Source organism: Serratia sp. D1N4 (assembly GCF_054552755.1).
The window spans coordinates 1-57,671 of record NZ_CM137274.1 but is presented as its reverse complement, the minus strand read 5'-3'; the positions used below and the strand labels follow the sequence as shown (position 1 = coordinate 57,671).

The 57,671-nt window shown below is 53.3% G+C and carries 52 protein-coding genes and 1 pseudogene (1 of these 53 running past the window's edge); 15 read left to right on the top strand and 38 right to left on the bottom strand.

The window, feature by feature from the left end; translation table 11 throughout:
- The 3 genes from ACX1CU_RS00265 to ibpA all read right to left on the bottom strand — a co-directional run.
- On the bottom strand, positions 1-1,275 hold the 5' portion of the coding sequence (locus ACX1CU_RS00265) for a putative transporter (protein ID WP_459400685.1). Its footprint begins 381 nt before the window's first position; only the first 1,275 of its 1,656 coding nucleotides appear in the window; it begins with the start codon at positions 1,273-1,275; its stop codon lies beyond the left edge, outside the window.
- Between the two features lie 167 nt (positions 1,276-1,442).
- Entirely contained in the window at positions 1,443-1,871 is a 429-nt protein-coding gene (gene ibpB, locus ACX1CU_RS00260; RefSeq protein ID WP_459400684.1) for a small heat shock chaperone IbpB, read from the bottom strand.
- Between the two features lie 67 nt (positions 1,872-1,938).
- Positions 1,939-2,352 (bottom strand): small heat shock chaperone IbpA, encoded by a 414-nt coding sequence (gene ibpA / locus ACX1CU_RS00255; RefSeq protein WP_459400683.1) that lies wholly within the window; start codon positions 2,350-2,352, stop codon positions 1,939-1,941.
- A 322-nt stretch (positions 2,353-2,674) separates the two neighbouring features.
- On the opposite strand from ibpA, the gene ACX1CU_RS00250 reads away from it, so the two are divergent.
- Entirely contained in the window at positions 2,675-3,019 is a 345-nt protein-coding gene (locus ACX1CU_RS00250; protein ID WP_459400682.1) for a YceK/YidQ family lipoprotein, read from the top strand.
- Between the two features lie 22 nt (positions 3,020-3,041).
- On the opposite strand, the gene ACX1CU_RS00245 is transcribed toward ACX1CU_RS00250, so the two are convergent.
- Positions 3,042-4,322, bottom strand: a complete 1,281-nt coding sequence (locus ACX1CU_RS00245; RefSeq protein WP_459400681.1) for a DUF3748 domain-containing protein — start codon at positions 4,320-4,322, stop codon at positions 3,042-3,044.
- Positions 4,323-4,442: 120 nt separating this feature from the next.
- Between ACX1CU_RS00245 and ACX1CU_RS00240 the strand changes: the two genes are divergently transcribed.
- On the top strand, positions 4,443-5,414 hold the full coding sequence (locus tag ACX1CU_RS00240; protein ID WP_459400680.1) for a threonine/serine dehydratase: 972 nt from the start codon (positions 4,443-4,445) through the stop codon (positions 5,412-5,414).
- Between the two features lie 67 nt (positions 5,415-5,481).
- Here ACX1CU_RS00240 and ACX1CU_RS00235 read toward each other — a convergent pair whose 3' ends face one another.
- The 6 genes from ACX1CU_RS00235 to dnaA all read right to left on the bottom strand — a co-directional run bounded on the left by ACX1CU_RS00235 (position 5,482) and on the right by dnaA (position 14,333).
- On the bottom strand, positions 5,482-6,861 hold the full coding sequence (locus ACX1CU_RS00235; RefSeq protein WP_459399038.1) for an IS4 family transposase: 1,380 nt from the start codon (positions 6,859-6,861) through the stop codon (positions 5,482-5,484).
- Positions 6,862-7,009: 148 nt separating this feature from the next.
- Complete coding sequence (gene yidA / locus ACX1CU_RS00230; protein ID WP_459400679.1) at positions 7,010-7,825, bottom strand: sugar-phosphatase; 816 nt, start codon at positions 7,823-7,825, stop codon at positions 7,010-7,012.
- 322 nt (positions 7,826-8,147) lie between these two features.
- Complete coding sequence (gene gyrB / locus ACX1CU_RS00225) at positions 8,148-10,562, bottom strand: DNA topoisomerase (ATP-hydrolyzing) subunit B (RefSeq protein ID WP_459400678.1); 2,415 nt, start codon at positions 10,560-10,562, stop codon at positions 8,148-8,150.
- 18 nt (positions 10,563-10,580) lie between these two features.
- Positions 10,581-11,669 carry a DNA replication/repair protein RecF gene (gene recF / locus ACX1CU_RS00220; RefSeq protein ID WP_459400677.1) on the bottom strand — a complete coding sequence of 363 codons (1,089 nt, stop codon included), beginning with the start codon at positions 11,667-11,669 and terminating at the stop codon, positions 10,581-10,583.
- 163 nt (positions 11,670-11,832) lie between these two features.
- Positions 11,833-12,933 (bottom strand): DNA polymerase III subunit beta, encoded by a 1,101-nt coding sequence (gene dnaN / locus ACX1CU_RS00215; RefSeq protein WP_459400676.1) that lies wholly within the window; start codon positions 12,931-12,933, stop codon positions 11,833-11,835.
- Positions 12,934-12,938: 5 nt separating this feature from the next.
- Positions 12,939-14,333 (bottom strand): chromosomal replication initiator protein DnaA, encoded by a 1,395-nt coding sequence (gene dnaA, locus ACX1CU_RS00210; RefSeq protein WP_459400675.1) that lies wholly within the window; start codon positions 14,331-14,333, stop codon positions 12,939-12,941.
- 741 nt (positions 14,334-15,074) lie between these two features.
- Between dnaA and rpmH the strand changes: the two genes are divergently transcribed.
- From rpmH to ACX1CU_RS00170, 8 genes are all read left to right on the top strand, one after another.
- Positions 15,075-15,215, top strand: a complete 141-nt coding sequence (rpmH, locus tag ACX1CU_RS00205; protein ID WP_004093983.1) for a 50S ribosomal protein L34 — start codon at positions 15,075-15,077, stop codon at positions 15,213-15,215.
- 18 nt (positions 15,216-15,233) lie between these two features.
- Positions 15,234-15,593 (top strand): ribonuclease P protein component, encoded by a 360-nt coding sequence (gene rnpA, locus ACX1CU_RS00200; protein WP_004950547.1) that lies wholly within the window; start codon positions 15,234-15,236, stop codon positions 15,591-15,593.
- Positions 15,557-15,814, top strand: coding sequence for a membrane protein insertion efficiency factor YidD (gene yidD / locus ACX1CU_RS00195; RefSeq protein WP_037401295.1), 258 nt, complete (start codon positions 15,557-15,559; stop codon positions 15,812-15,814). Before rnpA ends, yidD begins: the two co-directional genes overlap by 37 nt.
- Positions 15,815-15,816: 2 nt before the next feature.
- Positions 15,817-17,454, top strand: a complete 1,638-nt coding sequence (gene yidC, locus ACX1CU_RS00190) for a membrane protein insertase YidC (RefSeq protein WP_459400674.1) — start codon at positions 15,817-15,819, stop codon at positions 17,452-17,454.
- Between the two features lie 96 nt (positions 17,455-17,550).
- Positions 17,551-18,915 (top strand): tRNA uridine-5-carboxymethylaminomethyl(34) synthesis GTPase MnmE, encoded by a 1,365-nt coding sequence (gene mnmE / locus ACX1CU_RS00185; RefSeq protein ID WP_459400673.1) that lies wholly within the window; start codon positions 17,551-17,553, stop codon positions 18,913-18,915.
- A gap of 217 nt (positions 18,916-19,132) precedes the next feature.
- Positions 19,133-19,846, top strand: a complete 714-nt coding sequence (locus tag ACX1CU_RS00180) for a 4'-phosphopantetheinyl transferase family protein (RefSeq protein ID WP_459400672.1) — start codon at positions 19,133-19,135, stop codon at positions 19,844-19,846.
- 245 nt (positions 19,847-20,091) lie between these two features.
- Entirely contained in the window at positions 20,092-20,658 is a 567-nt protein-coding gene (locus tag ACX1CU_RS00175; RefSeq protein WP_459400671.1) for an NADPH-dependent FMN reductase, read from the top strand.
- Between the two features lie 88 nt (positions 20,659-20,746).
- Entirely contained in the window at positions 20,747-21,799 is a 1,053-nt protein-coding gene (locus ACX1CU_RS00170) for an alpha/beta hydrolase (RefSeq protein WP_459400670.1), read from the top strand.
- A 143-nt stretch (positions 21,800-21,942) separates the two neighbouring features.
- Here the strand turns inward: ACX1CU_RS00170 and ACX1CU_RS00165 are convergent, their stop codons facing one another.
- Positions 21,943-22,875, bottom strand: coding sequence for an IS110 family RNA-guided transposase (locus tag ACX1CU_RS00165; RefSeq protein WP_459400669.1), 933 nt, complete (start codon positions 22,873-22,875; stop codon positions 21,943-21,945).
- Between the two features lie 279 nt (positions 22,876-23,154).
- Positions 23,155-24,492: an NCS2 family permease gene (locus ACX1CU_RS00160; RefSeq protein ID WP_459400668.1), complete on the bottom strand. Its 1,338-nt coding sequence runs from the start codon at positions 24,490-24,492 to the stop codon at positions 23,155-23,157.
- A gap of 224 nt (positions 24,493-24,716) precedes the next feature.
- Here ACX1CU_RS00160 and yieH point away from each other — a divergent pair, with 224 nt between their 5' ends.
- Positions 24,717-25,382, top strand: a complete 666-nt coding sequence (gene yieH, locus ACX1CU_RS00155) for a 6-phosphogluconate phosphatase (protein WP_459400667.1) — start codon at positions 24,717-24,719, stop codon at positions 25,380-25,382.
- Between the two features lie 540 nt (positions 25,383-25,922).
- Here yieH and ACX1CU_RS00150 read toward each other — a convergent pair.
- Positions 25,923-26,789: pseudogene (locus ACX1CU_RS00150) on the bottom strand (LysR substrate-binding domain-containing protein); the annotation flags it as partial.
- Positions 26,790-27,032: 243 nt separating this feature from the next.
- On the opposite strand from ACX1CU_RS00150, the gene ACX1CU_RS00145 reads away from it, so the two are divergent.
- Genes ACX1CU_RS00145 through ACX1CU_RS00130 form a run of 4 tightly spaced genes read left to right on the top strand, consistent with a single transcriptional unit; the run spans position 27,033 to position 31,426 of the window.
- Entirely contained in the window at positions 27,033-28,394 is a 1,362-nt protein-coding gene (locus tag ACX1CU_RS00145) for an MFS transporter (RefSeq protein WP_459400666.1), read from the top strand.
- A 29-nt stretch (positions 28,395-28,423) separates the two neighbouring features.
- Positions 28,424-28,927 (top strand): formaldehyde-activating enzyme, encoded by a 504-nt coding sequence (gene fae, locus ACX1CU_RS00140; protein ID WP_459400665.1) that lies wholly within the window; start codon positions 28,424-28,426, stop codon positions 28,925-28,927.
- Positions 28,928-28,937: 10 nt separating this feature from the next.
- Positions 28,938-29,984 (top strand): aldo/keto reductase, encoded by a 1,047-nt coding sequence (locus ACX1CU_RS00135; RefSeq protein WP_459400664.1) that lies wholly within the window; start codon positions 28,938-28,940, stop codon positions 29,982-29,984.
- Complete coding sequence (locus ACX1CU_RS00130; protein WP_459400663.1) at positions 29,981-31,426, top strand: NAD-dependent succinate-semialdehyde dehydrogenase; 1,446 nt, start codon at positions 29,981-29,983, stop codon at positions 31,424-31,426. Before ACX1CU_RS00135 ends, ACX1CU_RS00130 begins: the two co-directional genes overlap by 4 nt.
- A 502-nt stretch (positions 31,427-31,928) precedes the next feature.
- Here the strand turns inward: ACX1CU_RS00130 and ACX1CU_RS00125 are convergent.
- From ACX1CU_RS00125 to rsmG, 25 genes are all read right to left on the bottom strand, one after another.
- Entirely contained in the window at positions 31,929-32,948 is a 1,020-nt protein-coding gene (locus ACX1CU_RS00125) for an IS110 family RNA-guided transposase (protein WP_459400662.1), read from the bottom strand.
- A 591-nt stretch (positions 32,949-33,539) separates the two neighbouring features.
- Entirely contained in the window at positions 33,540-34,280 is a 741-nt protein-coding gene (locus ACX1CU_RS00120; RefSeq protein ID WP_459400661.1) for an amino acid ABC transporter permease, read from the bottom strand.
- Between the two features lies 1 nt (position 34,281).
- The gene (locus tag ACX1CU_RS00115) at positions 34,282-35,007 is read right to left on the bottom strand and encodes an amino acid ABC transporter permease (protein WP_459400660.1); all 726 of its coding nucleotides are present in this window, start codon (positions 35,005-35,007) and stop codon (positions 34,282-34,284) included.
- A gap of 53 nt (positions 35,008-35,060) precedes the next feature.
- Positions 35,061-35,900 (bottom strand): ABC transporter substrate-binding protein, encoded by an 840-nt coding sequence (locus ACX1CU_RS00110; protein ID WP_459400659.1) that lies wholly within the window; start codon positions 35,898-35,900, stop codon positions 35,061-35,063.
- A gap of 167 nt (positions 35,901-36,067) precedes the next feature.
- Positions 36,068-36,799 carry a phosphate signaling complex protein PhoU gene (gene phoU, locus ACX1CU_RS00105; RefSeq protein WP_459400658.1) on the bottom strand — a complete coding sequence of 244 codons (732 nt, stop codon included), beginning with the start codon at positions 36,797-36,799 and terminating at the stop codon, positions 36,068-36,070.
- A 12-nt stretch (positions 36,800-36,811) separates the two neighbouring features.
- On the bottom strand, positions 36,812-37,588 hold the full coding sequence (gene pstB, locus ACX1CU_RS00100) for a phosphate ABC transporter ATP-binding protein PstB (protein ID WP_459400657.1): 777 nt from the start codon (positions 37,586-37,588) through the stop codon (positions 36,812-36,814).
- 48 nt (positions 37,589-37,636) lie between these two features.
- The gene (gene pstA, locus ACX1CU_RS00095; protein ID WP_459400656.1) at positions 37,637-38,527 is read right to left on the bottom strand and encodes a phosphate ABC transporter permease PstA; all 891 of its coding nucleotides are present in this window, start codon (positions 38,525-38,527) and stop codon (positions 37,637-37,639) included.
- Position 38,528: 1 nt separating this feature from the next.
- On the bottom strand, positions 38,529-39,485 hold the full coding sequence (gene pstC / locus ACX1CU_RS00090) for a phosphate ABC transporter permease PstC (RefSeq protein ID WP_459400655.1): 957 nt from the start codon (positions 39,483-39,485) through the stop codon (positions 38,529-38,531).
- Between the two features lie 93 nt (positions 39,486-39,578).
- Positions 39,579-40,619, bottom strand: a complete 1,041-nt coding sequence (gene pstS / locus ACX1CU_RS00085; RefSeq protein ID WP_459400654.1) for a phosphate ABC transporter substrate-binding protein PstS — start codon at positions 40,617-40,619, stop codon at positions 39,579-39,581.
- Between the two features lie 222 nt (positions 40,620-40,841).
- A complete protein-coding gene (locus tag ACX1CU_RS00080) occupies positions 40,842-42,113 on the bottom strand; it encodes a hypothetical protein (protein WP_459400653.1) in 1,272 nt (423 codons plus the stop codon).
- A 3-nt stretch (positions 42,114-42,116) separates the two neighbouring features.
- On the bottom strand, positions 42,117-42,890 hold the full coding sequence (locus ACX1CU_RS00075; RefSeq protein ID WP_459400652.1) for an outer membrane lipoprotein-sorting protein: 774 nt from the start codon (positions 42,888-42,890) through the stop codon (positions 42,117-42,119).
- A gap of 53 nt (positions 42,891-42,943) precedes the next feature.
- Positions 42,944-44,332, bottom strand: a complete 1,389-nt coding sequence (locus ACX1CU_RS00070; RefSeq protein ID WP_459400651.1) for an ABC transporter permease — start codon at positions 44,330-44,332, stop codon at positions 42,944-42,946.
- A gap of 24 nt (positions 44,333-44,356) precedes the next feature.
- Positions 44,357-45,040 carry an ABC transporter ATP-binding protein gene (locus ACX1CU_RS00065; protein WP_459400650.1) on the bottom strand — a complete coding sequence of 228 codons (684 nt, stop codon included), beginning with the start codon at positions 45,038-45,040 and terminating at the stop codon, positions 44,357-44,359.
- 574 nt (positions 45,041-45,614) lie between these two features.
- On the bottom strand, positions 45,615-47,444 hold the full coding sequence (gene glmS / locus ACX1CU_RS00060; protein WP_459400649.1) for a glutamine--fructose-6-phosphate transaminase (isomerizing): 1,830 nt from the start codon (positions 47,442-47,444) through the stop codon (positions 45,615-45,617).
- A 296-nt stretch (positions 47,445-47,740) separates the two neighbouring features.
- Positions 47,741-49,111 carry a bifunctional UDP-N-acetylglucosamine diphosphorylase/glucosamine-1-phosphate N-acetyltransferase GlmU gene (glmU, locus tag ACX1CU_RS00055; protein ID WP_459400648.1) on the bottom strand — a complete coding sequence of 457 codons (1,371 nt, stop codon included), beginning with the start codon at positions 49,109-49,111 and terminating at the stop codon, positions 47,741-47,743.
- A gap of 293 nt (positions 49,112-49,404) precedes the next feature.
- The gene (locus ACX1CU_RS00050; RefSeq protein WP_459400647.1) at positions 49,405-49,824 is read right to left on the bottom strand and encodes a F0F1 ATP synthase subunit epsilon; all 420 of its coding nucleotides are present in this window, start codon (positions 49,822-49,824) and stop codon (positions 49,405-49,407) included.
- 21 nt (positions 49,825-49,845) lie between these two features.
- Positions 49,846-51,228: a F0F1 ATP synthase subunit beta gene (atpD, locus tag ACX1CU_RS00045; protein ID WP_459400646.1), complete on the bottom strand. Its 1,383-nt coding sequence runs from the start codon at positions 51,226-51,228 to the stop codon at positions 49,846-49,848.
- Between the two features lie 32 nt (positions 51,229-51,260).
- Positions 51,261-52,124, bottom strand: coding sequence for a F0F1 ATP synthase subunit gamma (atpG, locus tag ACX1CU_RS00040; protein ID WP_459400645.1), 864 nt, complete (start codon positions 52,122-52,124; stop codon positions 51,261-51,263).
- 57 nt (positions 52,125-52,181) lie between these two features.
- Positions 52,182-53,723, bottom strand: a complete 1,542-nt coding sequence (atpA, locus tag ACX1CU_RS00035; RefSeq protein ID WP_459400644.1) for a F0F1 ATP synthase subunit alpha — start codon at positions 53,721-53,723, stop codon at positions 52,182-52,184.
- A gap of 12 nt (positions 53,724-53,735) precedes the next feature.
- Positions 53,736-54,269, bottom strand: coding sequence for a F0F1 ATP synthase subunit delta (gene atpH / locus ACX1CU_RS00030; RefSeq protein WP_459400643.1), 534 nt, complete (start codon positions 54,267-54,269; stop codon positions 53,736-53,738).
- Between the two features lie 14 nt (positions 54,270-54,283).
- Positions 54,284-54,754, bottom strand: a complete 471-nt coding sequence (atpF, locus tag ACX1CU_RS00025) for a F0F1 ATP synthase subunit B (RefSeq protein WP_076943874.1) — start codon at positions 54,752-54,754, stop codon at positions 54,284-54,286.
- A gap of 58 nt (positions 54,755-54,812) precedes the next feature.
- Positions 54,813-55,052 (bottom strand): F0F1 ATP synthase subunit C, encoded by a 240-nt coding sequence (gene atpE / locus ACX1CU_RS00020; RefSeq protein WP_004393045.1) that lies wholly within the window; start codon positions 55,050-55,052, stop codon positions 54,813-54,815.
- A gap of 49 nt (positions 55,053-55,101) precedes the next feature.
- On the bottom strand, positions 55,102-55,878 hold the full coding sequence (gene atpB, locus ACX1CU_RS00015) for a F0F1 ATP synthase subunit A (protein WP_459400642.1): 777 nt from the start codon (positions 55,876-55,878) through the stop codon (positions 55,102-55,104).
- A gap of 23 nt (positions 55,879-55,901) precedes the next feature.
- Entirely contained in the window at positions 55,902-56,285 is a 384-nt protein-coding gene (gene atpI / locus ACX1CU_RS00010; RefSeq protein ID WP_459400641.1) for a F0F1 ATP synthase subunit I, read from the bottom strand.
- 637 nt (positions 56,286-56,922) lie between these two features.
- Complete coding sequence (gene rsmG, locus ACX1CU_RS00005; RefSeq protein WP_459400640.1) at positions 56,923-57,543, bottom strand: 16S rRNA (guanine(527)-N(7))-methyltransferase RsmG; 621 nt, start codon at positions 57,541-57,543, stop codon at positions 56,923-56,925.
- Between the last annotated feature and the right edge of the window lie 128 nt (positions 57,544-57,671).

The window sequence follows — 57,671 nt, the reverse complement described above, 5'->3', positions numbered from 1 at the left end:
CATAAACCAGTACAGCTTGCCGATGCTGCCGATACGCCCCAGGATTAACGCCACCACCAGCGGGCCACCGGCCAGCCCCAAGCGTAACGCCGCTGGGAAGCCGGGAATAAACAGCGGAATTGAGCCCAGCAGCACCCCCAAGCCGATACCGATAAACACCGGTAGCATCTGCACCTGTTGCAGCTTCTGCTTGGCGTTGCCGACAATCGCCGCCACGGCTTCGATCGCCTCTGGCCGCCCGACCAGGTTGAGAATATCACCGAATTGCAGCGTGACATTGCTGCCTGCCACCAGTTCTACCCCAGAACGATTAAGGCGCGAAATCACCACGTCGTATTTCTGCTTCAGATTCAGATCGCGGATTTTTTTGCCCAGCACCTTTTCGTTGGTGACCACCGCACGCACCACCTGCAACGCCGTGCCCTGCGTGGAGAGTGACACATCCACCTCCTCGCCAATCACCAACCGGGCGTTTTCCAGCTGTTCGCGCTTGCCCACCAGATGCAGATAATCCCCCAGCTCCAGCTTCTCCTGCGGGGCAGGCACCATCAGCAAGTCATCGCGTTTGAGGCGCGAGCAGATAATGTCGTCACTGTTAAGCAGCGGTACGTTTTTGATCGCCATACCATGCAGGTTAGGGTTGCGCACCGCCACGTTCATGGTCTGCAACAGCTCGCTATTGCCCAGGCTACTTTCGAACTCCCGCGCTTCCTTCTCAATATTGATGCGGAAGAACAGGCGGATCAGCCACATCACCAGCAGAATGCCGCAGATGCCGAACGGATAGGCCATCGCATATCCCATCCCCATGCGATTAACCAAATCCGGATCGGAACCCAGATCGGTGAGGATTTGCTGCCCGGCCCCCAGCGCCGGGGTGTTGGTTACCGCACCAGAGAACACGCCAAGAATGATCGGCAGCGGCACGGCAAACAGCTTGTGCACAATCGCTGCCACCACACCGCCCACCAGCACCAGCAAAATGGCAAAGCCATTCAGCCGCAGGCCGGATACGCGCAGGGACGAGAAGAAACCAGGGCCAACCTGAATACCGATGGTGTAAACAAACAGGATCAGACCGAATTCCTGAATAAAGTGCAGCATGTCGCCGTTAAGGCTGATTTGATAAGTCTGGGCAAAGTGTCCGACGATAATACCGCCGAACAGCACCCCACCAATCCCCAGCCCGACGCCGTACACTTTCCAGTTTCCGATCCACAATCCGAGAATAGCCACCAACGCCAACATGCTGACGGTCAGGGCAATATCACTCATACGTCACATCCTTACCTCAAGTTTAACAATCGGTATGCGGTTAAAAACACACAATTAATAGGGATTCTGACATAAGGCGAAGGGGGGTAATGTGGGTTGTGCCACAGAATGCAACGGGGGAAGCCCGAATGGACTTCCCCCGTGAGTTTTTCTTTTTTTTCAGCCGCTTATTTGACTTCCAGCCCCGGCGTGCTACCGATGCTGATACGTTGTGGCTGCAAGGCTTCCGGTACATGACGCACCAGATCGATGTGCAGCAAACCGTTTTCAAATTTGGCTTCGGCAACCTGCAGGTGTTCTGCCAGGGTAAAGGTCAGGGTGAACTCTTTAAACACCAAACCCTGATGCAGATATTCCACCTGTTTTTCCGGCGGTGTCGGGTTGCCACGCACGGTGAGGCGCGGGCCTTCCACTTCAATGTCCAGTTCGCTCTGCTTGAACCCGGCCAGTGCCAGAGAAATGCGATAGTGGTTGTCGTCACTTTTCTCAATATTGTAAGGCGGGAACCCCTGTGGCTCCTGGCCACCCATTGAGCTGGCGAGTTTGTCAAAACCGATCCATTGACGCAGAAGCGGGGATAAATCGTAATTACGCATGGTATTAACTCCTTCCAAGAAGCGAGATGATATTGATTAGCCCCCTAACGGCAGGCAAGTATAAAAATTATTTAATTTCGATCCGGCGCGGTTTTAATGTTTCCGGCACGATGCGTTGCATATCGATATACAGCAAACCGTTTTCCAATTTGGCGCCTTTAATTTGGATATGTTCGGCCAACTGGAATTTTCGCTCAAAATTACGCTCGGCGATGCCCTGATATAAATAGGTTCTCTCCGCAGGCTCATTATTGTGAGCACCACGGACCACCAGCAGATTATCGTGCGTGGTGATCTCCAGTTCATGCTCGGCAAATCCGGCAACGGCGATCGCGATGCGATAGTGATTTTCGTCTACTAATTCAACGTTATAAGGTGGGTAGCCACCGTTGCCCTGGCTTTGGTTAGCCTCAAGAGCATTGAACAGGCGATCGAAACCAATTGCAGAACGGTATAGCGGAGAAAGATCGAAATTGCGCATAAACAGCCTCCTAAGGCACTTCAGCGAGGTTATTAATATAAGCCCTCCACAATGGACAGACTCAATTTTGGCTATGGCCCAAACTCCCTTACGGCAAGTTCTTAATTTGGCCTGATAAGAAAATGGGGTTTGATTTCTTCATTTCAACCGTCGATGATCAAAAAATTGTCCATCAGAAACGACGGGGGTCGGTTTATCACATACAATAAAGGTTGCCGCCAAGTGATAAGCTGATAAATCAGAACGCTTGCGCAGCCAACGACGCTACAGCTTCAAGTAATAAAGCAAATTTAAGGGAAACCGTACCCTTCTGGATGGATTAATGAAACCTCTGAAAATGATAGCGACCAGTTGCATGTTGTTGACCACCAGCGGCTGCTCCAGCGTGATGAGCCACACCGGTGCCGATCAGGGATATTATGCTGGCACACGTGCCAACGTAGATATGATGAAAAAAGATGACACCAGTTGGGCGATGATCCCACTGCTGGCGATTGACCTGCCGTTATCAGCGGCAATGGACACCCTGTTATTACCTTACGACTACCTGCGTTCTGACAGCGATAAAAAAGCAAAATCCCCCAAGGCACGCATCCAACAGGATGAAGAGCAAAATCAGGCCACCAGCGGAAACCCTGGCCAGGGTATGAACACCCCTTCTCACTGATTGTGGGCCGTATGGCCCACATTTAGACTGTCACAGTAAAAATCTGGCTGAATCCCTCAACCTCGCGCATAAACGCCACCTGCTTACCGTCTGGCGAAAACACCACGGCATCACCCTGCGGCGGCTGTGGGGTTCGCGGCGTCAAACGCTGCATTTTACCGTCGCCCACGTCGCACAACATCACGCTGTTATCACACACCAGTGCAATCTTGCCCCCCTGCGGATGCCAACTGAACGCCGACTGGATACTGTGTACACCTTCCGTCACCTGATGTGGCTGACCACCGTTAGGCGAAATGGTCCACAATTGCACAACGCCACGATCGTCTTGCATCAGAAAGGCGATGGTATCACCCTCTGGAGAACTGCGCAGCCAGTGGCGCGGCGTCGTCACTACCCCAGGATAGCGACGCTGGCCGGTAAATGTCAGCCGCCGCTGCTTTACCCCGAGCGGCGGTGCAGGCAATGTGCTGTCGGTGCCTTGCAGCGGCGCACTACCGGCTTTGGCGTAATCGGCATCGTTTTCCGGCAGATCGACGACAAACACTTCGGGCAGTTTTTCACCCTGCGTAGAAAGCGTATCGCCGATAAACGCCAATGCCCAGCGCTGGCGGCTACCATCGGTTTTGAGATAACCCCGTTGCCCAACCCAACCCTCTTCATAAGCACGATTGATCTGATCGCTGCCCGGCAGCGGAGTTGGCGTGGTTGAGCTGACCAGTACGCAATAGTGAGTGCCGTCGTACTCACGCGGATGCTGCTTGGGCGGATTCACGCCATGCAACGGCACCGCGACGCCAACGTTGCGCAAATCCAACGCCGGATCGCGTTCGTGCATCACGTGATCGTTATAGGTGAAACTCAGGCGGCTACCATCCGGGCTGAACACATGCACATGCGTACCGCCGCGCAGGGCTCCCGGCGTGTAAGGGGAGGTAATATCCATCGCATCCAGGGTGATCGCCAGTTCGCGATCCGGCTCGCAGACAATCACGCCGCGACGATGGTGAAAATCGTAATGCCAATGGCTGTCCGGGTGTTCGGGCCCATGGATAAACGCGTAACGTGCCGGTGTATCCGGGCTGACCGTCACCACGCCCACATGCGCCCCGTGCTGTGCCCGGTACACCACTTCAACTTCACCATTCACTGCATTCACGCGCTCAATGGTCAATCCGGTAAAGGAGGCACCGTTAGGGCGAACATCGTAGGCCAGCCACTGGCTGCATGGCGTCCAGACGTTAATGTTGGTTAACTGATGATTGCGCGGAGCAAACGTCAGTTGTTGTTCCCGATGGCTCATGGCGTAGCCTCCTGTTTTTTCGCTATCTATTTTCGGTCAAGCAAGATGAGTCCATTATCAGGCATCGCACAGACAACTTGAAGTATGATGGGTAGGTATTGAAAGTTTAAAGGAATCGGTATGAATAGTTTATTTGATGAGATTGTCTTGGCGCACCAATTGTTACGCCCACAGGTTCGCGTCACGCCTTTGGAGCGCAGCGTACTGCTTTCGCAACAACTGGGCTGTGAACTGTATCTGAAATGCGACCATTTGCAGCATACCGGTTCGTTTAAATTCCGTGGAGCGAGCAATAAGTTGCGCCTGCTGAGCAATGAACAGCGTCAGCAAGGGGTCATCGCGGCGTCCACGGGCAACCATGGTCAGGCGGTAGCACTGGCGGGCAAGCTGATGGGCGTTAACGTCACGGTATATGCCCCTGAAAGCGCCGCCGCCATCAAGCTGGAAACCATTCGCGCGCTCGGGGGCCAGGTGGAGCTGATCGCGGGTGATGCGTTGAATGCTGAACTGGCCGGAGAAAAAGCCGCCCGCGAACAGCATAAAACCTACATTTCTCCTTACAACGACCCTCAGGTCGTGGCCGGTCAGGGCACCTGCGGTATGGAAATGGTAGAGCAACAGCCCGATCTGGATGCGGTGTTCGTTGCCGTCGGTGGCGGTGGTTATATTTCCGGCATCGGCAGCGTACTGAAGCAATTGTCGCCGAAAACGCAGATTATTGCCTGTTGGCCGGAAAATGCCACCAGCATGTACAGTGCGCTGGAAGCCGGGCATATCTACCCGGTGGAAGAGCAGGAAACGCTGTCTGACGGCACCGCTGGCGGCGTTGAGCCGGGTGCGATCACGTTCCCGCTGTGCCAGCAGGTGATCGATCGCAAAGTGCTGGTTGGCGAACAGGAGATCAAGCAGGCGATGCGCATGATTGCCGCCAGCGATCGCTGGATCATTGAAGGAGCTGCCGGTGTGGCATTAGCCGCTGCCTGCAAACTGGCCCCGGAGTTTCAGGGGAAAAAAGTGGCCGTGGTGCTGTGCGGTAAAAACATCGTGCTGGAGAAATACCTGAAGGCCGTTAGCGATGAGAGTCAGCAATAATTGCCATGTTCAGGGTCGGGGATTGTAGCTGCTCACCCCAGCCCTCTCCCAGCGGGCTGTCTCTTGATCAGATCTCCTGATCAAGAGACTTCGCCAGTTTATACCCTTCGACGATATCCTGAAGCTTGAACCATCCCTCCCACATCACTACCCATCCTGCTCGTCCCGTCCGTTTACTGTCATACCAACGCCCCAGCTTCGCCAGATTCAGGTACGCCCACTTCACACTCGGCGGCCTCTTCGGCAACGTTTTACCTTCCTGTTTCACCCACAGCAACTTCCATTCAAGTGGACTCAGTACCCGTTCACAGCTTGCATTGAGCGTCTCTTCACTCAACCCGCCCTGGCGTAACGACAACACCCGCACCGCTATAAAGCTCAGGATGACGATCATTCGCTCCAGATTATTTCGCGTTTGCATCCGTAGCTGTTCCACCTGCGTTCCACCGCTTTTCCACGCTTTATGGTATTCCTCTATCAGCCAGCGACGCTCGTAGTAACTGATAATCACCCGGGCTTCTTCCGCTGATGTGACTTTTTCTGATGTCAGAAGGTGCCAGCACGCTCCGTCTTCTCCTTCTTCACGACAGCAGATATACGTCAGTGGGACGGTATTTTCTTCTGACGTACTCCCCGGCATTTTGAGTTCGACCGAGCTATAGCGGATACTCATTTGTGCCTCACGCGCAGCACGTCCGCCTTTCTGGACCACATTCAGTCGATAACTGCCTGCTTCTGTTAGCGTTTCTGGCAACTCCAACAGCTTCTCATTGTGTCCACTTAGCAACCGGTTCTGAGCTGCTCGAACGATGAAGCGCTGTTTATTTTTCGTTTTATAATCAAGGTAATGCCAGATATCCGCTTCCCGGTCACAGACGGAGATAACGTGTGCTTGTGTGTCACCGAGACGCTGTGCCGTTCGTTCAGATGCCTGTTGCCATTTGTAACTCTCTTTCTCTTCATAAGGCACGTGTTTACGTTGGTGCTTTTTACCGTATTTGTTCGCTTCACGGCTCCAGCGATGCTGGTCGATGAGCCCCAAGAACAGTGCGTGCTCGGGAGCATAAAGCAGGACGGTGTGGGCTAACAGGCCATGCGTATTCTTGCTGGTTGTCGTATTTCCCAACTCGTCATACGCGGTGGTGTGAGCGAAGTTAATGGAGGTGGTGTCTTCCAAAGCAAGTAGCAGAGTGTGCGTCTTGGCGGCCATTGCTGTGGCGTTGAAGCCGGCCTCGGCAATGGCATCGGGTGAGACGTTGGGATTGCGGATCAGACGATAAGCCCCTTCAACTTCAGCGGTGGTTTGGGATGATTTCACAATAGAAAGTCCTGTATTTTTAGCCAACGAGGCAGTGAATTTGACGAGACGCTGAGTTCGCCGATAGTCGCCAAGTTGAGCGAGCCCAAAAGTGTCATTAGCCCATGAATAACAATCAGAAAGCACCATACTAAAAACCGAAGAAGAGGAGAATATAAAGAGAGATCAACAGGCGGGGAGAAAGTTCAAAAACTCCCCGCCGTTTGCGCCGGGGAAATGTGTATAAGAGACAGCCCAGCGGGAGAGGGCGCTGACGGCAGGTTGCTTTGGCTAGATATTAAACATCCAGCACAAACTTTTCGATCGCGCGCGCCACGCCGTCCTCGGTGTTGGTGCTCGTAACAAACTGGGCGATCTCTTTCAGTTCAGGAATGGCGTTGCCCATCGCCACGCCAACCCCGGCATATTTGATCATTGCCATATCGTTGCCCTGATCGCCCAGCGCCATCACGTTTTGCTGTTTGATGCCGAGATGATCGGCCAGCATTTTCACCCCGGCGCCTTTATCCACTCGCTTGTGCAGGATCTCCAGATAGAAAGGCGCACTTTTCATAATGGTGTAACGCTCCAGCGCTTCAGCTGGCAAACGGGCAATGGCACGCTCCAGCAACGCCGGTTCATCAATCATCATCACTTTCGGGAAGCGGATAGCGCGATCCATCTCTTCAACGCTGCGGTATTTCAACGGGATACCGGTCATGGCGGCTTCGTGGACGGTGTATTTGCCAATATCTCTGTTCGGCGTGTACAGGGTATCGAAATCAAACGCCTGGAAATGAACGCCAAACTCCCGCGCCATCTGTTCAAAATAGAGATAATCCTCAAAACCCAGCGTTTCCTGCAAAATGCAGGCACCATCCGCCGCTTGTAGCACTAAGGCACCGTTATAGGTAATACAGAAATCACCACTGCCCTGAATATCTAACTGACGCAGATAGTCCTGCACGCCCACATAGGGCCGCCCGGTGGCTAACACCACATGCACCCCTTGGCTGCGTGCGGCGCTAATCGCCTGCTTTACCGCTGGCGTAATCTGGTGCTGTGGATCGAGCAGCGTACCATCCATATCAATTGCAATCAGTTCAATAGCCATTAAAGCCTCTCCCAGTAGTTTTCCTCATGCTATACCCGTCATACTTCAAGTTGCAGGTGCGTTGGCTTTCCTCACTCACCCCAGTCACATAGTGGCCTATGCTCCTGGGGATTCGCGCCGTCGGCGCGTTACTCGGCCCAAACCTGGGCCTCGCCCCTTCGGGGCCGGCACAAGTGCCGTTCAAAAACGCGTTGCGTTTTTGTCCTGCAACTCGAATTATTTAGGGTAAAACGCGTTTCAGCTTGCCATATCAGGGCTAAAAACGGCATAAAAAAATCCGCGCGAGTTGCCCGGCGCGGATTTTTAATCGCAAATTTTCGCGTTAGATATCGATATTCGCCGCTTTCAGGGCGTTTTCTTCGATAAAGGCACGACGTGGTTCAACCGCATCACCCATCAGGGTGGTGAACAGTTGGTCAGCCGCGATAGCGTCTTTCACGGTCACACGCAGCATACGGCGCTGCTCGGGATCCATGGTGGTTTCCCACAGTTGATCTGGGTTCATTTCACCCAGACCTTTATAACGCTGCACCGACAGACCACGACGTGACTCTTTCACCAGCCATTCCAGCGCCTGTTCGAAGCTGTCTACCGGCTGACGGCGCTCGCCACGCTCAATATAGGCATCTTCCTCGAGCAGGCCGCGCAGTTTTTCACCCAGCGCACAGAGCTTGCGATATTCACCGCCGTGGATGAAATCGAAGTCCAGATCGTAATCGGTATCCACACCGTGGGTACGAATACGCAGCACTGGCTCAAAGATCTGACGCTCAAGGTTTTCATTAATCACAAAGTCGTAGCTGCTGCCATGCTGTTCATTATCGTTCAGCAATTTCACCAGTGATTCAATCCACGCCTGCACTTTGGCGCGATCGCCCAGATCTCCACCCTGCAGAGTAGGCTGGTAGATCAGGTTGTTCAGCAACGCGCGCGGGTAGCGGCGCTCCATACGACCAATCAGTTTCTGAACGCTGTAGTGTTCAGCCACCAGTTTTTCCAATGGTTCACCAGCCAAAGCCGGGGCAACCGCATTGGTGTGCAGCGTCGCGCCGTCGAGCGCAATGGAGATCTGGTACTGGTCCATCGCTTCGTCGTCTTTGATGTACTGCTCTTGCTTGCCTTTTTTCACCTTATACAACGGTGGCTGGGCGATAAACACGTGGCCACGCTCGATGATTTCCGGCATCTGGCGATAGAAGAAGGTCAACAGCAGCGTACGGATGTGCGAGCCATCGACGTCGGCATCGGTCATGATGATGATGCTGTGATAGCGCAGCTTATCCGGGTTGTATTCATCACGGCCAATGCCGCAGCCCAGCGCGGTGATCAGCGTTGCCACTTCCTGCGAAGACAGCATTTTGTCGAAGCGGGCTTTCTCAACGTTGAGGATTTTACCCTTCAGCGGCAAGATCGCCTGGTTCTTACGGTTACGCCCCTGTTTTGCCGAGCCGCCCGCAGAGTCCCCTTCCACCAGGTACAGTTCAGACAGCGCCGGATCGCGCTCCTGGCAGTCCGCCAGTTTGCCCGGCAGGCCTGCCAGATCCAACGCGCCTTTACGGCGGGTCATTTCACGCGCTTTACGCGCTGCTTCACGAGCACGGGCAGCATCAATGATTTTACCGACAACGATTTTGGCATCTGATGGGTTTTCCATCAGGTAATCCACCAGCTTCTCGTTCACCAGCGATTCAACCGCCGTTTTCACTTCGGAAGACACCAGTTTGTCTTTGGTCTGTGAAGAGAACTTAGGATCCGGCACTTTCACCGAGACCACGGCAATCAGCCCTTCACGCGCATCATCACCGGTCGCGCTGATCTTGGACTTCTTGCTGTAGCCTTCTTTATCCATGTAGTTGTTCAGGGTACGGGTCATGGCGGCACGGAAACCGGCCAAGTGAGTCCCCCCATCACGCTGCGGGATGTTGTTGGTAAAGCAGTAGATGTTTTCCTGGAAACCATCGTTCCACTGTAATGCCACTTCCACACCGATATCGTCTTTCACGGTGGAGAAATAGAAAACCGTTGGGTGGATCGGGGTTTTGTTCTTGTTCAGGTATTCGACAAAGGCCCTGATGCCCCCTTCGTAATGGAAGTGGTCTTCTTTGCCATCGCGCTTGTCTTTCAGACGAATAGAAACGCCGGAGTTCAGGAACGACAGCTCACGCAGGCGCCTGGCCAGAATTTCGTATTCGAATTCGATGTTATTGGTAAAGGTCTGGTAGCTCGGCCAAAAACGCACGGTGGTACCGGTTTTCTCGGAGTCACCCGTCACTCTCAGCGGGCCCTGCGGCTCGCCGTGACAGTAAGTCTGCTCATGCACCTTGCCTTCACGGCGGATCACCAGCTCTAGCTTCTCGGACAAGGCGTTAACGACCGATACGCCCACGCCATGCAGGCCGCCGGAAACTTTATAGGAGTTGTCGTCAAATTTACCGCCAGCGTGCAACACGGTCATGATGACCTGCGCCGCAGACACCCCTTCCTCTTCGTGAATACCGGTTGGGATACCACGGCCATCATCCTGTACAGAGACGGAGTTATCGGCGTGGATTGTCACCTGAATGTCACTACAGTGGCCAGCGAGTGATTCGTCGATAGCGTTGTCCACAACCTCGAACACCATGTGGTGCAGACCGGTGCCGTCATCAGTATCGCCGATATACATGCCTGGGCGCTTACGCACCGCGTCCAGCCCTTTTAATACCTTGATACTTGAGGAGTCATAAGAATTCGACATCAACGTTTCTCGCTCATTTTAGTCCTGTGGTTGAACCTCTATTTTACCCTGTTCCACGCGGAACATCTTGCCCTTTTCACCCATCATGTCGGTTACTTGTTCAGCGCTGACTGCGCTGACAAAAACCTGAGCCTGGGTGGCTTTCAGGCGATCGGCCAGCAACCGGCGACGGCCGGTGTCCAGCTCGGAGGCAAAATCATCAATCAGATACAGGCAACGCCGCCCGCTCTGGCGGGTGAGAAACTCACCCTGCGCCAAGCGCAATGCGCACATCAGCAGCTTAAGCTGACCGCGCGATAACATATCCTCTACCGGCGTGCCTTCGGCACGAATACGGAAGTCCGCCTTATGCGGCCCCAGCGCGGTATAGGTTAACGCTCTGTCGCGCTCAAACTGGCGCTCCAGCAGCTCTCCGTAGTCGCTCTCTTTATCCCAGCCGCGCTGGAAAGAGAAACTCAGGGCAAATTCGGGCAAAAACTGCGCGCAGGTCGCGGTGATATCCGCGGCAATTGCGTCGCTGTAGGATGCCCGCCACTCGCTGATGCGTTCGGCCAACGGGATCAGTTCCTGGTCCCAGGCGCGAATCTGCGCATAGCGGCTGACCTGGCGCAGCGCGGCATTGCGCTGCTTCAGTAACCTTTTCAGGTTGCTCCAGGCGGTGAAAAAACCGGGTTCATTGTGAAAACAGCCCCAGTCCAGGAAAGCGCGCCGATATTTCGGCCCGCCGTTTAGCAGAGTAAAACCTTCAGGGGTGATCAACTGCATCGGTAATAACTGGGCGAGCTCAGCCACTTTGTGACCATCGCTGCCATCAATACGCACTTTGCTGTCACCCTGACGGCTCTTGCTTAATCCCACCGATAGCTCACGTTCTGTGCCTTCGATGATCCGGCCGTGTAATACGAACTCCGGCTGATCGTGGCGGATCACCCGCCCGGCCTGCAGGCTGCGAAACGCCCGCCCGTGGCCAAGCGTATACACCGCTTCCAATACGCTGGTCTTACCGCTACCGTTGGGCCCCACCAGGAAGTTAAATCCTGGCGCGGGAGCCAGATCGGCAGCTTCGATATTACGGAAATCTTTAATCAGTAAGCGCGTCAGTGCCATGCCAATTCCATTACCAGGAAAACTACGCTCAATATAAGGGCGTTATCGGCGCAGACAGTTTACGTGCGGCAAGCGGCACAGCAACCGGAGCGTACACAGAGTACGTGAGGATTGCGAGCACTGCCCAATCGTAAAATGGCAAGCAAGATAGCCCGAGCATCAATCACAATCGCATTGGCATGACGACATAGGCGGCAGCCTTACTGGCACCGTCTTCGATCTGCACGCTGGAGACCGAGTCGGTCAGCAACAGACGCACATCTTCACACTTGAGCGCATTCAGCACATCCAGCACGTAACTGACGTTGAAACCAATCTCCATCTCGGTGCCGTCATAGCTGACATCGAGGATCTCTTCCGCCTCTTCCTGTTCTGGATTATTGGCGGTGATCTTGAGCTGGTTCTGGCTGACGTATAAACGCACGCCGCGGAACTTCTCGTTCGACAAAATAGCCGCACGGGCAAACGCCTGCTTGAGCAAGTCGCAGCCCGCTTCCAGCGTTTTATCCGGGTTCTTCGGCAATACGCGGCGATAATCCGGGAAACGGCCATCAACCAGCTTGGAGGTGAAAATAAAATCCCCCACGTGGGCACGAATATTGTTACTGCCAATCTGCACGCGCAACAGCGTATCGCCGCCATCGAGCAGACGCACCAGCTCCATCACCCCTTTGCGCGGCACGATCACCGAATGCGTTGGCAACTGCTGGCCAATCGGCATCGAACACACCGCCAGGCGGTGACCGTCGGTAGCCACGGTGCGCAGTTCTTCCCCTTCGGTTTCAAACAGCATACCGTTCAGGTAGTAACGTACATCCTGATGCGCCATTGAGAACTGGGTGGCTTCGATCAGGCGCTTCAGCGTCGCCTGCGGCAGGGTGAATTCGACTTCGCTCTGCCAGTCATCCAGGTTCGGGAAATCCACCGCAGGCAAGGTAGACAGCGAGAAACGGCTGCGGCCAGAACGCACCAGCATCCGCTCGCCTTCCAACTGCACGGTAATCTCGGCGCCTTCCGGCAGGCCACGGCAGATATCAAAAAATTTACGTGCGGGGACGGTGGTCGCGCCCACTTCATGGGGCTGAGACAGGGCAACGCGCGCCACCATCTCCATCTCCAAATCGGTTCCTGTCAGCAACAGGGAGCCTTCCGTCACCTGCAACAGCAGGTTACCCAGAATCGGCAGCGTTGGGCGGCCACCCAATGGGCTACTCACCTGTTGCAGCGGTTTTAGCAGATGCTCACGTTCAACGATAAATTTCATATGCGCTATGACGACAATGTTCTGATTAAATTGGAGAAATCTTCTTTGATGTCGTGACTTTCCTCACGCAGCTGCTCAATCTTGCGGCAGGCGTGCAACACCGTGGTATGGTCGCGGCCACCAAACGCATCGCCGATTTCTGGCAGGCTGTGGTTGGTGAGCTCTTTTGCCAATGCCATCGCCATCTGGCGCGGGCGGGCAACCGAGCGCGAACGCCGTTTAGACAGCAAGTCCGCGATTTTGATTTTATAGTACTCCGCCACCGTCTTCTGAATATTGTCGATGGTGACCAGCTTTTCCTGCAATGCCAGCAGATCGCGCAGCGCTTCGCGCACGAAATCAATGGTAATGGCACGGCCGGTAAAGTTTGCGTTGGCAATCACCCGGTTCAGCGCCCCTTCGAGCTCACGCACGTTGGAACGCAGGCGTTTGGCGATAAAGAACGCCACTTCGCCCGGCAGACGGATATCGTTCTCGTCGGCCTTTTTCATCAGGATCGCCACGCGGGTTTCCAGCTCCGGCGGCTCGATCGCCACCGTCAGGCCCCAGCCAAAGCGGGATTTCAGACGATCTTCAACGCCGTTGATCTCTTTGGGATAACGATCCGAAGTCAGGATGATCTGTTGATTGCCTTCGAGCAGGGCGTTGAAGGTGTGGAAAAACTCTTCCTGCGAACGCTCTTTGTTGGCAAAAAATTGAATGTCATCGATCAGCAACGCATCAACCGAGCGGTAGTAACGCTTGAACTCTTCAATGGCGTTGTTCTGCAATGCCTTAACCATGTCTTGCACAAAGCGTTCCGAGTGCATATAGACCACTTTGGCATTGGCCTTACGCGCTATGATGCCGTTACCGACCGCATGCAACAGGTGGGTTTTACCCAAGCCAGTGCCGCCATAAAGGAACAGTGGGTTATAAGCACCGCCGGGATTATCTGCCACCTGGCGGGCAGCCGCGCGCGCCAATTGGTTAGATTTACCCTCAACAAAGTTATCGAAGGTGTGCTTGGGATTCACGTTGGAACGGTATGACAGCTCAGGGGGCGGTGCCGCGTTGTCCCAACTGTGGCGCGACGGTGCAACCATGCGCACCACGGGGGCCACGGGGGCACTGCTGACGCTGGCCGTAACAGGCTGACTAATGGTTCGTGTCAGCGGTTTACTGCCCACTTCAAAACGCAGCAGCGGCGCATCAGTGCCGCAGAAGTCGTTCAGCAACCCATTGATATTGTTTAAGTATTTATCGCGAACCCAATCCAGCACAAAACGATTGGGCGCATACAGCGCCAGGGTATTGTCACTCAGTTCCGCCTGCAATGGGCGTATCCACATACTAAATTCTGTGGCAGGTAACTCATCCTGCAATCGGGCAAGACACTGCTGCCAAAGCGAAAGTGACACGGCGGACTCCACTCGAACAAGATCAATAAAAAGAAAAGAATCAGGCTACTTTTTTATAACTCATGATTTTTTGACACACGCCCGGCATCGGCCGAAAACCTGTGGGGCATGCGAACCGCCTTTCACGGTTTATGTCCCAGACGATCCCTCATTTGGGATCGCGATCGGAATGAAGGATCATAACGCAATATGCGCAAGAGATCCTCCCCTTCATCACAGATTAGATCCATTTTATCCACAGCCATTAGCGAGTGGTTGTATTTTAGCCGCTTGTAGCGCAACGCTGATGAGATCTGATCCCGCGGCAGCACGTTTTTACCACATAAACGAGTTATACCCTGTTATCCACGCAGGATCCTCGCTTTAAACACGCAGGATCGCACCGGGATCCTTGCGATTTCACCCCGAGTCCGTATAATCTTCGCCCTACGTGTGATGCCTGGTTCCTTAACGGTGAGTGATTTGCCAGACAGGATTCTGCGGTGACCACGGGCCAAGGCCGGGATTTTGTTCCGTATTTGGCAAGCAACCAGGTAGGGCTATGCTCAGCAGATCTCAAGGTGCAGGAAAGCTGTGACTCGAAATATGCAGGGTTGATGCGTGATGCGAATTGACTCAGGACTGTACAATTATTACAATCCCGCCTCTTTATATGCGATTGAGGCGTCGGTAGTCTTCACGCCGAGTAGCCAAACGCATTTGACTTCTCAGTAATTCATTTAAGTTTAGGTAGAAATCGCTATGAAACGCACTTTCCAACCGTCCGTACTGAAGCGTAACCGTAGCCACGGTTTCCGTGCCCGTATGGCCACCAAAAATGGTCGTCAAGTTCTGGCCCGCCGTCGTGCGAAAGGCCGTACTCGTCTGACTGTTTCTAAGTAATAAAAGCTAACCCGCTGAGTGGTTAAGCTCGCTTTTCCCAGGGAGTTACGTTTGTTAACTCCCACTCATTTCACTTTCGTCTTCCAGCAGCCACAACGGGCTGGCACGCCGCAAATCACCATCCTCGGCCGCCTGAACCAGCTGGGGCATCCCCGCATCGGTCTTACCGTCGCCAAAAAACACGTCAAACGCGCGCATGAACGCAACCGGATCAAACGCCTCACCCGCGAAAGCTTCCGTTTACGTCAGCACGAGTTACCGGCGATGGATTTTGTCGTGGTGGCTAAAAAAGGGATAGCGGATTTGGATAACCGCGCGCTGACGGAAGCTTTGGAAAAATTATGGCGTCGCCACTGTCGCCAGGCTCCCGCATCCTGATCGGGCTGGTACGGGCGTATCAGCTCGTTATCAGTCCGCTGCTTGGGCCTCGTTGTCGCTTCCAGCCGACATGCTCTCATTACGCAATTGAGGCATTAAGCAGGTTTGGCATGTTAAAAGGCAGTTGGTTAGCATTGAAACGCGTATTAAAATGCCACCCTTTGAACCCAGGTGGCGATGATCCCGTGCCGCCGAAAACCGACGATAACAGAGAACACTAACGATGGATTCGCAACGCAATCTTTTCCTCATCGCTCTGCTGTTCGTGTCTTTCATGATCTGGCAGACCTGGCAAACGGACAATGCTCCGCAACCAGCCGCTCAGACCACGCAACAGACTGCGAACACTGCTACCGGTGATGCTGCCAGCCAGGCTTTGCCAGCCAGTGGTCAGGGTAAACTGATTACTGTTAATACTGACGTACTGTCGCTGACCATCAATACCCGTGGTGGTGATATCGAACAGGCTAAATTGTTGGCCTACCCGGACTCTTTGGGTTCATCGACTCCATTCCAACTGCTGGAAACCACACCGGCGTTTGTCTATCAGGCACAAAGCGGCCTCACCGGCAGAAACGGCCCGGACAACCCGGCAAACGGCGAACGTCCTCTGTTTGAAGCCGCGCAAGATACCTTCACACTGGCAGATGGCCAGGATGAGCTGCGTATCCCGCTGACCTTTACCGGCAAAGACGGTTCGGTGTTTACCAAGACGTTTGTCCTCAAGCGTAATCACTACGGGGTTGGTGTCGATTACACTATCCTCAACAAAAGTGAAGCGCCTCTGGAACTGACGCTGTTCGGCCAGCTCAAGCAAAGCAGCGAGTTGCCAAAGCACCGTGACACCGGCAGCAATAACTTTGCGCTGCACACCTTCCGTGGTGCGGCTTACTCCTCCAGTGACAATAAATACCAGAAGTATGCGTTCGATAAGGACGAGAACCTGGATATCACCACGCAGGGCGGCTGGGTTGCCATGTTGCAGCAGTATTTCGCAACCGCGTGGGTGCCACAGACTCAGGGTAAAAACACCTTCTATACCGCAAAACCTGGCGATAACCTCTCCGCTATCGGCTTTAAGTCGACTCCGGTGGTGGTGCAACCTGGTGCGCAACAGCAACTGAGTGCCACCTTGTGGGTTGGCCCAGAGTTGCAGGATAAGATGGCCGAACTGGCACCGCATCTCGATCTGACCGTGGATTACGGCTGGCTGTGGTTCATTTCCCAGCCGCTGTTCAAACTGCTGAAGTTTATCCACGGCTTTATCGGTAACTGGGGCTTCTCGATCATCATCATCACCTTCATCGTGCGTGGCATCATGTACCCGCTGACCAAAGCGCAGTACACCTCGATGGCCAAAATGCGTTTACTGCAGCCAAAACTGCAGGCGATGCGTGAACGTATCGGTGACGACAAGCAGCGCATGAGCCAAGAAATGATGGCGCTGTACAAGGCAGAGAAAGTGAACCCGCTGGGTGGCTGCCTGCCGTTGATCATTCAGATGCCGATCTTCCTGGCGTTGTACTACATGCTGATGAGCTCGGTTGAACTGCGTCATGCGCCGTTCATCCTGTGGATCCACGATCTGTCAGCGCAGGACCCGTACTACATCCTGCCGATCCTGATGGGTGTGACCATGTACTTCATCCAGAAGATGTCACCGACCACCGTGACCGACCCGATGCAGCAGAAGATCATGACCTTCATGCCGGTGATTTTCACCGTGTTCTTCCTGTGGTTCCCATCCGGTCTGGTGCTGTACTATATCGTCAGTAACCTGGTGACTATCCTCCAGCAGCAGATTATTTATCGCGGGCTGGAAAAACGTGGCTTACACAGCCGCGACAAGAAGAAGTCCTAAGGCGTAGCCAAGGGGTTGCAGTTTGCGCCCCTTCTGCGAAACTCAAAGGCGGTCATTCGACCGCCTTTTTGCATATTGTCAGAGAGATAACCTGTTATGAGCACCACCGATACTATCGCTGCCCTTGCCACCCCGCCGGGACGCGGCGGCGTCGGCATTCTGCGTATTTCCGGCCGCAATGCGAAAGATGTCGCTCAGGCGTTGCTCGGCAAACTGCCAAAGCCGCGCTACGCCGATTACCTGCCGTTCCGCGATGCCGCAGGTGCGGTTCTCGATCAAGGTATCGCCTTATGGTTCCCCGGCCCGAACTCCTTCACCGGTGAAGACGTGCTGGAACTACAGGGCCACGGTGGGCCGGTGATCCTCGATCTGCTGCTGAAACGCGTGCTGGCGCTGCCCGACGTACGCATTGCGCGGCCAGGTGAATTCTCTGAACGTGCATTTCTCAACGATAAGCTGGATCTGGCGCAGGCTGAAGCGATTGCCGATCTGATTGATGCCAGCTCAGAGCAGGCGGCCCGTTCGGCGATGAACTCGCTGCAAGGCGCATTTTCCATGCGTATCCACCAGCTTGTGGAAGCACTTACTCACCTGCGCATCTTTGTGGAAGCCGCGATCGACTTCCCCGATGAAGAGATCGACTTCCTTTCCGACGGCAAAATCGAAGCACAGCTCAATGGTGTGATGGCCGATCTGGACAACGTGCGTACCGAAGCGCGCCAGGGCAGCCTGCTGCGTGAAGGGATGAAAGTGGTGATTGCCGGGCGGCCCAACGCCGGGAAATCCAGCTTGCTCAATGAGTTGGCCGGGCGTGAAGCGGCGATCGTCACCGATATCGCTGGCACCACGCGCGACGTGCTGCGTGAACATATTCATATCGACGGTATGCCGCTGCATATTATCGATACCGCAGGCCTGCGCGAAGCCAGTGACGAAGTGGAGCGTATTGGCATCGAACGTGCGTGGAATGAGATCGAACAGGCCGACCGCGTGCTGTTTATGGTGGATGGAACCACCACCGCCGCAACCGAACCCAGCGAAATCTGGCCGGAGTTTATGGCCCGCCTGCCCAGCAATCTGCCGATCACCGTGGTGCGTAACAAAGCCGATATCACGGGCGAAACGCTGGGTATGACCGAAGTGAATGGCCACTCACTTATTCGCCTGTCAGCGCGTACCGGCGAAGGGATCGACCTGCTGCGCGACCACCTGAAACAGAGCATGGGCTTCACCAGCAATATGGAAGGGGGTTTCCTGGCTCGCCGCCGCCATTTGCAGGCTTTAGAACAGGCAGCCCAGCATCTGGTGCAGGGTAAAGAACAGTTAGTGAGCGCTTACGCGGGGGAGTTGTTGGCCGAAGAACTACGCTTAGCGCAGCAGGCATTGAGCGAAATCACCGGTGAATTCAGTTCCGACGATCTGCTGGGGCGTATTTTCTCCAGTTTCTGTATTGGTAAGTAAGTCTACATTTGCGAAATCCCCTTCTATTTCTATAAATCCCACACAACGGGTTGTTTTGTGGGATTTTTATTCCATACTTAATAGTGTCTCCCGCCCTAAAACATTCAAAATTTAAATAAATAAGATAATACGCATACTGTTTTTTAATGAAAAATCCTGACGCTATGTTTAATCTAGCACTCCAGATTTTTTGTCAGCCTCGTTCATGGAGTGAGTAATGGCTTGCCACTTTATCCGATGGGATACTACCTCAGGGATTTTGAACACCCATCGGTTATCCAGCGATCTGATTGAAAATACGCTAAATTTCTCTATTAAGCGCCGCAGGCGTTTTCTGCAAGGCCGGATCCTGCTGGCTGAAATGATGTTCTATCTGTACCGCCTGCCAATTTTGCCCCCCATCACTACCACGCCTACCGGGCGCCCCCACTTTGTCGATCCCCACTTACCTGATTTCAGCCTTGCTTATGCGGGTAACACGGTAGGTGCCTTGCTGAGCCTGGAAGGCAAAGTCGGGTTGGATATTGAAGTGATGCGCGCGCGCGGCCACAACCTGCAGCAGCAATACCAATCCGTTACCGAGCATGCCTGGATTGAAGCGCAGCATGATCGGCTGGAGGCTGAAACTCAGCTATGGAGTATTCGCCAGTGCGTGTTGAAGCTTTGTGGTCTGAGTAACGATGAGCAGGGAACGTTGCATCTGCATCCCTTTTCCGGGCATTTACGCTCCAGCGCTACACCACATGTGCAAGTGATGAGCGACGCCGGGGAGTATCTGAGCTGGGCTTGCGCTCGCACACCGGGATTAGAACGCCTGATTTGCTGGCAATATGACGATCGGCTAGGGTTGCGGAAAAGCAGTGAAATATCATCACGCCGCCCACCCCCTTCAACGCACTTTCTGAAACTGACCAGCCTGTCTGCACGATAATTACCGATTAATGCCTGCTCATAGCGAAAATATCTGAAATAAAACTTTTTTAAACAAATTAATTCCTACACAGAATTGTAAAAACAGATAAATATGCAGAACCAGCCTATTATCTGTTGAAAGTTTGCCCTACTATTTGTCGGTTGTTTTATAGCCTCACTTTTCAGGCGGTAGAGTCCTCCGGCTACAAGCTAAAATCTGTAGGTACAAGCTGAATCTGTTTACTAGCAAGGGAGAATCATCCTATGTCAGAGCAAGCACTAAAAATCGTCACTTTGCTGGGCAGCCTGCGTAAAGGTTCTTATAACGCCATGGTCGCCCGCAGCTTACCCAAACTGGCACCGCGTGGCGTAACCATCGAAGCACTTCCCTCGATTCGCGATATCCCTCTTTACGACGCAGATCGGCAACAAGAAGACGGCTTTCCCGCCACGGTTGAAGACATTGCGGAAAAAATCCGCCAGGCTGACGGGGTCATTATCGTTACGCCAGAATATAACTATTCGGTTCCCGGCGGCCTGAAAAATGCCATTGACTGGCTTTCCCGCGTGCCCAATCAGCCTCTGGCCGGTAAACCGGTCGCCATTCAGACCAGTTCTATGGGGCCGATTGGCGGCGCACGTTGCCAATATCATCTGCGCCAGATCCTGGTATTCCTTGATGCCATGGTCATAAACAAGCCCGAATTTATGGGGGGCATGATCCAGAACAAGGTTGATGAACAAGCGGGTGAGTTGATAGATCAAGGTACGCTGGATTTTCTGACCGGCCAGTTGTCTGCATTCAGCGATTATATTCGTCGCGTGAAGTAACTTTCCTTTCGGCGTCTTAAGACAAAAAGGCGCCGCTCATGGAAGAAATCGCACCATTTAATGTAGTAGAAAACAAAGTAACACTATTATGCGTTTTTTTATTTTAGCCATAATCATGGCTTTCACCACCAGTTCACTGTTTGCTGCAGAAATGCGCTACCCTGCCGGAGAAGAGCCGGTAGACCTCCCCACGCACCACCCGCTGAATGCCCAATTGCCTCGGCTAGCCTATAGCCAGGAAGATAAAAAGACCGAAGCCATGTCGCTGTATCTGACCCTGATGCGCGAAGACGAACGCAACGTCTGGGCACCCTATCAACTGGCAGCCTCTTCGGCAGAAAAGGGCCAGACCGAGCTTGCAGAGCGTTATCTGCAACTGAGTGCCAAACGCGGATTGTGGTATTACTACAATCTGCTGGAAGACAGCGCATTCAACAGTATTCAGCAAGGTGAAGCCTACCGTTCCATCCTCGCCGAAACCAAGGCCCGCTATCAGCAATACGCTTCGCAGTTTGAAGGTAAAGCCCAGTATGCCGTCCCCAGCGGGGAGCCACCGCCAGGAGGTTGGCCAACCATCGTCTATCTGCACGCTTATGGTCAGGCTGCGGCTATTAATCCACAAGACCGATTGCTGTTTGCAGAAGCCGGTGTCGCCTACATTGAGCTGAATGGCACCCAAATGTTGGCAGAGAACAACTTCCGCTGGTCCAATTACAGTGATGAGAGCACCCAAAGCGCTATTGAACGTGCTCTACGCTCCCTGACTCCGGTATTGAAACTAAATCCCAAGCAGGTGTTCCTGACCGCACGCGGGCAAGGCGCTCTGCACGGTGCCAACCTGATGGCAAAATACCCACAGTTTTATGCTGGTGCCATGCTGATTGCACCGAGCGGTGAAATCACGCCGGCCAAACAATCGTTGGCAGAAAAAAAGCGGATTATGATCGCCTATTACGATCGACAGAATTTCGACGATCAGGCTTTGGCACTGTATTTCGCCGATCTGTTCAACGAAAGGAACCAGGTTGAGATTGAGCATTTTGCCCAAGGAGAAGATGAGATCGGTGGCTGGCAGGCGCGTTTTAACCAGCCATTGCGCTGGGTAATGGGCAAAACTGCGGATGCGTCGCCGGGGTTATGAGGTAAAAAAGGGGCCACAGATGGGTAATGCTTGTCAGTTAAGGCTAACCCGTTAAGGTGAGGGGAATATCACTGAACTAAAGCCCCTCACCCCGGCCCTCTCCCACAGGGAGAGCAGCTGTGTTTAAAGTCAATGGGTGATGATTAATTTGTCACCCATTGCCTATTATCTCGCAGCATCGCGTTTAATATCGTTAACAGCTTTCTGATGCACGCGGTTAGCGCCACTTTCTTCGCTTTACCCCGTGCAACCAGCCTCTCATAGAACTCTTTTATCGTCTCATTGCTACGCGTTGCCGACAACGTTGCCATGTAAAGCGCCGCTCTCACCGCCGAACGCCCGCCCCAGATCGTTCGCTGCCCTTTCATTTTCCCACTCTCATGGGCGTACGGGCACACGCCAACCAAGGCACTGATTTCTCGCCGTGTCAGCTTACCTAGCTCCGGTAACAACGCCAGTAACGTCGACACCGTCACTTTACCTAACCCTTTCACCTCTTCGAGCAACCTGGCTTTCTCCTGCCAGACTGGCATCACCTTCAGTTGTCGGTGTATATCATCGTCAATATCGCTAATCTGCTGGTTCAGCCAATTAACATGGGCATGTATCGATTGGCTGGCCTCGTATAACGCCCCCTCAAGCCTGTTAAGCTCCGCTGTGCGGATCTCTACCAATTGACGCCGTCGCGTTACCATTCCCGCCAGACGTTGAGTTTGAACATCGTTTTGTTCTCTCACTGGCGGCTCTATCGCCTGGGCAAAGCGGCATAACACTGCAGCATCTATCGTGTCTGTTTTCGCCCGTTTTCCCAACGCACGGGCAAAATTCTTGACCTGCCGGGGATTAACGACCGCTACGGGCAATGTCTTCAACGTGAGCGCTGCGCAAAGTGGCCCATGATATTTACCTGTAGCCTCCATGGCGATCAGCTCCACCTCATAGGTATCAAGCAAGGTGATTAACGCCTGATGCCCTGAGGACGTATTGTCAAATTGAGCAATACGATGGTCTGTGTTGATAAACACGTCGAACTCCTCTTTGGCGATATCAATACCGACGTAAGTCTTTTGTTTCATCTCATGTCTCCCAGCCTTGCGTGATACGGACTGACAGCATCGTCGTCCAGGCAGCTGTTCGGGCTCATCATGAAACCGACGTGGCGCAATAAGCTCTCCCACGGGCTTGGTGTCCCAGAGGGGGTACGTGCTGCCACGCCGGGTAAGAACACAGTACAACCTATCTTTTTACATCAACTACAAACATACAAGGGAGGCCACACCTTTAGCACCTGTTGCATAATTATGCAGCTTTGCGCTTAACTGACCGGCATTACCCATCTGTGGCCCCTTTCTCTATCAATGCGCGTCAACAAACGCGATTTTAAGCACAAACAGCAGCGCCACCACGATCACGCAGGGGCTGATCTCGCGCCAGCGGCCGGTACCGAGCTTCATCACACAGTAAGAGATAAAGCCCAAAGCAATGCCTTCGGTAATCGAGAAGCTGAAAGGCATCATGGCGGCGGTGACAAAAGCCGGAACCGCTTCGGTCATGTCTTCCCACTTCACGCGTGCCAGGCTGGAGGTCATCAGCACGCCCACGTAGATCAACGCACCCGCAGCGGCATAGGCCGGCACCATTCCCGCCAACGGCGACAGGAAGATCACCAGCAGGAACAGAATACCCACCACCACGGCGGTGAGGCCAGTACGGCCACCGATGGAAACACCGGCGGAGCTCTCGATATAGGCCGTCACGGAAGAGGTGCCGATAAACGAACCCGCCACCGAGCTGATACTGTCAACGTACAGCGCCTGCTTCATGCGTGGGAACTGGCCTTTATCATCCGTCAACCCGGCTTTGTCGGTCACGCCGATCAATGTGCCTGAAGAGTCGAACAGGTTAACCAGCATAAAGGAGAAGATCACCCCAGCCAGGCCAAGATTCAGCGCACCGGCCAAATCCACCTGACCGACCACGGTCGTGATATCCGGTGGCATAGAGAACACGCCGCCATATTTCACATCCCCCAACATCCAGCCAATCAGCGTGGTGACCACGATGGAAACCAGTACCGCCGCATGGATATTGCGCGAAGCCAGCACCGCAATGATAAAGAACCCCAGCGCCCCGAGCAGCACGCTGTGAGACGTCAGGTTACCTACCGCCACCAGCGTATCCGGGTTAGCCACCACAATACCGGCATTTTTCAGCCCCATCATGGCGATAAACAGGCCGATACCGCTGGTGATCCCCACGCGCAGGCTGAGAGGAATATTGGCAATCATCCAGTAGCGGATACGGAACACGGTCAGCAGCAGTAAGCCAACGGCGCCCCAGAAAATCGCCCCCATGCCGACCTGCCATGAAATCCCCATTGCACCGACCACCACAAACGCGAAGAAGGCATTCAGGCCCATCGCCGGTGCCAGCGCGACCGGCAGGTTAGCCAGCAACCCCATCAAGATACTGCCAAAAGCGGCGATCAGGCAGGTGGTCACAAACACCGCCTGAGTATCCATGCCCGCCGCACCCAGGATCTGGGGGTTAACGAACACGATGTACACCATGGTTAAAAAGGTGGTAAGACCGGCAATCGTTTCCGTCCGTGCCGTCGTGCCATGCTGCTTGAGTTTAAACACGCGCTCAAGCAAGCCTTGCTTTACATCAAGGCTGATGTTTTGTTTGCTCATTATCAGAATTCCGAAGAGGGGAATGGACTGTCGGGCGCTATCCTATAACAAAATGTTGCCGTTTTAACCTTGCTCACCGGCTTTTTTCGCCCTATTTAGGGCTGATTTTTTCAACGAATTGTATTTATTGATATTCATCGTCAATAAATGTTTAAAGGGTCGCAATCCTGCACAATCCGGTTAAAGTGACAACAATCATGGCTTAACTGAGGATCCATCCCCCAATGAATCAGGTTGAATGTGTTTTGTTTGATTGTGATGGCACGCTGGTAGACAGCGAAGTGCTGTGCAGCAAGGCGTATGTGCATATGTTTGAGCACGTTGGTATTACGCTTTCGCTGGAAGAAGTGTTCAAGAGATTCAAAGGCATAAAACTCTACGAGATTATCGAGCAGATTAATACCGAACAGGGTGTGAGTTTCCCGGTCAGTGAGTTGGAGCCCATTTTCCGCCAGGAAGTGGCACGCCTGTTTGATGCGGAACTGCAGCCGATCGCCGGAGCCCGCGAACTGTTAGCGCAGATGACCGTACCAATGTGTACCGTTTCCAACGGCCCGGTGAGCAAAATGCAGCACTCGTTGGGGCTGACCGGCATGCTGTCCTATTTTGATGACCGGTTGTTCAGCGGCTACGATATTCAGCGCTGGAAGCCCGATCCGGCCATCGTATTCCACGCGGCAAAACAGATGCAGGTGCCGGTGGAGCGCTGCATTCTGGTGGATGACTCTGCTGCTGGCGCTCAAGCGGGTATCGCGGCCGGGATCCCGGTATTTTACTTCTGCGCCGATCCGCACAATAAGCCGATCGCGCATCCGCTGGTCACCATGTTTGACGATCTGGCTCAGTTGCCCGCGCTGTGGCAACAGCGCGGCTGGCGGCTTACGCGTTAGTCGGGCCGATCCCGCTTATCTGGCGGGATCTCCAGCCAACAGGTTGCTTGCGATTTTTCAAAAAAGGAATTAAAAATGAAATGGATAGTATCAAAAACAATTACCATATTGCTCGCAATAGTGGTTTCCTTTTTTTGCCTTTTGACATTTTTCTCCCTTTTTTATATAGCAGCGACAATCATTGGAATATACGATGAAGGTCCCAGCAGGTATAACTTAGGCTATCTTACAGGGCAGCTTATAACGCTTATTCTTAGCGTAATTATAATATATGTATTAGGGAAACAATTTAAGAAACTTGAATGATGGTATTCAATGCCACATATTCACGACCAAACTTGTAGAGAACACAAATTGGATCGCAATTTGTTTACCCCGCCTGATAAATTACTTTACATATCAAATAATTGCGCCATTACAGCCCCCAGAAAACTCATCATCTGAAAGCATTCCCGCTTTATCAATGAATACGTTCATAGCTTGCATATTGGCTTTATCTTTCTCTCGTTCATTATTTCTGGCTTCTATAGCCGCTTCTCCTCGGCCAATTTCCGCCCGCAGCCAATCGTGGAAATAACACACGCGCGGCAATTCCCGCTTACCGGGCGGGATCTCCAACCAGTAGCCGTTGGTGCTTTTCAGCTCCAGCGGTGACAGCAGCACCAGCAGGCCACTCTGTAATTCATTGCGGATCATCATTTTATCCAGCACCGCGTAGCCCGCGCCGGTAATACAGGCGTTGATCACCTGATCCTGCGTGCTGAACTCCAACCCTCCTTGCTCCTGCACTTCTGTGCGCCCAGCCGCCGCCAGCCAGCGCTGCCAGGTATCCATGCGGCTATCGCCATTGAGAATATGTAACTGCGGTTGCGTATTCAGCGGTGGAAACACACCGTTAATCATCAGCAACGGGCTGCCCACCAGCACCAGTTGTTCATGGCATAACCATTCACCGCCGAAGCTCTCTGACAACTCACCAAAGCGCACCGCACAGTCAAAGTCGCAATACTTTTGCCGCGCTTCGCTGATCAGGGCGATCTGCAATTGGCTGTTGCGTTGACGCAGCGTGACTAAACGCGGGGCCAACCAACGGGTGGCGAAAGTGGGGGCTACCTGCAACCGCAGGTGCTGCAAAGGATTGTGCAACTGCACGTGGCGCACCCCTTCCTCCAGAATATCCAGCGATTGCCGCACCACCGGCAGTAACAGCATCGCATCCTGAGTCAGCGCTAACCCACTGTGACTGCGCACAAACAGCAACTTACCGAGAAACTCCTCCAACTGCTTGATCTGGCGGCTGGCCGCACTTTGAGTGATAAACAGCGCTTCAGCCGCTTTGCTGAAACTCAGCGTCCGGCAGGTTTCTTCAAATACGCGCAACATACTGAGCGATGGGAGCTTTCTCACGATCCACAGACCTCTGCATCATGCATTAGGTTGTTAACGACATGTTGCCAATCTGGTGGATTTCATGCCTCCCCGCAGCATTTATCTCCCTAAAACCAGAGGCAGATCACATGCATTTTCCGCTGAGGGGTATGACTAAAACGCACTCGCCTACCGTTCCCTGCGCTGCCACATTGTTAACGCGATAAAAACAAAAAACCAACAATACACCAACAAACACCGCTCCAACAGGAGGACAGGTCAATGCAGCATCTAACACAACAACACATCCGTATGGATGACGTGCCGTTAAACCGTTTTCATATCAAGATCGCAGGTCTAACCTTCGGTGCCCACTTCACCGATGGCTATGTACTGGGCGTTATCGGCTTTGCTCTGGCACAAATCAAACCACAAATGGGTCTTACACCCTTCTGGGAAGGGATGCTCGGCAGTTCGGCGCTGATTGGGCTATTTATCGGTAGCCTGGTGCTCGGCTGGATTTCCGACTACATAGGCCGCCAGAAAATATTCAGTTTCAGCTTTGTGGTGATCACTATTGCCTCTGCCCTGCAGTTTTTCGCCACGACGCCGGAGCAATTGTTTCTGCTACGGGTGATGGTGGGCATTGGGTTGGGCGGCGATTTCTCGGTAGGGCACACCATGCTGGCCGAGTTCTCACCGCGCAAACACCGTGGCGTGCTGCTCGGATCGTTCAGCGTGATCTGGACCTTTGGCTATGTCGCCGCCGGTTTCGCCGGGCATTTCCTGACGGCATTGGGACCCGATGCCTGGCGCTGGCTGCTCTCCTCTTCGGCGCTACCAGCCCTCGCCATTCTGCTGATGCGCATCGGCACGCCGGAATCCCCCCGCTGGTTGATGGGCAAGGGCCAGCGCGAACAGGCGATGGCGATCGTCCATAAATACTTCGGGCCGAACGTACTGCTGATTGACGAGGCGCCGGTGATATCCAAGCAGCGTTTTCTGTCGCTGTTCGGTGCCAAATACCGCCGACGCACTGCTTTCAACAGCCTGTTCTTCGTCTGCCTGGTGATCCCGTACTTCGCGATCTACACCTTCCTGCCTTCCATTCTCAGCGTGATGGGGTTGGACAATAACTTCTCTACCGATCTGCTGCTTAACGGCCTGCTGATCGTCGGGGCACTGCTGGGGATTGGGCTGACGGTGATCTGCTCGCGTCGCGGGTTCCTGATCGGCTCTTTCATTTTCCTCGCCGCTTGCCTGGTGATGCTGAGCATTATTCCTGCCAACCAAACCGCCTGGCTGATCGCGTTCTTTGCCGCCTTTACGCTGGTGATGTCGGCGGTCAGCAATCTGGTGGGGGTCTTCCCAGCCGAAAGTTTCCCTACCGAAGTGCGTTCCATGGGTGTGGGCTTTGCCACCTCGATGAGCCGCTTGGGTTCCGCCATCGGCACCGGTCTGCTGCCGCTGGCGATCGTGCATTACGGCATGCCAACGACCACCGCCATTCTGGCGTTGATTCTGATTATCGGCGCGATTGTTTCCATTGCCTGGGCTCCAGAAACCAAGGGCCTGACGCTGGTGGATGCCGCGCAAGGTACGCCGCCTCAGGCAGAGAACACATTGGCCACCGTGGCTAAATAACATCATCTTAAAAAACAGGAGATCCTTTAGTGGAAATGTATATCGGTGAAGGCTTTGCAGGCAACGGCGTGAACGCCTCGCATATCAATATCATGATCGGTCCGCGTAATGGCGTGGTCGGCCAGGCGTTCTCAGCCAGCCTGGCCTCGCCCAGCCAAGGCCATTGCCCGTTTATGGTGGTGATCAAACCTAACGTACCCGCCAAACCGATGACGCTGTACGTCAACAAAGCGGAAATCAGCGGTGAACTGCACGGTAACGCCACCTGGGGCGCATCGCAGGCGGCAATCGCCAAAGCGGTGACCGAGGCGTTGCTGGAAGGCATTCTGCCAGCACAGGCGGAAGACGAATGGTGCATCGTCACCGCCAACTGGGTGAATCCGGGGTGTAACGATATCGATGAGGTTTATCACAATAACTATCAAGCTTGTACTCAGGCGATCCGCGCAGCGATGGAAAAATTACCGACGCGCCATCAGTTAACCCAAGCGCTGCCACAATTGGGTAACCCGTTCTATACGCCAAAAGCCTGAGGAAAGCGCCATGGAATACATCAACTTGGGCCAATGTGGCCTGAAAGTCTCGCGCCTGTGCCTGGGCACCATGAATATGGGCAGCAAACAGTGGAAACCGTGGATTTTTGATGAAGCGCAGAGCGAGCCATTGATCCGCCACGCTTTGGAGAGCGGGATTAACTTTATCGATCTGGCCGACTTTTACTCCAGCGGCGCAGGGGAAGAAGTGGTTGGGCGGGTGATTAACCGCATCGCCAACCGGGACGAACTGGTGCTGACCACCAAAGTGGGTTACCCGATCGGCGCTGGCCTCAATAATCAGGGGCATTCACGCAAGCACATTATGGAGAGCATCGACGCCAGCCTGCGCCGCCTGGGCACCGACTACGTGGATATCTATATGCTGCACTATTTCGACGTCAATACGCCGATCGAAGAAACCTGGGCCGCCATGAACGATATCGTGCGCTCCGGTAAGGCGCGTTATGTCGGGGTTTCCACCATGTACACCTGGCAGTTGGCCAAGATCCTGTGGTGCTGTGAGCGTAACGGCTACGTCAAACCGATCAACATGCAACTACAGCTCAACTGCGCTTACCGCGAAGAAGAACGTGAAATGATCCCGTTCTGCCGCGATCAAGGGCTGGGGGTTTCGGTCTTCAGCCCGCTGGCGCGTGGGTTGCTGAGCTGCGATTTCAATTCTGTGCGCAACAAAACCGACTTTTTCACCCAGGAAATGTATGCTGATGCAACTTCGCTTAACGTTGCACAAGCGGTCAGCCATGTCGCGCAACTGCGCGGTGTTCCTCCGGCGCAAATCGCCCAGGCTTGGGTGATCAACCACTCTGGTGTGGATTGCATGTTGGTGGGCGCTGACTCAGTGCAACAGATCGACAGCGCGGTGGCGGCACTGAACACGCCACTTAGCGAAGATGAGCGCTATGAACTGGAACGCCATTACACCCCGTGCGATGTGATTAACGACTACACCGCCGGTAAGCGCATTGCGCGTGAAAGCCGCCCGGCGCGCGGTTTATTCGCGCTGGATAACGTTGAAAAAAGGAACATTGCATGACGGCTTATTCTTCACTGTTGCGCACCGGTTGGTATTGCAACGGGGCATGGCACACCACAGCCCAAACTTATCCGGTCGATAATCCGGCCAATGGCGAAAGGGTGGCCGATGTGGCACTGGCAGGCAGTGCAGAAACCACGGCGGCGATTACCGCTGCGGCCGCTGCACTCCCGGCCTGGCGTGCTCTAACCGCCAAGGCGCGCGCAGAAATCTTGCAACGCTGGTTCCAGCTGATTATGCAGCATCAAAAAGAGCTGGCGGAGCTGATGGTCACCGAGCAAGGCAAAGTGCTGAGCGAAGCGAGCGGCGAAGTGGCCTATGCCGCCAGTTTTATCGAGTGGTTTGCCGAAGAAGGCAAACGCGCCTACGGTAAAACCATCCCAACCCCTAAAAACGGCAACCAGATCCTCACGTTTAAACAACCGGTAGGGGTCATTGCCGCCATCACCCCGTGGAACTTCCCGCTGGCGATGCTAACGCGCAAGCTTGGCCCGGCGTTGGCTGCGGGTTGTACGGCAGTGATTAAACCGGCGAATGAAACGCCACTCTCGGCCTTCGCGCTGATCGTGCTGGCGGAGCAGGCTGGCGTTCCTGCGGGTGTCATCAACGCCGTTTCTGGTGATACCGTCGCTATCGGTGAAACCTTAATGGCCAGCCCGTTAGTGCGTAAAGTGTCCTTCACTGGCTCCACGCCCATCGGCAAGCTATTGATGCGTCAGGCTGCCGATACGGTGAAAAAGCTGTCGCTGGAACTGGGCGGCAATGCGCCGTTTATCGTGTTCGACGATGCGGATCTCGACGCTGCCGTTGCCGGTGCGATGGCGGCAAAATTCCGCAACAGCGGGCAAACCTGCGTGTGCGTAAACCGTTTCTACATTCAGGACGGTATTTACGATCGTTTTGTCCAGAAGCTGACCGAAGCCGCTCAAGCATTAAAAGTGGCACCGGGTATGACACCAGGGGCACAGCAGGGGCCGTTGATCCATGTGAAAGCAGCAGAGAAAGTGGCAGCCCACGTGCAGGACGCGCTGAAGCTAGGTGCCAAACTGATGTGCGGCGGCGAGCGCCATGCGCTGGGTGGCTCGTTCTTCCAGCCCACCGTACTGGCCGATGCCAACGAAAAAATGCAGTTAGCCCATGAAGAAACCTTTGGCCCGCTGGCCGCCTGTTTCCGCTTCACCGATGAGCAAGAGGCCATTACACGCGCCAATGCCACACCGTTTGGGCTGGCGGCTTATCTGTATACCCGTGATTTGGCGCGTGCTTTCCGCGTCAGTCAAGCGCTGGAAAGTGGCATGGTTGGCATCAACGAAGGGATTATTTCCACCGAAGTGGCGCCTTTCGGTGGGGTGAAAGAATCTGGCTTAGGTCGCGAAGGCTCGGACGTGGGTCTGGATGAGTATATGGAAACCAAATACGTCAATCTGGGGCAGTTGCTGTAATGTTCACATATTGAGACAAGGGGTTCGAGTCATTGTTTCGGTCGCTAAGCATGTTCTGTTCACTTGGCTATGTGGTGAACGCGACCGAGCTGGGGGCTCAAGAGCCAGCCCCCAGCACCCCGGCCCTTGCCCTATCAGGCGGCCGCTACGCGGCTACCCTCACTCCGCCACCGCGCATCACGGCCGGCTACGATTCACATCCCTGTTCATCTCGCCTAAAATCGCCCTATATGGACGCTCCCGATGATGCCAGTGTTTTTCTTGAATAAAGTGAACAGGTATTGCAGCCATATATCCGGTTTCTTTCTGGGCCTTTCTGTGGCCCGAACCATGATGAAATCCGCCAGGTGAGTGCCTACCATCCCTACGGGCTATATTGCCCTGGCGCTTTACGGCCTGTCTCACCTGCGGTCTTACCTGTTTCGCCATCTTCTTGATTACACGTGCAACTACCGGACTGCGTTTTACCTTTGCTGACCTGGAGCCGCCCTTTGAGCTCGTCTCAATGAGCGGCTCCAGGTCGATATTCTGTGCCCTTCACCAGCATTGACCACAGGATGCGCGCCGTTTTACTCGCCTGTGCCACCACCGCCACGTTGTAGTTTTTCTTTTGCAGCAAGGTAAATAACCACGGCATCTCCTCTTTGTGGCGTTCAATCACCGCTGCCACCGCTCTGGCTCCGTGTACCAGTAAATACCGAAAGTAACCGTCGCCTCGTTTGCTGATATTGCCTAATCGTTGTTTGCCACCGCTGGAGTGTTCACGCGGTGTCAGGCCCAGCCAGGCAGCAAATTGCTTCGCGCTGTGAAATTGCTGCCCATTACCGACCGACGCCACCAGATAGGTTGAGGTCATTAACCCAACACCCGGCACTTTCATCACCCGCTGACAGGCTGGCTGGGTCTGCGCCCACTGACTGAGCTCTTGCTCAATCAGGGTGACCTGGTCTTCGAGCGCCAGGATATGTTCAAACTGACGCGCCGCACTGCGGCGGACAAACGGGGACAACGCGATATCGCCATTCTCCAGTAGGTCAGGAACACCTTGGTGAAAAGCCCGTTGCCCGGTCGGCATCACCAGGCCAAACTCGGCCAGCATGGCTCGTAAGCTGTTCACACAGGCGATGCGTTCCCGGATGAGGATGTCACGCTCGGTGTGAAGAGTTAATACGGCCTGCTGCTCGGCGGTTTTCACTTGTACAAAGCGCATGTTGGGGCGGGTAACGGCTTCACAGATGGCTTCGGCATCGGCCGCATCGGTCTTGTTGGTTTTGACGTAAGGCTTGACGTACTGCGGCGGTATCAGTTTGACCTGATGACCGAACTGAGCCAGTACCCGTGCAAAATGATGACTGGAAGCACAGGCCTCCATGCCGATAAGACAGGGCTCTAACTGCATGATGAAAGGCACGAATTTATCGCGAGTCAGCTTTTTCTTCAGGACCGTATTGCCATTGTGATCAACACCATGAAGTTGGAAAACGTTTTTTGCCAAGTCAATACCGAGGGTAGATACTTTCATTTGGACGCTCCTGCTGTTGAGATTAGACACTCAAATTGTGGCACATTGCGATGCCGTGGTAGGAGCGTCCATCTCATTATCCATGGCGATTTTGCCTATGCGCCGTGTCTCCGTTCGGCGCCTTCAATGGCGTCAACACCTGTGCTCATCTCACCAGCTATAGGTTTGACACGCTGTTATCAATACCATTGTAAAACTTGCCCGTTACTCACAGATTCGGGTGTTGACGTTAAGCGCATCATGGCCTGCTGAGCAAGACACCGTTGCCAGGGGCAACCGGCCATGGAGGGCCGGTTGAGGCGATATGAACAGGGACGTGAATTGAGCCGACCCGTCCGGCAACGGGGGCGTAGTGAAGGTACCCGCGCAGCGGGCAGGCCATGTTAAGCGTAGGCGTGGGTGCAGGGCCCCGCCTTGGGCCCTGCAATTGCCGTCCATTATTGTTCCATCGGATTATGATCTTTTACGGCAATTCCCATTACACCTGACTTACAGAGACGAACACGTTGTGTATAAGAGACAGCCAACAGGGAGAGGGAACTGAACGTGCTACATTTTAACGTCTGCGTTGCGGGAGAGGTTACAGAGAGATTAACTGGCCGGTAACGGTGGCCGATTGCGCCACCAGCGCCAACTGCGTTTCAGCGCTTTGGCCTGCGGGCTAAAGCGCTGGTTTAACGCGTTTGCCAAGATATCCAGCGTCAGGCAGAAGATGAAATACACCAGCGCCACAAACAGGAATACCTCCATCGGATAGACCATGCTGCGGTTATTCACCTGGGTGGCCAGGAAAGTCAGTTCACCAACGCCAACGATATAAGCCAGCGAAGTATCTTTAATCAACGAGATCCACTGGTTGATAAACGAAGGCACCATCATGCGCAGCGCCTGCGGCAAGACGATCATCCGCAACACCTGCCAACGGTTCAGCCCCAAGGAAAGCCCTGCCTGCCACTGCCCGGCACCGATGGCGACGATCCCCGCTTTGACCGCATGGGCCAGATAGGCCGAGGCGATCAGCGCCAGCGCGCACACCACGGTGGTAATTTCCGGAATATCGACCCCAAACACCATCGGCAGCAGGAAGTAAGTCCAGAAAATCAGCATAATCACCGGGATCGCGCGGAAAAACCCCAACACCGCCGCCAATAACCCAGCCAGCACACCGCGCGACATCGCCAGCGCTACGCCCAGCAAGGTGCCGAGAATTGCAGAAGCCACCCCGGCCATCAGGCTGATCGCTAACGTCAGCGCTGCGCCGCCCAGTGGCCCATCGGGGAAAGTGCCCCACAGCAGGTAGCCTAAGTTTTCTTGGATAATGGTGAAATCCATCTTAGTGCCCCCCGAGCGGTTTACGCTGTTGACGCCACATGCCCCAACCTTCCAGCAGGGCAATAATGGCGATATACAACACCGTTGCCACGCCAAACGCCTGGAAGGTGCGCAGGGTTTCGGTTTCTACCTGACGCGAAGCGTAAGACAGCTCCGCCACGCCGATAGCCATGGCCAGCGACGAATTCTTGATTACGTTCATGTACTGCCCCAGCAACGGCGGGAAAGCGATTTTCAGCGCCTGCGGCAGCACCACATAGCGCATGGATTGCCAGCCGGTCAGCCCCAGCGCGTTGGCGGCGTACTTTTGCCCACCGGCAACGCCACGAATACCGGAGCGGATCTCTTCGGCAATAAAGGCGGTGGAATAGAGCGTCAGGCCAAAAAAACCTGCCAGAAACTCAAACGATGGCCACTCGATCCATCCCAATGCATGCGGGGTATTCAGCCACTGCATGGCGGCTGAGGGCAGGATTTGCCCAGCGGCAAAATACCAGAAGAACAGTTGTATCAGCAGGGGGGTATTACGAAATAACGCGCTGTACGACACCGCCAGCCAGCTTAACGCACGCACGCTGCTGTCCCGCATGGCGGCCAGAGCAAATCCCAGCAGCGTCGCTGCCAGCCCGGCGCAGGCCGATAGCCATAGCGTCATCAGGAAGCCATGCCATAACCAGCTCAGATATTGCGGCGCCAGCAGCCAATCTGAGAGTTGTTGCAAATTCATCTGCGGTATTTCTCCTCACCTCAGCCCTCCCCGGCAGGGAGGGCAAAGGGAGATTAGGCTTTAGGCTGTTGATCCAACGGGCCGATCTTGAAGCTGCCACGAGGTTGGGCAGAATTGGTTTCCGGGCCGAACCAGCGATCGTAAAGCTTCACCGCTTCACCGTCTTGTTCCAGCTTGATCAGCGTATCGTTAATGGTAGCGGTCAGGCGCTCTTCACCTTTAGGAATGCCGACACCCTGATACTCTTTGGTGATACTGAACGGAGAAATTTCGAAATCCGCTTTTTGCGCGGCGGGCAGGTTGCCCAGCAGACCAACCAGCTTGGCGTCATCTTGGGTAATCGCCTGTACGTTGCCATTACGCAGTGCGACAAACGCCAACGGCGTATCGTCATAAGAGATCACTTTAGCGGTGGGGTAATGCTCGCGCAGGGTAATTTCCTGCACAGTGCCTTTATCTGCTCCAATACGCAGTTTCTTGATGTCTTCCGGCGTTTTCAGCACGCCTTTGTGAGCAATGAATTTCTGGCCAGTGGCGAAATACGGCACGCTGAAGTTCACTTCTTTAGCACGCTCATCGGTGATGGTGAAGTTGGCGGCGATCAGATCAACCTTTTTGGATACCAGCAGAGGAATACGGTTGGCCGGGTTGGTGGCGCGCAGTTCGACTTTTACGCCCAACGCTTTGCCAATGGCGTCCGCTACATCCACGTCATAGCCCACCAGCTTTTTCGTTTGCGGGTCGATGTAACCAAACGGCGGGTTACTGTCGAATACCGCGATACGTACCACACCGGCTTTTTTAATATCGTCGAGTTTATCGGCATGGGCAGCCCCCACAACAAGGCTGGTCAAGCTAGCTAACAAGGTTAAGGCGAGAACGCGCTGTTTCATAAGAGGCTCCTAAGGGGATGATGTTGTGCTGGCTAACAAGCTATCAGCCCTCTCTTAGGTCAGGAAATAATATTAAAAGCTATATTTATAACCATTTTAACTTTATGACGTTCAAATGTACTAAAGGCGCTGTATTCAGCGCCTTTATAGGTAACTCATTGGGGAAATTACGCTTTCTTCTCGTCTTTGGTTTCAGACAGCAGCGTTTCCAGCGCATCGCCGCCCAAATGGCGGAAATCCTGGCCTTTAACGAAGTAGAAGATAAATTCGCAGATATTCTGGCAGCGATCACCAATGCGCTCGATAGAGCGGGCGCAGAACAGCGCGGTCAGCACGCTTGGAATGGTGCGTGAATCTTCCATCATGTAGGTCATCAGTTGGCGCACGATGCCTTCATATTCCTGGTCAACTTTTTTATCTTCGCGGTAGATGCGGATCGCTTCATCCAGATCCATACGCGCAAAGGCATCCAGCACGTCGTGCAGCATCTGCACGGTGTGGCGGCCAAGCGACTCCAAGCTCACCAATAGCGGCTGATGCTGGTGGGAGAATTTTTCCAGCGCGGTGCGGCAGATTTTGTCCGCTACATCACCGATACGTTCCAGTTCGGAAATGGTCTTGATGATCGCCATCACCAGGCGCAGGTCGCTGGCGGTTGGCTGGCGTTTGGCAATGATGCGCACGCAGGCTTCATCAATCGCCACTTCCATCATATTGACCTTGGCATCGCCTTCGATCACGCGCTTGGCCAACTCACCGTCCTGATTATGCATCGCGGTGATCGCGTCGGTCAGTTGCTGTTCCACCAGCCCGCCCATAGTCAACACCTGGGTGCGGATGTGCTCAAGCTCTGCGTTGAACTGGCCGGAGATGTGTTTGTTTAAATTCAGGTTATCCATGATGCATCCTCATCAACCATAGCGGCCAGTAATGTAATCTTCGGTCTGTTTTTTCTGCGGCGCAGTGAACAGAGTGTCAGTATCACTGAACTCGATCAATTCACCCAGATACATAAATGCGGTGGAATCAGAACAGCGCGCCGCCTGCTGCATATTGTGGGTCACAATCACCACGGTGTAGTCAGACTTCAGTTCGCTGATCAGCTCTTCAATTTTACCGGTGGAGATCGGATCCAGCGCCGAGCAAGGCTCATCCAGCAGCAGCACTTCCGGGCGAATAGCGATACCGCGCGCAATGCACAAACGTTGCTGCTGGCCGCCGGACAGGCTGTAGCCACTCTGGTGCAGCTTGTCTTTGGTTTCGTTCCACAGCGCCGCTTTGGTCAGCGCCCACTGCACGCGCTCGTCCATATCGGCACGGGACAGCTTCTCGAACAGGCGCACGCCAAAGGCGATGTTGTCGTAAATCGACATCGGGAACGGCGTCGGTTTCTGGAATACCATGCCCACTTTGGCGCGCAGCAGGGCAATGTCCTGGTTATCGGTCAGAATGTTTTGCCCATCCAGCAGAATATCGCCTTCAGCCCGCTGTTCCGGGTACAGCTGATACATCTTGTTGAAGGTACGCAACAGCGTGGATTTACCACAGCCTGACGGGCCGATAAATGCGGTCACTTTATTCTTGGCAATATCCAACGTGATGTTTTTCAGCGCATGGAATTTGCCATAGTAAAAGTTCAGATCGCGTACCTGAATTTTGCTGCTGGAAGCGGAGTCAACAATGCTCATCAAGACTTCTCTCTTTTCACCGCGCCAGCCAGGCTGACGCTTAAATTTTTATGAATGCTTTTTCTTGGCGAAAATCACACGCGCCAGGATATTCAGTAACAGTACGCACAGGGTGATCAACAGCACCCCAGCCCAGGCCAGCTGTTGCCATTCGGCAAACGGGCTCATGGCGAATTTGAAAATGGTCACCGGCAGGTTGGCGATCGGCTGCATCAAATCCGTGCTCCAGAACTGGTTCGACAGCGAGGTAAACAGCAGCGGAGCGGTTTCACCCGCAATACGCGCAATCGCCAGCAGCACGCCGGTGATAATGCCGGAAACCGAGGCCTTCAAGGTGATGGCCGAAATCATGCGCCATTTCGGCGTGCCCAAGGCGTATGCCGCTTCACGCAGCGTATCCGGCACCAGCTTGAGCATATTCTCGGTGGTGCGAATCACGATCGGGATCTGCAACAATGCCAGCGCAATAATCCCAGCCCAGCCGGAGAAGTGTTCCATTTTCGCCACCACCACGGTGTAAACGAACAGGCCCACCACGATTGACGGCGCAGACAGCAGAATGTCGTTAATAAAGCGGATCACTTCCGCCAGCCAGGATTTACGGCCGTACTCTGCCAGGTAGATCCCCGCCATAATGCCCAGCGGTGTACCGAAAATAGTCGCCCACAGGATCAGCAGGCCGCTACCGGCGATAGCGTTCGCCAGCCCGCCACCGGCGGTATTCGGCGGCGGCGTCATTTCAGTGAACAGCGCCAGCGACATGCCGTCGATGCCCTTGGTCACGGTGGAGAACAGGATCCACACCAGCCAGAACAGGCCGAATACCATGGTCGCCATCGACAGGAACAGCGCAAGGCGGTTCTTCTGGCGGCGCCAGGCCTGCATTTTGCGGCGGCTTTCTGCCAGCGCTGCAGGGTTTTGCATATCCATCGTTGCCACGTTAGCGTCCCTCGTTCTTAGCCAGGCGCATCACCATAAACTTCGACAGCGCCAAGACGATAAAGGTGATAACAAACAGGATCAGCCCCAACTGCATCAACGCAGAAGTGTGCAGCCCGGATTCCGCTTCCGCGAATTCGTTAGCCAGCGCCGAGGTTATACTGTTGCCCGGCATAAACAGCGAGAAGCTGTCGAGCTGGTAGGTGTTGCCGATGATAAAGGTCACCGCCATGGTTTCCCCCAGCGCACGCCCTAAACCGAGCATCACACCACCAATCACGCCGTTTTTGGTGAACGGCAGCACGATGCGCCAGATCACTTCCCAAGTGGTGCAGCCAATGCCGTAGGCCGACTCTTTCATCATCACCGGGGTTTGTTCGAACACGTCGCGCATCACTGCGGCAATGTAGGGAATAATCATAATCGCCAGGATCACCCCGGCGGCTAAAATCCCAATACCAAACGCCGGGCCGGAGAACAGCTCACCCACAATCGGCATACCGGAGAGCACGTTGCCGAGCGGGGTCTGGAAATATTGGGCAAACAGCGGGGCAAACACGAACAGGCCCCACATGCCGTAAACAATGCTTGGGATCGCCGCCAGCAGCTCAATGGCGATGCCCAGCGGGCGCTTCAGCCAGTTGGGTGCCAGCTCGGTCAGGAACAGGGCGATACCAAAACTGACCGGTACGGCGATGATCAAGGCGATCAGCGAAGTCACCACCGTGCCGTAGATCGGTACCAGCGCACCAAACTGTTCAGCCGGGGCATCCCACTCTTTGGTCCACAGGAAAGCGAAGCCGAACTTCTGCATGCTTGGCCAGGAGGCGATAATCAGCGAAACAATAATGCCGCCCAGCAGCAATAGGGTAATCAGCGCTGCCAGTTTAACCAGCGCGCCGAAGATGATGTCACCATTTTTACTTGGTGCTTTAATGGTCGGCTTAGACCCAGCCATAGATTACTCTTCTGTTTAAAGCTTGGAGGGCCCAGCACGCTGAGCCCTGACACATCAGGCTGAGGCGCGGTAAATTCCGCACCCCCTGCATAGTTAGAACAAGGCTTTACCGGAACTGTCTTTAATATTGGTTCTCCAGGCGGCGCGGATCTGCTCAACCACTTCATGTGGCAATGTGGCGTAATCCAGTTCGCTGGCTTGCTTGGCACCGGTTTTGTAAGCCCAGTCAAAGAACTTCAGCACTTCTGCGCCTTGTTCGGGCTTCTTCTGCTCTTTGTGTACCAGGATGAAGGTAGTAGAAGTGATCGGCCAGACGTTGTCGCCTTTCTGGTTGGTCAGGTCCTGAGCAAAAGTTTTACTCCAGTCCACGCCTTTGGCCGCTGCGCTGAAGCTCTCTTCAGTTGGGCTGACCGGTTGGCCGTCTGCTGAGATCAGTTTAGTGTAAGCCAGGTTATTCTGCTTGGCGTAAGCGTATTCCACATAACCGATAGAACCCGGCAAGCGTTGTACGAACGCGGCAATACCGTCGTTACCTTTGCCGCCCAGACCGGTTGGCCAGTTAACGGTTGAGCCTGCGCCAATTTTCTCTTTCCACTGCGCGTTAGCTTTGGCCAGATAGCTGGTGAAGACAAAAGAGGTGCCGGAACCGTCAGCACGACGAACCACCGCGATATTCTGATCCGGCAGTTTCACGCCAGGGTTCAGCTTAACGATCGCTGGGTCATTCCATTTTTTGATGTTACCCAGGTAGATATCACCCAAGGTTTGGCCATCCAGGGTCAGTTCACCGGATTTGATGCCCGGAATGTTTACTGCCAGTACCACACCACCAATCACGGTTGGGAACTGGAACAGGCCGTCAGCGGCCAGTTTATCGTCAGACAACGGTGCATCGGAGGCGCCAAAGTCAACGGTGTTGGCAATGATCTGCTTCACGCCGCCAGAGGAGCCGATCCCCTGATAGTTAACTTTGTTGCCGGTTTCTTTCTGATAAGAATCTGCCCACTTGGCGTAAACCGGAGCGGGGAATGTCGCACCTGCACCGGTCAGGCTAGCAGCAGCGAACGCAGACACAGAGGCCAGGGAGAAAGTCGCTGCCACAATACTGGCGACGGTGGTACGCATCAGTTTCATAATCCCTCCTAATGGGATATTCAAAAATCAACTTTGAGTTGTTTTCATCAGAGTAAGTATTGTTGCAGGAGGGAAAATAGGACAGTTAAGTGACAGAAAAATGTAATAAATATGACAGTTATATTACAACCAACAAAAAACAAATTAATTTAATTTAAAATCAATAAGATAAAAAACACTGGCAGTTGAACACTGCCAGCCATGATGATATTGCGCTCACGTTTAGAAATAATAGTTGAACGACAGCTGCCAACGCCGTTCTGGGCGCACCTGTTCCACTTGCGATGCTTCCAGACGATAGATTTTCTGCCACTGCAAAGCCAGATCCACCGGGCCGATATGACGACGCACCTCGGCAAAGCCCATATTCTTCTGCCGTTGCAGATCGCGCTGCCAGATCGCATTAACATCGTAATTATCGACAATATCTTTCCAGTATGCCTGGAACAGCACGGAACGACGGGGCATCAGCCAGTTCTGTGCTTGCAACGAGGTCTCACCGAGCGAGGTAGCCCCTTGTGCCACAGCATAAGGGGGTAGGTTGGCAAGGAAATCCAACGCACGCTGATTATCAGCACTACCGTTGTAATGGCCCTCAGCACGCAGCGTTAACCGATTCTCCCCACTCCAGGTCAGACCGTAGGCCAGACGGTTGCGCCAGCGGCTCTCCTGCTGTTGCTCGGGCAAGGAGGTTTGCCACATGTAAGGTTGGCGCCCTCCGGCCCACTCGGTGTAGAACAGCATGGAATGGGAAAGGACCCGTGAAAGGTTGAAGCCCAACTGTGGTGAGCGGCCTTGCTCCAGCAGCAGCAGCCATTGTGGGTTCAGGTTTTCTGCCCACTGATAGCTGCCCACCAGCAGCATGCGTTGCCTGGGGTTACTGGCTCCCCAGTCCAGGCTGGCACTTTGCTGGCTCGGATGTTCACTGAGCTTGGGCGACCAGATCGCCGTCAAAGCGGCTTTATCCCACAGATACTGCCAACGCAGCATGGCATTGCCCAAGCGGTTATTTCTCAGCGCCTCGGGATCGGCAGACGTAACGGAGCGCACCGTGCCCTGCCCAAGGAAATCGGTAGGGTTATAACCGAATGCCAGACCATAGCGCGTGTTGACGCGCCCAGCATCCAACAGTAAACGCGGCGTCACTTTATACGTCAGGTAGGCTTCTTTCAGCGAGTTAACGTTGCTGTCACTGCGTAGACCGGGTGAAAAACGGCTATCAAACCGGTTAGCAAACACAAAGCGCCAGTCCTGAGAGGGATTCGCCGTTAAAGGCGCATCCCAACGCAGATCGAGCGAGATTCGCTGCTGGTTGCCACCGTTCTCATTCAGGCTGGTGGCCGCTTCAGCCGTCATGTTGAGCTTTTTATCCTCAACGGGCGAGAACCTGGTGCTATCAGCCAAATCCAAAGCCGCCAGCGTGGCATCCTCTCCATGAGCAAATGGGCCATACAGAACTGATAATGCCACCATCCATGACCGCGCTTTCTTCATCCGTCAGTCATCCTTGAAATGCGGCAGGTAATCACGCTGTAGCCAGGCTTCGGGAACATCGTACCAGGCGAAATCCTGGTGCTTGAGTACGGTGACCAACTGCGAATTCAGCCCATCGATGATCACCGCCTCCGTTGGGCGGCTTCCCCCTAGCACCGTTTGGTAACTGCGGAAATAGGTGGTCTTGAGCAAATTGCCGTTCACGGCATAGAACTCGGCTTTACAGCTTTTGAAGTCCTGTTTATCCACCCAGAGCTCCATAGACGGATAGGCAGCGTCCTGATGCTGTGCCACCAGATGTAGGCGATAGCAATCCCGCTGCTGTCGCTCCCCGTCCAGCACCCGTTCTTCCCCCACTAAAGTGGCCTGATAATCGTAATTCCAGTTTGCCGTCACCACGTCACCGTTAGCGGCCTGCCCCAACAGGCGTTGCTGTGGTGAAATAGGCACGCTGGCCTGGCTGGCTGGATCATAAAGCCACAGATCGCGGCCGCTTTTCAGCGTTAGCTTGCCGGCATCCCGTTGTGGGCTGACAAACTTCACCAAGCTACGAAACTGGCCACTCGGATAGGCGCGAGAATAGAGGCGCAATGTGCTGGTCTCATGCTGCTTGCCGCTTTTATAGCTAACCAGGGTGGTGCTCAAGCTGAAAGAGCGACTCGGGTTGCGCACCTCATCGCTTTTTTTCAAAATGTCCTGAGCGCTGAGCGTGGCCAATGCCTGAGTGCTGGCAAACAGGCTAAATAATAGGCCAGAGATCAATGAGAATCTCATCATGCGGATCTTCCTTGTGAGTAAACAATAACCTCCCACCATCCATTGTGATGGGATCAGGCATGGCGCAGTGCTTGTACAATATGAACGTTTGCCGCTCGCCGGGCTGGCCACCAGGATGAAGACACTGCGGCAACCATCAGAATAACCAACACGCTTAGCAGCATCGTCCATTCCCCCCAGATCCGTATCTTGATTGGGATTGGTGCAATCACCCCCGGCGGATGCCAGGTCAGGCCGGAACGATTGATGAGATAAGCCAGAAACAGCGAAAGAATGATGCCTGTCAGACAACCAATAATGCCCAGCAAAATGCCTTCATTCAGAAACAGGCGCTGGATATCCTGACGCTTCAGCCCCACCGCCCGCAACGTACCGATTTCAATCGTGCGCTCCAGCACCGCCATACTCATGGTGTTGCCAACGGTGAACAGCGCAATGCACAAGATGAGAGCCAGCAGAAAATGGAATATCTTGCCGAACATATCCAGGATCTGGTTGTACAACGGCTGCAACTGAGAAAAGTCATAAACAGCCAGAGGTTCATTGGCCAACGTGGTTTTGAATAACTGTTGCAAACGAGCGCGAGCCGCTTCCAATTGTTCCGTATTACGCAGTTGCAGAGTAATTGCCGTGACTCCCGCTTGGTCACGACCAAACACCAGTTGCTGGGCTTGTGCCAGATGGATACCAACATAGCTATCATCCAACTCTCTGGCGGCCTGCGGCTGGACGGCCTCAACCTGCACACGAATGATATTGGGTGCTCCACCCACCGAAGCAGCCAACAGCTCGATTTGATCCCCGGTTGATGGTTTCCTTTCCTCCCGCGTCTGCTGCGCGAGTAGCATCAGATCGTCAGGAAGAGCCGTTGTGTTGTTCTCTGTCGGGGTCACCGAACTGCCACAGGGTTGGTCAGCGATAAAATCACATAACTGCAACATGCGCGCCACGCCTGCGCCGATCATCGCAGCATCAGGATCATGTTCGTTGAGGGTCCTCTCCTGTCTCCCTTTACCGAGATGGTACTCATCCCATTTGTTCAGTGCTTCCTGGCCCGCCGCTTCGCTGCCATAAATCAATACGGGGCGGGAAGTGCCAGCGGCATAATTTCCGGCAATGCCATTCAGGATCAGCACCGGAGTTTTAACTACCACCATCTGCCGTAATTCGGGATCCTGTTCAATCTGCGCCATGATTTTTTGGTAGTTTTTGATGCTATATTCTGCCGGGTTGGCCGAACCATTCAGCAAGTAGTCTTTATGTTGTATTTGCAGATGGCCAGTATCACGGACAAAGGTCGTTTGCAGACTGTATTCAATAGAGCGGTTATAGCCACCAAATAACAGAATGCCGACGGCACCAACGGTAATAGCACAAAGGGTCGATAGCGTTCGCCGTCTGTTACGCAGTAAGTTGCGTAAGGCCAGCTTGAATGTTTGCATAATGATTTTTCTCCAGCGGGAAACTTACTGCATTGCAATGCGGGTAACATTGCCATCATGTACCTGATAGAGATCGTCGGCTTCTGCAATAACCTGCGGGTCATGGGAGGAAAAGACCACCGTCACCGAATGTTCCTGCTGCAAACGCCGCAATAACTGCAAAATGGAGTTGCCGGTTTTGCTGTCCAGATTAGCCGTCGGTTCATCGGCCAGTACCAGTGAAGGGCGATGAATAAGAGCCCGGGCAATTGCGACGCGCTGGCGTTGACCACCAGAGAGTTGCCCTGGTAACGATCGTGCTTTTTCAGCCAAACCGACCGTTTCCAGCATATTCATGATGGCGGATTTCCGCTGTGCAACCGTTGTACCTTGCAAGATAAGCGGGATCTCAACGTTTTCCCAAACGCTCAAGACGGGGATTAAATTAAAATTCTGAAAAATAAATCCAAGGTTACGGGCGCGAAATGCACTGCGTTGATCGTCATTCAAGCGTGACATTTCCTGCCCGGCAATCACCAGGCTGCCTTGATCGGGACAATCAATCCCACCAATAACATTCAATAAGGTCGTTTTACCACTCCCAGATTGACCAGATAATACGGTGAAACGTCGCGAGGCGATTTTTATATTAATATCTCTTAATGCCTCAACCTTGGACTGCCCCAATAAATAGTTTTTGCAAATCCCTTTAATCTCCACTGCCCACATTTTCTTTAATTCCTTTTAAATATAAAACGTCACTTCAAGAAAGAGGCAATAAACTCAGTCTAACACAAGTAAAAACACAAATAACACATTGACTCTATCAAATTAAGATTATACAGCACCTTAACAAAGCATATAGATATTTGTGCACTAAGGCTACGACCACATATTCTAAGTTTTTTCCTAAGCATTAAGCCATTTATATTTTAATCGCATCATCAAGGCAAGCAACGCCCAACACCTTCAATATAAAAGTGATATCGTTTTCTTAACCCTAAGACCATCCTGAATAACACACAGAAAAATCAGGATATTTTTATTGATGAAGCGATTCTACAAAATTAATGCATTATTAATGCATCTTATAAAATTGCAGGTAAGTAAGATAAGAATAGTTATTAATATACTGACGTAATCGGGTTAAAAACAACAGAATGATTAACAAAAAAACAAGAAACATCTTAACAAAGCTAAGATACAGCTGATAAATCACAGGTTCTAACTTTTTGCTAAGCTGAATAAATTGATAAAAAAACCGGCACACAGGCCGGTTTTTGACGTTATTGGCAGAACCCAATCACTCTACGGTAACGGACTTCGCCAGGTTACGCGGCTGATCCACGTCGGTACCCTTAATCAGCGCCACATAATAAGACAGCAACTGCAATGGTACGGTGTAGAAAATTGGTGCCACAATTTCTTCAACGTGCGGCAACTGAATGATAGTCATTCCTTCGCTGCTGACAAAACCCGCATCCTGATCGGCAAACACGTACAGTTGACCACCACGCGCGCGCACTTCTTCGATGTTGGATTTCAGTTTTTCCAGCAGTTCGTTATTAGGGGCCACCACAATCACCGGCATATCCGCATCGATCAGTGCCAACGGACCGTGTTTCAACTCACCCGCAGCGTAAGCTTCTGCATGGATATAGGAAATTTCTTTCAGCTTCAGCGCCCCTTCCATTGCGATCGGATATTGATCGCCACGGCCAAGGAACAGCGCGTGATGCTTGTCGGAGAAACCTTCCGCCAGCGCTTCAATGCTCTTATCCAGCGACAGCATCTGCTCTATACGTGCTGGCAACGCCTGCAGGCCGTGGACAATTTCATGCTCAACGCTTTCAGCCATACCCTTCAGGCGGCCAATACGCGCCACCAGCATCAACAACACGGCAAGCTGAGTGGTAAAGGCTTTGGTTGATGCCACACCGATTTCAGTACCCGCTTTGGTCATCAGTGCCAGATCGGATTCACGCACCAGAGAAGAACCAGCCACGTTACACACCGCCAGTGAACCCAGGTAGCCCACTTCTTTCGACAGACGCAGCGCGGCCAGCGTATCGGCGGTTTCACCGGACTGAGACAGGGTGACGATCAGGCTACCAGGACGCACAGCGGATTTGCGATAACGGAATTCAGAAGCGATTTCCACGTCACAAGGCACACCAGCCAGCGATTCGAACCAGTAACGTGCCACCATGCCGGAGTGATAAGAGGTACCACAGGCGATAATCTGTACGTGCTGCACTTTTGCCAGCAGTTCATCAGCGCGCGGACCCAACTCGCTCAGGTTGATCTGACCATGGCTGAAACGCCCCTCGAGGGTGTTTTTCAACGCCATTGGCTGTTCAAAAATCTCTTTCTGCATGTAGTGACGGTAGGCGCCTTTATCACCAGCATCGTATTGCACCTGAGATTCAATCTCTGGGCGCTCAATGGCGTTACCCTGCTTGTCAAAAATGTTGACCGTGCGGCGGGTTACTTCCACTACGTCGCCTTCTTCCAGGAAGATAAAGCGGCGAGTCACCGGCAGTAATGCCAGTTGATCGGAAGCAATAAAGTTTTCACCTACGCCACGACCAATCACCAGCGGGCTGCCTGAACGAGCGGCGACCAGCACGCTAGGATCGCGGCTATCCATCACCACCGCGCCGTACGCGCCACGCAGTTGCGGGATCACGCGCTGAACCACGTCCAGCAACGTACCGCCCTGCTTCTGCTCCCAATGCACCAAGTGAGCAATCACTTCGGTATCGGTTTCTGAGCTGAAGCGGTAACCGCGTTCGATCAGCAGTTCACGCAGCGGTTCGTGGTTTTCGATGATGCCGTTATGCACCACGGTGATGTAATCAGAAATATGAGGATGCGCATTCGCTTCGGTAGGTTCACCGTGCGTTGCCCAACGGGTGTGAGCAATACCGGTTCCCCCGTGCAGAGCATGATGTTCTGCCGCTTCGGCCAGTTTTTGCACCTTGCCGACACGGCGTAAACGGCTGACGTTACCTTCGGCATCAACCACGGCTAAACCCGCAGAGTCATAACCACGGTATTCCAAACGACGTAAACCTTCCAACAGGATTTCTGCAATATCACGTTGCGCTACTGCGCCTACAATTCCACACATCAGTTTGTATTCCTAATTAAACGCCTTTCGGGGCGCTTTCGATGCCTTGACCTGATTTTGCCGGTTTTTTACCGTGCATCCCCGAGCCTGTAGAGGGTGGGGTTATTATGTTTTGTCTTGAATTCCTTAACGAAACCCAACACAAAACACACTATTTCACCTGCACTAATTTACCCAATAGATTTCGAGTTGCAGCTAAGCGGCAAGGGCCTGAATCCCCAGGAGCTTACCAAGGTAAGTGACTGGGGTTCAGGCATGAAGCCAACAACGCTGCGGCTCGAAATATGAAGGGTAAATTACTTTTTCTTCACCGGGCGCTGCCAGCCTTGAATATGCACCTGCTTAACGCGGCTCAGCACCAATTCATCTTCAGCGATATCTTGGGTAACCGTCGTACCAGCAGCGATAGTGGCACCTTTACCCACCGACACCGGAGCTACCAGCTGGGTATCAGAACCAACGAACACGCCGTCACCAATAATAGTCTTGTATTTGTTGGCACCGTCGTAGTTACAAGTGATAGTCCCGGCACCGATATTCACATCCGCACCGATCTCGGCATCACCCAGATAGCTCAGATGACCCGCTTTGGAACCTTTACCCAACCGCGCTTTCTTGATTTCCACGAAGTTGCCGACGTGCGCGCCTTCAGCTAATTCTGCACCAGGACGCAGGCGAGCAAACGGGCCAACGGTACAAGCTGTTTCCAGCAGTGCATCTTCCAGCACGCTGTAAGGGCTGATCTCACAGTCATCGCCAATCACGCAGTTTTTCAGCACGCAACCGGCACCAATCTTCACGCGATGACCCAGCTTAACCTTGCCTTCAATAATGACGTTGGCATCAATGGAGATATCGCGGCCATGCTCCAGTTCGCCACGCAGGTCGAAACGCGCCGGATCCAGCAGCATGACACCCGCCAGCAGCAGTTTTTCAGCCTGTTCGGCCTGATAGAAACGCTCCAGCTGCGACAATTGCAGGCGGTTATTCACACCTTCAACTTCGCTTAGGCGCGAAGGATGTACCGTTTCAATCTTTTTACCGTCGGCATGAGCCAAGGCGATAATATCGGTGATGTAGAACTCACCCTGCGCATTATCATTGTTCAGCATCCCCAGCCAGCGCTTCAGATCGCCGCCATTAGCCACCAGGATGCCGGTGTTGATTTCATTAATCTGGCGCTGCTCATCGCTAGCATCTTTATGCTCTACGATACCGACGACATCACCATTATTACGCACAATACGACCATAGCCGCTTGGATCGTCCAGCTTTACCGTCAGCAGACCAATGCCGCCCTGCGGTTTTGCCGCCAACAGGCGCGTCAGCGTATCAACTGAGATCAATGGAACGTCGCCGTACAGCATCAGAATGTCTTCATCATCAGCAAAATGCGGGGCCGCCTGCTGCATCGCATGGCCGGTTCCCAACTGTTCTGCCTGTAGCACCCAGTTCAGCGCCTCATCCTTCAATCTGCTTTTCAGCAGTTCTCCACCGTGACCATAGACCAGATGGACATTCTGCGCGCCCAGCTTCATGGCTGCATCAATGACGTGCTGCACCATCGGCTTGCCCGCCAACGGATGTAACACTTTGGGAAGATCGGAATACATGCGTGTTCCCTTGCCCGCGGCGAGGATAACCACGCTCATTGCGCTGTTCGACATAAGCAACCTGATAACTCCATTTTGATAGACGGAAGTAAAACCGTTTGGTGATGAAAATACTACATATTTCTCTGCACGAATTCAGCACAGGCCGCATGGCTCTAGGCGTGCCGCTAATCGAGCCGATCCCATTTTACAGCAGAAAAACTGTCGGCGATCGGAGACGCTTAATTCCACTGGTAGCGCTAATACAGCACAATGCCGGCCCGGTTGAAACGCTTATTTTAAAGCAAAAAAAAAGCGACCACATGGGCCGCTTTCTTATTCTGAGAGTTATATGCAACTCTCGGATTTTACATCGCTTTTCTGGTGAGTTCGATAACGCGCAGTTTCGCGATCGCTTTCGCCAGTTCAGCGGATGCCTGAGCATAGTCGACGTCGCCATGAGAGCTACGGATGTGCTCTTCAGCTTTACGCTTCGCTTCCAGCGCTCTTGCTTCGTCGAGGTCCGTTCCACGGATGGCAGTGTCCGCCAACACGGTGACCACGCTCGGCTGTACCTCAAGGATACCGCCGGACAGGTAGATGAACTCTTCTTCACCGTGCTGTTTAACAATACGCACCATGCCAGGCTTGATGGCAGTCAGCAGCGGCGCATGGCCAGGGAAAATCCCCAGTTCGCCTTCGCTGCCTGTCACCTGGATCTTCTGCACCAGGCCGGAAAACATCTTCTTTTCCGCGCTGACAACATCCAGATGGTAAGTCATAGCCATATCACCCTCCTTCTCAAGGCGTTACAGTTTCTTGGCTTTTTCCACTGCTTCTTCAATGGTGCCAACCATGTAGAACGCCTGCTCCGGCAGGTGGTCATAGTCGCCGTCCATAATGCCTTTGAAACCACGGATGGTGTCTTTCAGCGATACGAACTTGCCCGGAGAACCGGTGAAGACTTCTGCCACGAAGAACGGCTGAGACAGGAAACGTTGGATTTTACGCGCACGGGATACCACCAGCTTGTCGTCTTCTGACAGCTCGTCCATACCCAGGATCGCGATAATATCTTTCAGTTCCTGATAGCGTTGCAGAATAGACTGCACGCCACGCGCTACGTCGTAGTGCTCCTGACCAACTACCAGCGGATCCAACTGACGGCTGGTAGAGTCCAGCGGGTCAACGGCCGGGTAGATACCCAGAGAAGCGATGTTACGGCTCAGTACCACGGTTGCATCCAAGTGAGCAAAGGTGGTGGCTGGTGACGGGTCAGTCAAGTCATCCGCAGGAACGTAAACGGCCTGTACGGAAGTGATAGAACCGGTCTTGGTTGAGGTGATACGTTCTTGCAGAACGCCCATCTCTTCCGCCAGCGTTGGCTGATAACCTACCGCCGATGGCATACGGCCCAGAAGTGCGGACACTTCGGTACCGGCCAGGGTATAACGGTAAATGTTATCCACGAACAGCAGAACGTCACGACCTTCGTCACGGAACTTCTCAGCCATGGTCAGGCCAGTCAGCGCAACGCGCAGACGGTTACCTGGTGGCTCGTTCATCTGGCCGTAAACCAGGGAAACTTTGTCCAGTACGTTGGAGTCGTTCATTTCGTGGTAGAAGTCGTTACCCTCACGAGTACGTTCACCCACGCCCGCAAACACCGAATAACCGGAGTGCTCGATCGCGATGTTACGGATCAGCTCCATCATGTTTACGGTTTTACCTACACCCGCACCACCGAACAGACCAACTTTACCACCCTTGGCGAACGGGCAGATCAGGTCCATTACTTTGATACCGGTTTCCAGCAAATCCTGGGAGCTGGACAGCTCTTCGTAGCTTGGTGCCGGACGGTGAATCGCCCAACGCTCTTCTTCGCCGATGTCGCCCTTCATGTCGATTGGTTGACCCAATACGTTCATGATACGACCCAGGGTAGCTTTACCTACCGGTACTTCAATTGGGTGCTGCAGGTTAGTCACTTTCAAACCGCGACGCAGACCGTCTGAGGTCCCCATGGCGATACAGCGAACCACGCCACCACCCAGCTGTTGCTGAACTTCCAGCACCAGTGTCTCGGTGCCGTTTTCGACCTCAAGAGCATCGTACACTTTTGGTACGGCATCCTGAGGGAACTCGACGTCCACTACGGCGCCGATTACCTGGATAATCTTTCCAGTAGCCATCTTGAATCCTCTACGTAATTCGTAAACCTAGCTTAAACCGCGGAGGCTCCCGAAACGATCTCGGTGAGTTCCTGAGTGATGCTGGCCTGACGCGCCTTGTTGTATACCAACTGCAGCTCTTTGATCAGGCTACCGCCGTTATCGGTTGCGGCTTTCATCGCGACCATTCGTGCGGCCTGCTCGCTGGCCAGGTTTTCCACGACGCCCTGATAAACTTGCGATTCCACATAGCGGCGCAGCAAGGTATCAAGCAGCACTTTTGGATCGGGTTCATACAGGTAATCCCAGGATTTTTTCTTCAGTTCACCGTCATCGGAAGGCGGCAATGGCAGAAGTTGCAGTATCTGCGGTTCCTGGGACATCGTATTAACAAATTTGTTGCTGACGATGTACAGCTTGTCCAAACGACCTTCGTCGTAGGCTTGCAGCATCACTTTCACTGGACCGATCAAGTCCGACAGAGAAGGGTTATCCCCCATGCCGGTCACCTGGGCAACGACTTTGCCACCCACGGAACCAAAGAAAGAGGCCGCTTTTGAGCCAACCAGCGCCAAATCAGCTTCGACGCCTTTTTCAGACCAGCCTTTCATCTCTGCCAGCAGCTTCTTGAACAGGTTGATGTTCAAGCCACCGCAGAGACCACGGTCAGTAGACACCACCAGATACCCGACGCGCTTAACGTCACGCTCATCCAGGTACGGGTGCTTGTATTCCAGATTCCCTAACGCCAGGTGACCGATCACCTCGCGCATGGTTTCTGCATAAGGACGGCTGGCCGCCATGCGTTCCTGCGATTTACGCATTTTGGAGGCGGCGACCATCTCCATCGCTTTAGTGATCTTTTGCGTGTTTTGCACGCTAGCGATCTTACTACGTATCTCTTTTGCGCCGGCCATCTCTGCTTCTCCTCATTGCCAGCGGCCTGCCGTCTTTCAACAGCAGGCCGCTATGCGTTACCAGGACTGGGTTGCCTTGAAGCTATCGAGGATGCCTTTCAGCTTGCCTTCGATCTCATCGTTATAAGCACCAGTTTGGTTGATGTGGTTCAGCAGCTCGGCATGCTCGCGATCCGCATAAGCAACCAGAGCGGCTTCGAAGCTCACGACTTTCGCGACTTCAACGTCGTTCAGGTAGCCACGCTCGGCAGCAAACAGCACCAGAGACTGTTGTGCGACAGACATCGGCGCATACTGTTTCTGTTTCAGCAGCTCGGTCACTTTCTGACCATGGCTCAGCTGTTTGCGGGTTGCATCGTCCAGATCGGAAGCGAACTGAGAGAACGCAGCCAGTTCACGATACTGTGCCAGTGCGGTACGAATACCACCGGACAGTTTTTTCATGATCTTGGTCTGTGCTGCACCACCCACACGAGATACGGAGATGCCTGGGTTAACTGCCGGACGGATACCGGAGTTAAACAGGTTGGATTCCAGGAAGATCTGACCATCGGTAATCGAAATTACGTTGGTCGGAACGAACGCGGAAACGTCACCCGCCTGGGTTTCAATGATCGGCAGAGCGGTCAGTGAGCCAGTTTTCCCTTTAACTTCACCTTTGGTGAAGGCTTCAACGTATTCAGCGTTAACACGCGCTGCACGCTCCAACAAACGGGAGTGCAGATAGAATACGTCACCAGGATAAGCTTCACGACCTGGTGGACGACGAAGCAGCAGGGAAATCTGACGATAAGCAACGGCCTGTTTGGACAGGTCATCGTAAACAATCAGAGCATCTTCACCGCGGTCACGGAAGTATTCACCCATTGCGCAACCGGCATACGGAGCCAGGTATTGCAGTGCAGCAGATTCAGATGCGGTAGCCACAACCACGATGGTGTTGGCCAGTGCACCGTGATCTTCCAGTTTGCGCACCACGTTAGCGATGGTGGACGCTTTCTGGCCGATAGCCACGTAAACACATTTGATACCGGAGTCGCGCTGGTTGATGATCGCATCGATCGCCAGAGCGGTTTTACCGGTTTGACGGTCACCGATCACCAGCTCACGCTGGCCACGGCCGATTGGGATCATGGCATCAACAGACTTATAACCCGTCTGTACAGGCTGATCGACCGACTGACGCTCGATAACGCCAGGTGCGATGGTTTCAACCGGTGAGAAACCGTCATGCTCAACCGCGCCTTTACCGTCGATAGGTGCACCCAGAGTGTTGACCACGCGGCCCAGCAGGCCACGGCCAACCGGAACTTCCAGGATACGGCCGGTACATTTTACCTTCATGCCTTCGGCCAGATCCGCGTACGGACCCATTACCACGGCACCTACGGAGTCACGCTCCAGGTTCAATGCGATTGCATAACGGTTGCCTGGCAGTGCGATCATCTCGCCCTGCATAACATCGGCCAGACCGTGTACGCGGATGATCCCGTCACTGACGGAAACGATAGTACCTTCATTGTGAGCTTCGCTCACCACATTGAACTGAGCAATGCGCTGCTTGATCAGTTCGCTGATTTCGGTGGAATTCAGTTGCATGCTCCAGTCCCCTTAAGACTGCAAGACGTCTGCCAGGCGTTCAAGACGACCGCGAACGCTGCCATCAATCACCATATCGCCAGCACGGATAATTACGCCGGCCAGTACAGACTTGTCAATTTTGCAATTCAGCTTAACTTTGCGTGACAGACGTTTTTCCATCGCAGCGGCAATATTGGCCTGCTGTTTATCGCTCAGTGCGCTCGAAGAGAGCACGTCGACTTCGATAGTGGATTCCAGCGCAGCGCGCAGTTCAATGAACTGTTGCAGTACCGCAGGAAGAACCAGTAAACGTCCATTTTCGGCCATTACGCGGATAAAGTTCTGGCCATGTTCGTCGAGCTCATCACCACATACCGCAGTGAACGTTTTGGACAGCGTATCTGGTGCAACAGCACCGGAAAGCAATTCGGCCATCTGTTCATTACGGGTGACTTCAGCAGTAAACGCCAGCATTTGCTGCCAGCGCTCTACGCTTTGGTTCTCAACGGCAAAGTCAAAAGCTGCTTTGGCGTAGGGGCGAGCTACAGTGATAAATTCAGACATCAGCCCCTCCCTCCTTACAGTTCAGCGACCAGTTTATCAACGATGTCGCTGTTAGCAGCTTCATCCACGGAACGTTCGATAATCTTCTCGGCGCCAGCAATTGCCAGCATCGCGACTTGCTTACGCAACTCTTCACGAGCGCGCTTACGTTCAGCTTCGATCTCAACCTGAGCCTGAGCCACGATTTTGTTACGTTCCTGCTCGGCTTCTGCTTTCGCTTCATCCATGATCTGAGCTTTGCGTTTGTTGGCTTGCTCGATGATCACCTGAGCTTCTGCTTTAGCAGTTTTCAGTTGGTCGGTCGCATGGGCTTGCGCTAAGTCCAAATCTTTTTTGCCACGCTCTGCAGAAGCGAGACCGTCAGCAATTTCTTTCTGACGCTTCTCAATGGCAGCCATGATCGGCGGCCATACATACTTCATACAGAACCAGACAAACAGGATGAACGAGATAGCCTGGCCGAGGATTGTTGCGTTAAGATTCACAGCACAATGCCTCTTTAAAAGTTAATAATGTGGTTTCTTTGTCGAAAAAAATCTCGACTTACGCGACAGCAAACATCACGTACAGACCCAGACCAACAGCGATCATAGGGATGGCGTCAACCAGACCCATAACGATAAAGAACTGTGTACGCAGCAGAGGAATCAGATCAGGCTGACGTGCAGCGCCTTCCAAGAATTTACCACCCAGGATGCCGATACCGATCGCAGCACCGATTGCCGCTAAACCCATCATAATAGCGGCAGCCATGTACAGCAGATCCATATTCAGGTTTTCCATGACAGTCTCCAGTTTATTTCAGTTTAAAAGTGCAAGTGTTTTAAGAAAATCAGTGCTCTTCAGATGCCATCGACAGATAGACAATCGTCAGAACCATGAAAATAAAGGCTTGAAGCGTAATGATCAGAATGTGGAAGATCGCCCAAGGCAAGCTCAGGATCCACTGTGACCACCACGGCAACAGGCCGGCAATAAGGATGAAGATCAACTCACCCGCATACATGTTGCCGAACAGTCGCAGACCCAGAGAAACAGGTTTGGACAGCAGGCTGACACCTTCAAGAATCAGGTTGATTGGAATAAATAACGGATGGTTGAACGGCTGCATGGTTAACTCTTTAGCAAACCCGCCAATACCTTTCATTTTGATGCTATAGAACAGAATCAGGACAAATACGGCCAACGCCATTGATAACGTGATGTTAACGTCAGCGGTAGGCACCACACGCAGCGCAGGCAGGCCTGCCATCGTACCGAGGTGCGGCAGGAAATCTACCGGAATCAGGTCCATCATGTTCATCAGGAACACCCAGACGAACACGGTCAGCGCCAACGGTGCGATCACCTTGCTCTTACCGTGATACATATCTTTCACGCTGTTGTCGACAAACCCAACAAGCAGTTCAACAGCGGTTTGCAGCTTGCCGGGAACGCCGCTGGTGGCGCTTTTGGCCACTTTGCGGAAAATTGCCAGGAAGACAACCCCGAGAACAACGGAGAAAAACATTGAGTCGAGGTTAATCGACCAGAATCCCGTCCCGATCTGAAGATGCGTCAGATGGTGACCGATATACTCCTGTGGAGTGTTGATTGCTCCTGCAGACATGATGCCTCTTACCCTTTATTGAGTTAAGTTCGGTAACGGTTAATCACGGTCGGTGCCACTATCTGCACCACTAACACCGCTAAATAGGTTATGCCAAGCGGGACAAAAACCGCTTTGAACACCCCAAGCGCCACGATCAACAACACAATGGTGATCACGACCTTCAAACCCTCGCCAACAGCAAACGACCATGCAACCCTACCGGGTGCTGGCGTTTGCGCCTGATGGCGCAAGGCAAACAGCATAAACATGGCATTAGGCAACCAGGCAGCAAAACCACCCGCCAACGCCGAACCGCTCCATTCCAGGCTTTTCAGCCCGAAAGCAGCGCTGATCAGAACAAAAGTCATTAACTGCAGGAACAGCAGCTTGCGTGCAACTTTTCCGCTGTAAAGGGACACAGACATGACGTTTGTTCTCTCCGTACCCCAAGGGGTATGCTGAGTGACGTATGAAACTGTTTTTGCTGTTTTGGGGCAAACAGCCAAAAACGAGCAAATTATACGGGCCACTCCAACGAATTCAATCGATAAGTAGCGAAAAGGTGAACAATTATTTAAATTTCCCTTTTTCGAGCTATTTTCACAAGAAAACGGTCGGAATAATCGTACAGGTTTAATTGTCTGATTATTCCAGTGTTGCGTCAGGAAACGTGCGGCTGATCACAATAATAACCATCACTGATTTATACCCCACCCAAGTAACCAGAGTCTTTAGCTAATCGAGCGGTAAAAAATTATTATAAATCAAAATATTGCAAGTTAACCCTTCAGAAACAATCCTTCTACCCGAGAAAAACCTTCTATTGACATTCTCAGGATGAATTACGCAACAGTAAATCAACATCGACAACAAGGCTGAATCTTTCGCACACTGTTACTAACGTGACTATTGCATTCTGCAATTAAGCGATTGTCAGTAATCAAGTCATCGTCTTAGGTTAATCAAGAGTAAATTGACTAAAAAATCGCTCATTTAATTAGCCCGCTTATCTTTACATTCCATACGACCGTTTAACAGAGACTTATTTGATTCTGAGCAAACTTAGTTTGCCTTTAGAACTACCAGATGCCGTTCACCTTCCAGTTCAGGAACATGCAAACGAATTACAGATTCCAAACTAATACCTTCTGGCAATTGCGTCAGTTCGTCTTCCGGACGAACACCTTTCAGCGCATAAAAACGCCCCTGCCCTTTTGCTGGCAAGTGATGGCACCAGGCCAGCATATCCTGCAACGAAGCAAAGGCTCGGCTGATCACCCCATCAAACGGTGGCTCTGCCGGAAAGTCTTCCACACGGCTCTGTACCGGTTCGATATTTTTCAGCCCCAGTTCATGCTGTACCTGGCGCAGGAAGCGTACGCGCTTGCCCAGGCTGTCTAACAGCGTGAAATGTGAGTCTGGCCGCACGATCGCCAACGGGATCCCCGGTAGTCCTGGGCCAGTACCGACATCGATAAAACGTGAACCTTGCAGATGAGGGTTAACCACGATGCTATCGAGAATATGGCGCACCAACATTTGCTGCGGATCACGCACCGAAGTGAGGTTATAGGCTTTGTTCCACTTGTCGAGCATACCGACATAACCCAGCAATTGCTGTTTTTGTTGATCGGGAAGCGCAATTCCTGCCGCTGAGAGCAGCGAATCTAATTTTTTTTGCACAACGGAATCCTCTGACAGAAGTGGAACAGCAAGCCAAAACCTTGCTGGCCCATGAGGCGACTATGATAATTCAGGCGTGGAATGATGTCAGCGGCCGTTTGCTCAGTAGATAAGCAAACGGCCAGATA

Bases quoted from the DNA above. Each gene is read 5' to 3' on its own strand.
- ibpB (WP_459400684.1), bottom strand. From the start codon at position 1,871: ATGCGTAATTACGATTTATCCCCGCTTCTGCGTCAATGGATCGGTTTT.
- ibpA (WP_459400683.1), bottom strand. From the start codon at position 2,352: ATGCGCAATTTCGATCTTTCTCCGCTATACCGTTCTGCAATTGGTTTC.
- ACX1CU_RS00250 (WP_459400682.1), top strand. From the start codon at position 2,675: ATGAAACCTCTGAAAATGATAGCGACCAGTTGCATGTTGTTGACCACC.
- ACX1CU_RS00245 (WP_459400681.1), bottom strand. From the start codon at position 4,322: ATGAGCCATCGGGAACAACAACTGACGTTTGCTCCGCGCAATCATCAG.
- ACX1CU_RS00240 (WP_459400680.1), top strand. From the start codon at position 4,443: ATGAATAGTTTATTTGATGAGATTGTCTTGGCGCACCAATTGTTACGC.
- ACX1CU_RS00235 (WP_459399038.1), bottom strand. From the start codon at position 6,861: ATGGTGCTTTCTGATTGTTATTCATGGGCTAATGACACTTTTGGGCTC.
- yidA (WP_459400679.1), bottom strand. From the start codon at position 7,825: ATGGCTATTGAACTGATTGCAATTGATATGGATGGTACGCTGCTCGAT.
- gyrB (WP_459400678.1), bottom strand. From the start codon at position 10,562: ATGTCGAATTCTTATGACTCCTCAAGTATCAAGGTATTAAAAGGGCTG.
- recF (WP_459400677.1), bottom strand. From the start codon at position 11,669: ATGGCACTGACGCGCTTACTGATTAAAGATTTCCGTAATATCGAAGCT.
- dnaN (WP_459400676.1), bottom strand. From the start codon at position 12,933: ATGAAATTTATCGTTGAACGTGAGCATCTGCTAAAACCGCTGCAACAG.
- rpmH (WP_004093983.1), top strand. From the start codon at position 15,075: ATGAAACGCACTTTCCAACCGTCCGTACTGAAGCGTAACCGTAGCCAC.
- yidD (WP_037401295.1), top strand. From the start codon at position 15,557: ATGGCGTCGCCACTGTCGCCAGGCTCCCGCATCCTGATCGGGCTGGTA.
- yidC (WP_459400674.1), top strand. From the start codon at position 15,817: ATGGATTCGCAACGCAATCTTTTCCTCATCGCTCTGCTGTTCGTGTCT.
- mnmE (WP_459400673.1), top strand. From the start codon at position 17,551: ATGAGCACCACCGATACTATCGCTGCCCTTGCCACCCCGCCGGGACGC.
- ACX1CU_RS00180 (WP_459400672.1), top strand. From the start codon at position 19,133: ATGGCTTGCCACTTTATCCGATGGGATACTACCTCAGGGATTTTGAAC.
- ACX1CU_RS00175 (WP_459400671.1), top strand. From the start codon at position 20,092: ATGTCAGAGCAAGCACTAAAAATCGTCACTTTGCTGGGCAGCCTGCGT.
- ACX1CU_RS00170 (WP_459400670.1), top strand. From the start codon at position 20,747: ATGCGTTTTTTTATTTTAGCCATAATCATGGCTTTCACCACCAGTTCA.
- ACX1CU_RS00165 (WP_459400669.1), bottom strand. From the start codon at position 22,875: ATGAAACAAAAGACTTACGTCGGTATTGATATCGCCAAAGAGGAGTTC.
- ACX1CU_RS00160 (WP_459400668.1), bottom strand. From the start codon at position 24,492: ATGAGCAAACAAAACATCAGCCTTGATGTAAAGCAAGGCTTGCTTGAG.
- yieH (WP_459400667.1), top strand. From the start codon at position 24,717: ATGAATCAGGTTGAATGTGTTTTGTTTGATTGTGATGGCACGCTGGTA.
- ACX1CU_RS00145 (WP_459400666.1), top strand. From the start codon at position 27,033: ATGCAGCATCTAACACAACAACACATCCGTATGGATGACGTGCCGTTA.
- ACX1CU_RS00135 (WP_459400664.1), top strand. From the start codon at position 28,938: ATGGAATACATCAACTTGGGCCAATGTGGCCTGAAAGTCTCGCGCCTG.
- ACX1CU_RS00130 (WP_459400663.1), top strand. From the start codon at position 29,981: ATGACGGCTTATTCTTCACTGTTGCGCACCGGTTGGTATTGCAACGGG.
- ACX1CU_RS00125 (WP_459400662.1), bottom strand. From the start codon at position 32,948: ATGAAAGTATCTACCCTCGGTATTGACTTGGCAAAAAACGTTTTCCAA.
- ACX1CU_RS00120 (WP_459400661.1), bottom strand. From the start codon at position 34,280: ATGGATTTCACCATTATCCAAGAAAACTTAGGCTACCTGCTGTGGGGC.
- ACX1CU_RS00115 (WP_459400660.1), bottom strand. From the start codon at position 35,007: ATGAATTTGCAACAACTCTCAGATTGGCTGCTGGCGCCGCAATATCTG.
- ACX1CU_RS00110 (WP_459400659.1), bottom strand. From the start codon at position 35,900: ATGAAACAGCGCGTTCTCGCCTTAACCTTGTTAGCTAGCTTGACCAGC.
- phoU (WP_459400658.1), bottom strand. From the start codon at position 36,799: ATGGATAACCTGAATTTAAACAAACACATCTCCGGCCAGTTCAACGCA.
- pstB (WP_459400657.1), bottom strand. From the start codon at position 37,588: ATGAGCATTGTTGACTCCGCTTCCAGCAGCAAAATTCAGGTACGCGAT.
- pstC (WP_459400655.1), bottom strand. From the start codon at position 39,485: ATGGCTGGGTCTAAGCCGACCATTAAAGCACCAAGTAAAAATGGTGAC.
- pstS (WP_459400654.1), bottom strand. From the start codon at position 40,619: ATGAAACTGATGCGTACCACCGTCGCCAGTATTGTGGCAGCGACTTTC.
- ACX1CU_RS00080 (WP_459400653.1), bottom strand. From the start codon at position 42,113: ATGAAGAAAGCGCGGTCATGGATGGTGGCATTATCAGTTCTGTATGGC.
- ACX1CU_RS00075 (WP_459400652.1), bottom strand. From the start codon at position 42,890: ATGATGAGATTCTCATTGATCTCTGGCCTATTATTTAGCCTGTTTGCC.
- ACX1CU_RS00070 (WP_459400651.1), bottom strand. From the start codon at position 44,332: ATGCAAACATTCAAGCTGGCCTTACGCAACTTACTGCGTAACAGACGG.
- ACX1CU_RS00065 (WP_459400650.1), bottom strand. From the start codon at position 45,040: ATGTGGGCAGTGGAGATTAAAGGGATTTGCAAAAACTATTTATTGGGG.
- glmS (WP_459400649.1), bottom strand. From the start codon at position 47,444: ATGTGTGGAATTGTAGGCGCAGTAGCGCAACGTGATATTGCAGAAATC.
- glmU (WP_459400648.1), bottom strand. From the start codon at position 49,111: ATGTCGAACAGCGCAATGAGCGTGGTTATCCTCGCCGCGGGCAAGGGA.
- ACX1CU_RS00050 (WP_459400647.1), bottom strand. From the start codon at position 49,824: ATGGCTATGACTTACCATCTGGATGTTGTCAGCGCGGAAAAGAAGATG.
- atpD (WP_459400646.1), bottom strand. From the start codon at position 51,228: ATGGCTACTGGAAAGATTATCCAGGTAATCGGCGCCGTAGTGGACGTC.
- atpG (WP_459400645.1), bottom strand. From the start codon at position 52,124: ATGGCCGGCGCAAAAGAGATACGTAGTAAGATCGCTAGCGTGCAAAAC.
- atpA (WP_459400644.1), bottom strand. From the start codon at position 53,723: ATGCAACTGAATTCCACCGAAATCAGCGAACTGATCAAGCAGCGCATT.
- atpH (WP_459400643.1), bottom strand. From the start codon at position 54,269: ATGTCTGAATTTATCACTGTAGCTCGCCCCTACGCCAAAGCAGCTTTT.
- atpE (WP_004393045.1), bottom strand. From the start codon at position 55,052: ATGGAAAACCTGAATATGGATCTGCTGTACATGGCTGCCGCTATTATG.
- atpB (WP_459400642.1), bottom strand. From the start codon at position 55,878: ATGTCTGCAGGAGCAATCAACACTCCACAGGAGTATATCGGTCACCAT.
- atpI (WP_459400641.1), bottom strand. From the start codon at position 56,285: ATGTCTGTGTCCCTTTACAGCGGAAAAGTTGCACGCAAGCTGCTGTTC.